The sequence below is a fragment of the Chroogloeocystis siderophila 5.2 s.c.1 genome (assembly GCF_001904655.1).
Lineage (GTDB): Bacteria > Cyanobacteriota > Cyanobacteriia > Cyanobacteriales > Chroococcidiopsidaceae > Chroogloeocystis > Chroogloeocystis siderophila.
This window is the reverse complement of record NZ_MRCC01000007.1, coordinates 1-57,671: the sequence shown is the minus strand read 5'-3', so window position 1 is coordinate 57,671 and position 57,671 is coordinate 1. Positions and strand designations below refer to the sequence as shown.

The following is a 57,671-nucleotide window of genomic DNA, read 5'->3' as shown; positions in this document are numbered from 1 at the left end:
GCATTTGGTGATGATTCTGCTTCGGTACTTGCTTGCGAGCTTATTGTAACGCGCTCAAAAGCAGCATTAGACGATTCGGAAAACGGATTAACAGAGGAATTCATAAAAACTCCTTGCGGCGGAGACACATCCAAATTGAGATTTTATTTGGCACCTGCACATTAGCTGTAAACTGATAGGAAGTACACGCTGGTAACTTCTTAGCAAAAACAGTCGCTTAAATGCATAGTGCAAAGTCCAGTGTGCGAAGCATAGCACAGGTATATACCCTCTAGTCATCGAACACAGTACAACCATCAGCCAACCGAACATTATTTGAAGGTTCTGTGCGTTGTTCCAAGCGTTCATGAGGTTCAAATCCTATTTCACAGCGCGTTCCTACAAAAAATTGGTTAAAATCTGTTTTAAGTACCTACTTGAGACATATTGGAGATATTTTAACTTGTAGGTCTAAAATGCTTTGGCAAAGTTAAAGCATTTTTCAGTAATGCCCTGATTTGTCAAAGATAATATTATTTTAGATTTAGAGTTCAAGGCAGTTTTGTGTCTCAACCACGTAGACGCTGGTTTATTAGTGTAGTTCTGGTGCTGGCAATCATTGCCTTTGTTGGTTTTTCCATGCTTCCTTTGTTCAGTACCGCATTTCGTGCTAGTCAACCAGCAGGCGAAGCACCCGTAACGAATCAGGCGCAACAACAACTTACAGAAGCTGCACGCGGCTACGAAGTTGTCCTTCAGCGAGAACCAGAAAATCAAACAGCGCTGCGGGGACTCGTCAAAGCGCGACTTGAATTGTTGGATCTTAAAGGTGCTGTTGCTCCGCTAGAGAAATTAGCAGGATTGAATCCGACAGAAGCTGAATACAATTTACTCTTAGCAGACATTAAGCAACGGCTAGGTGATCGCGAAGGTGAAACTACAGCTTATCGCTCGATTCTCGCAACCAATCCTGGTAATCTCCAAGCGCTCGAAGGACTTGCTAATATTCAATTACGCGAACAAAGACCATCGGAAGCGATCGCATTGCTTCAAAATACACTTGATAACGTGCAACAAGCTGATAACATCGACGTTAACGCTGTTCGGCTGCTGTTAGCTCAAGTTTATGCAACACAGCAAAATTACAACGAGGCGATCGCCATCTACGACGAACTCATTAGTAATAATAAACAAGACTTTCGTCCGGTATTAGCAAAAGCAATGGCGCTCAAGCAACAAGGTAAAAATGAGGAAGCTAAATCCTTATTTGATAACGCTGCGTCTTTAGCTCCCGCACAATACAAAGAGCGCATCAATCAACTCGCGCAAGCTCCGCAAGTTGCACCAACTCCTAACCCCGCTAACTAAGAGGTCCTTCCCAGCACGCGACTAACCCAAAGAGTAAAAACAAGCATCCACCAAAGATTGTCAATGCTTGCTCGGATATTCGTCCAGCAAGTATTCTGCCACCAATGACGGCGATCGCCGCACAAAGCGCATGACCTAAAATGGCACCTGTCGTTACCCCAAAAGGATTATTGCCTGCGGCCAAAGCGATAGTCGCGATTTGCGTGCGATCGCCCCATTCGGCGAGAAATGTCAAAACAAAAGCTTCGACACAAATTGCCCAATTCGTTTGCTGAGATAGATGTCCTTCGGCTTTGTCAACAATGTCTGCCGCCTCTTGGACAACTTCAGCATCACACGTATTCGCTGGCATTTTACTCGCATCGTACAGCAGTTTAAAACCAAAGCCAATAAACAAAACGATTTCAGCGTAATAAATGTAATTTGGTGGCAGCAAAGACGCAACTTGTCCGACAAGGACAGATAGCACCGTCATTGCGGCTAAAGCCGCCACTACAGCAGCAAAAATCAGCCTGCGCGAGTGACGCATCGCTAAAATTGCGGCGATAAAGAATGTTTTATCTCCTAGCTCAGAAACGGCAATGAGTAAAAAGCCCGCGATAAATGCAGATAGCACCTGAATCAAGCTCCTCAAACTAGACTAATGGCTAGAGAGCTTGATGACAGCCAAAAGACCCCACCAAGCTCACATTAACTGCTGTGAACTTAGTGAAGGTCTCACTTCCAAATTAGCGCGCTCGATGCTAGTTGCTAAATTGTCACCTGAACCAGGCTTATACGCCAGTGTGTTGATTCAAGTGTACTGACAAAACGGTGTGTCAGTAGCTACTCCCCTTCAAACTAGGTTTAGTCTACTATGTCTTTCGATAGATTTCAAGAAAATACTAAAATGAGGTTTATAGGAATCGATTTCGGGTGGCGATCGCAACCGAGTGGTTTATGTTGTCTAGAGTGGCAAAATCGAAAGTTACAACTTGTAGATTTAGACCGAAAAGAAGCGATTGCCGATATTTTTACCTGGATTGATACCCAAGTAGAACCCGACGCACCGGTGATCGTAGCCGTAGACGCCCCCACCATCATCCCCAACGCGACAGGAACGCGTTTACCCGACAAACTCACGCACAAATACTTTGGTAAATACCACGCAGGATGCTACCCAGCCAACCAAAGTTTAGCCTTTGCCCAACGTACGATCAACTTCGGCTTAGAACTCGAAGCCAGAGGCTTCATCCACGCCCCGCAAATCGAGCCACAAAAACTCGGAAGATACCAAATTGAAGTTTTCCCCCATCCGGCGATCGTTCACTTATTCAACCTCAACCGCATCCTCAAATACAAAAAAGGACGCCTCAGCGATCGCCGTCTAGAACTCATCAAGCTTCACCAACACATTCTCACCACCCTCCCTACATTATTTCCTTGTTTGTGTTCTTTATGCCTCTGTGGTTCGTTTCCCCAAGAAATTCCCAGCACCACAGCAGCCCTCAAAGCACTCGAAGACAAACTCGATAGCCTCATCTGTGCTTATGTAGCCGCTTATTGGTGGTACTGGGGAACCGAACGAAATCTAGTACTCGGCGATCGCACAACAGGTTACATTGTGGTGCCGATGAGAGTAACGCCTAACCTGCCCACATAATCACCCTAGGTTCATACGGACTCGAAAGCAAGGCGTGCTTGGGTAGAACACGCAACGACAAGCCCTGTAAACCGGAAGTTGTATAAGTAATCGTGCCAGTATAAATGCTATGGCCTTGTTGATCGCGACCTTGGAAATTCATTTCATGCGCAATTCCGTTCACAATTTCGCCACTCGCATCAACTGCACCTTGATAAAGTTCTACCTGCACATCTTCTGGCGAGAGATTAGCCAAGTCAATTTGGGCTTTTACCGAGATATTTTGATTGACTTGCACATCCGAACTCGCAGCAATATCAATATTGACAATTTTGATATTAAACCAGCAATCGAGAAGATTCACTTTCCACTGCGCTAACTCGCGTGCAGGAGAGTAGTGATTCGCACTCAAAGTATAGTAGCGATCGCTTGCGGGGAAATAGGCTTTTGTTGCATAATCGCGCACCATCCGCGCGGTATTAAAGACGGGACAGTTGTAACGAATTGCGGCTTTCATCTTGGCAAGCCATTGGCGCGGTAGCCCATCAGCATCGCGGTTATAGAACAAAGGGACAACTTCTTTTTCGAGTAACTCATAAACAGCATTGGCTTCGACCTCATCTTGATAATGAGGATCGTCGTAAGATTCACCGTGTCCTATTGCCCAGCCTGTGCGCACATAATCAGCTTCATCCCACCAACCATCAAGGACACTAAGGTTCAGTAATCCGTTCATCGCTGCTTTCATTCCACTTGTACCCGAAGCCTCTCTAGGACGGCGCGGTGTATTTAACCATACATCGCAACCCGCGACGAGTAAACGGGCGATGTGAATGTCATAGTTAGGCACAAAGACAACTTGCTTTTCTACACCATGTTCCTGAATAAAGTGATTAATATCACGGATCAGTTCTTTACCAGGAATATCTTTCGGATGCGCTTTACCCGCAATAACAAGTTGGACTTTACGGTCTTTATTTGCCATGAGAATGCGCTTGATCCTTTCGATGTCCCGCATCCACAGCGTTGCGCGCTTATAAGTTGCAAAGCGACGTGCGAAACCAATCGTCAGCGTTGAGGGGTCGAGAACTTCTTGGGAAGAGGCAATTTCTGCTGGCGAAGCACCGCGATCGCGTAAATGTTTGACTAAGTGTTCGCGCACCGCGACAATCATTTCTACCTTACAGCGTTCGTGGTTGCGCCATAGTTCTTCATCGGGGATCGCATCAACACGTTCCCAAAGTTGATGATCGGCTGGTGCAGATGACCAAGTAGGACCAAGATAGCGATCATATAATTCTTGCGTTGATTTCGCAACACAACTACGCGCGTGAACGCCATTCGTAATCGCGGTAATCGGAACTTCATCTTCCGGTAAATTGCGCCACAAGCCTTGAAACATCTTGCGTGATACGACACCATGCAGTTTTGACACACCATTCGCAAACGTTGCCATTTTCAGCGCGAAAACTGCCATACTAAAGGGCGCAGTGAGATCGCCCGTATTTTCTCGTCCCAACCCCAGAAATTGATCCTTGGATAATCCAAACTCATCGGCATAATGTCCCAAGTAATACAAAATTTTATCGGGTGGAAACAAGTCAATTCCTGCAGGTACAGGAGTGTGGGTAGTAAAGATATTACTCGAAATGACGACTTGTCTTGCTGTGGCATAATCTAGCCCTTCTTGCATTAAGCCACGAATCCGCTCTAACGTGAGAAAAGCCGAGTGACCTTCGTTCATATGGTACGCTGTCACTTTATGACCCAATGCCTTAAGCATCAACACCCCACCAATTCCCAGCATAATTTCTTGGTGGATGCGCATATCGATGTCACCACCGTATAACTGGTCGGTGATGTCGTGGTCGTAAGGGTTATTGGGTTCAATATTGGTATCGAGTAAGTAAAGCGGTACCCTCCCTACTTGCACGCGCCATACTCTCGCGTAAACGGTACGTCCAGGATAAGGAACCGCAATGCGTAACTCTGAACCATCAGGATGACGCTCTAAATGCAGCGGCATGTTATAGAAGTCATTAATCGGGTAACGTTCTTGTTGCCAGCCATCAGGGTTAAGATACTGCGCAAAATAGCCTTGCTGGTACAGTAGCCCAACTCCTACGAGTGGTAATCCTAAATCGCTAGCTGATTTGAGGTGATCGCCTGCTAAAACGCCCAAACCTCCAGAATAGATTGGTAAGCAATCAACTAAGCCAAATTCGGCGGAAAAATACGCATAACATTCTGATTCCTGGCTTCGATTTCTTTCGTACCAAGTTCCTTCTTGCAAATATTCTTCCAATTGACGCGCCGCCCGATCCATTTGTGCGAGAAAGCCTTCGTCTTCCACAACTTCTTGCAGCCGTGTTTGACTAATGGTTCCTAGCATCAAAACAGGATTGTGATGACTCGATTCCCAAAGGTCTAAATCTAAGCGGCGGAATAAGTCTTTAGCTTCGGTGTTCCAGTCCCAGTGAATATTGTAGGCAAGCTGCCGCAGTTTTTCTAAATGAGGCGGCAAAGCTGGCGAGACGTTGAATGTGTAAATTGGTTGCATAAAATAGCAGATATGTATTTGGTTATTAAAAAATTGTTTAACTACTTCTGCCGCAAGTTGGCAACGATAAATACTTTACCGAGGATAAAGCGATCGCAATCGTTTAACCCTAACCTCTGACCCCTGCTATAGTGAAACCTTAACATCAAACTCACGTCAGAATTTGCAGGTAGTCAAACAATATCAACCAAAAAAAGGGACGACATTTGGGTATGATGAAAAGGACTATCTGCGCATTGCAGTTTCCTTTAGCTTCTCATACTTGGAGATAGTTTTATGTTGACTCTTAAAATTGTTGTCTATATAGTTGTTACCTTCTTCGTTGGTATATTTGTCTTTGGCTTTTTGTCCAATGACCCAGCACGTAACCCTGGTCGGCGGGATCTCGAATAACCACAACAAGATGCCGTAGACTCAAAGGCACAAGTTCAGTTGAATTTATTTAATGCTGACGGGTTAAAAGTGCGCTTGAGGTTATGCACTGGGCTGTCTGTTTGCTTATTTTGACTCAAATATGACTCACGCAGCACCGCCCCCTGAACCGCATCATGTTGTCCATTTGTCGTCTACGGCAATTTCTTCAACTTCATCATCGGTGCGATCGCAATTAGCCGCAGCCAAAGACGCTACACTTTTGGGCGGTGCTGTTTCGATTGGCTATCGAGTTGAGCAAAATAATACTGCGCCAGAAGCTTCCTCTAGTTCAATTCCACCGTTACCAGTTAGTGACGTTGAAAATCGTGATCACATGATCGCGAAGTTAAAAAAATTTGCCAGTGAGACAATTGCTCAAGCACCAGAAAATAGTAATAATAACTTAAGAACACTAGATTTTAGTGCACCAGCGCCAGCAGCACCAGAACCAGTGCAAACGCCACTGCCGGCACCAAGTCAACCTGCACCAGCATCAACAGGTGGCGATCGCATCATCGAGTTGAATTCAAATTATCAAGAATACGACGCTCAGCGGCAGATTGTCACAGCAGAAGGTGATGTTTTGCTGCGGTATGATGGCACGGTGTTAGATGCGGATCGCCTTCAGGTGAATTTAGAAAATCTCATCGGCGTCGGCGAAGGAAATGTTGCACTGACACGCGGACAACAAGTGATACGCGGCGATCGCTTTACCTACAACTTGGTTCAAGATACAGGAAATGTACTGAATGCGAGTGGCGAAGTTTTTATTCCCACCGCCAGAGCAGATTTTACACCAAGTTTACCGACAGATGTCACCGCTGGGGGAATCGCGCCACGACCACTCAGCGATCGCATCACCGCCAATCAACCGCTACAACAAGTCACAAGCCCTGGTGGTGTAGGAATTACCGCAGGTTCAGATCGTGGATTTGGTGGCGTACCTTTACCACAACAAGGAGGCGAGATCCGCCGCTTGCGCGTTGAAGCAGACACAATTAACTTCGATCCTCAAGGTTGGCAAGCAACAAATGTTAGCATCACCAACGATCCGTTCTCGCCTCCAGAGTTAGAGTTACGCGCGGATACAGTAACATTGACACGCGAGACACCCTCACGCGATCGCATTAGAACAACCGGACAACGCTTAGTTTTTGACCAAGGTTTCTCTATCCCAATTCCGCGCAACGAACAAGTGATTGACCGCCGCCAACGGCAAGTGACGCCAGGATTAGTTAACTTGGGTTACGATAGCGAGGATCGCGGGGGACTATTTGTTGAACGCAGTTTCAATGTTATTGATAGCGAAGCAGTGCGCGTTAGTGTCACACCACAGGTTTTTGTGCAACAAGCGATAACCGAAAGCGGCGGTAATATTTTTAGCCCCGATCTCTTTGGCGTACGCGGTAGCTTAGATGCGACTTTAGGACCACAAACAACGCTGACAGGCTTAGCAGTACTTCCAGGATTCACGGATATTGCAGACAACTTACGCGCTAGTTTGCGGCTGCGAACCCCCGTGAATCTTCTGGAACGACCGCATGGCTTAACCGTAGAGTATAGTTATCGCGATCGCTTGTATAACGGTTCGTTGGGCTATCAGACAGTACGTAGTAGTATCGGTGGAATTGTGACTTCGCCAGTCATTCCCATCGGAGACACTGGATTTAATCTTAGCTATCAAGCGGGGGCGCAATATATTACTGCTGATAGCGATCGCATTGATTTACTCGAACCGGATCGGAACAACAATCGCATATCATTAGGTCGCTTGCAAGGTAGTGCAGCACTCAGTCGTGGATTCTTGCTTTGGCAAGGAACTCCTTTACCCGCAACCGCAACCCAAGGATTACGTTATACACCTACGCCGATCGTTCCTTACGTGCAAGTATACGGTGGCGTGCGCGGTGATGCGAGTTTTTATAGTAATGGCGACCAACAAACCTTGTTAACCGGAACAATTGGCATTCAAGGGCAGTTTGGTAATTTCTCGCGACCGTATTTAGACTATACCGGCTTTAATCTTGCGTATTCTCAAGGGCTCTTGGGCGGTTCATCGCCGTTTTTATTTGATCGCACCGCTGATACGCGAATTTTGTCCGCCGGAATCACGCAGCAAATTTATGGACCGTTTCGCCTTGGCGTGCAGACTTCGATTAATGTCGATACAGGTCAAGAACTGAGTACTGACTATTTTCTCGAATACAGTCGCCGTACTTATGGCGTTGTCCTTCGCTATAATCCAGCATTAGAGTTGGGTTCGCTGACTTTGAGAATCAGTGATTTTAACTGGGTAGGTGGTACAGATCCTTTCTCAGGTTCTGACGTGCGATCGCCGTTTTAGGTGAAGTGCGAACAAAATTGTGTTATTCTTGCTTCTGAACTGGGTGATGGAGCTCACCCTAACCGCCTATTGATCAGGCTGATGGCTCCTACTAGTCTGGCTTGCCAGAGGGTAGGGCTACTGCTGTTAACGCTTCTCTTACTCCTGGCAACATCATCGTTGTATTTTTTTGAAGGAGAAAGAAGTGTTAGCCAGCGCGTTGTGGATTTTATTCATGGGCTTTTTTGCGGGACAACTTGCCCGACGATTAGGAGCACCACCCCTAATTGGTATGATTTTGGTTGGCATTGCCATAGGTCCGCAATTCGCAGATTTTATTAGTCCTGAAGTTATAGGTGCAGCTGATGACTTGCGGTTAGTTGCAGTCACGATTATCTTGATGAAGGCAGGACTAGGGTTAGACCGAGAAAAGCTAGCACAACAAGGAACCGTAGCATTAAGATTAGGGTTTCTCCCCGCGTCAACAGAAGCAGTCGTTGTTGCTTTCTTGTCGATGTTTATATTTAACTTTGATTTTTTGACTGGCTTACTGTTAGGCTGTGTTGTCGGAGCCGAATCACCCGCAGTTATTGTACCAGGAATGTTGCGGCTGAAAAGCTTGGGTTGGGGAGTCGCTAAAGGAATACCCGATGCAATCTTGACCGGAAGTGCGCTGTCTGATGTTTTACTTTTGCTCGTATTTAGCTTATTACTTAACTTTTTAGGGCAGCAGGGAGAGGAAGCAATCACACTTTTTGGGATTATTACATTAACTCCTTTACAACTTTTACCGTTTCAGGTAGTTCTAGAAATTGTTTTAGGACTAGCAGCAGGTTTTCTTTTTGCTCGCTTATTGGTGCTAGTACTGGTTAAACAAAACTGGACGCGCAATATTGTTCAAGACATGATTATTGCAGCAGGTGCAGCATTATTTCTTGTGCTTTTTACGGAAGTCTTTCCCTACTATTCTGGTTATCTTGCTGTGATGGCAATGGGGTTCTTTTTAATTGAATTTGATGCACCCCTAGCACGTTTGATTCGCGGTGGATTTGACATATTGTGGACAATAGCAGAGATTGTCTTATTTGTATTACTAGGAGCAACTATTCAGCTTCAGGTGTTAGGAAATATCTTGCTACCTGGGTTGTTACTTTTAACACTTAGTTTAGTTATTGGTCGTGGAATTGGTTGGTATTTCTCTACCTTAGGCAGTAACTGGACTTGGAAAGAAAAGGTGTTCTTACTTCCAGGAAATATGGCAAAGGCGACAGTACAAGCCGCAATTGGTGCATTACCTTTAGCCGCAGGAATTGAAGGTGGCGAAATAATTTTGGCGATCGCCGCGCTTTCGATCTTGACAACGGCTCCCATTGGTGCATGGGCAACGCAAGTGTTCGCACCCAAACTTTTAGAAAAAGGCGAAGTCGATCCGACCAAAGTTGCGGTTACAGGTCGTCCGGTGTTTTTAGCTGCAATAGATACTTCTCCACTGGCAATTCAAGTCCTCCGCAAAGCGGCTGATTTATCACGACGCAGCAACGGTGAAGTAATTGTGTTGTACGTTGATAACTTAGGAGATAAACGTGCCTTAGATGAACTAAAAAGCAAAGCAAATCAACTTCTTGCAGATATTCGCTATGAGTTTCTCACGCAATCTGGTGCGGTTCCAGAAGCGATCGTTCAAGTCGCCGAAGCACGTCAAGTCACAGATATTGTTATCGGTAAACGGGGACACCGCACTTGGGAAGAAGTCATTCTTGGTTCTGTCTCACAAGCCGTTTTAGAAATGAGTCCGATTCCGGTTATTACAGTCGATAGCTAAATTAAAAGAGGTCAGGAGTCAGATGAGAGAATTTAGAGACACCAAAATGTTCAGTACTTGATCTCTGACCTTTGAGCCTTCTTTCTGATATCAAATCGCTGCAACCACTGCCAAAATTTGAATAACAATTTTTCTAGCCATAGCATAGCGCGGTCTAACCATTCGAGGACTTGCTCTAAAGGATGTTTAACATAACCCACAGCGATCGCCGAAACATCGATCCACTCAGAAGTAGGGTTAATTTGTGCGGGATTAGTTGGCGGTGATGGTTCAGAAGTTACAGAAGCGATCGCGCTTGTTCGTCTTAGTTTTACTAACGCAGTCACTGCATTTATTTTTGGCTTGAATCTTTGCCAACCGTTGATTAATTTTCTGCGGAGAGAATCACTTGTTTTATTCTCAGGAAGAACTTTATTTGATGTTTGTGTAAATGCTATTGTTTGTACTTGGGCTTCTGATTCTACTTCTTTGAATAAGTCACTCAGCGATAACCAAGGATCTTCAATGGTAGGTAATGAAACACTAGGTAATTGAGACACAGGGCGATGTGGTATTCTTTTTTGTTGCGTACTGGAGAATTGCAAAGATTTTGTTGCTGACGTGTCTTTTCCTAGTTTTGTGTTACTACCATTTCCAAAAAAGAAATCAATTGCTGCCCAAATTAAAGCTTGAATTCGTATTTGACTTGTAGAATTATCCGATTCAATATTGTTTTGATTTGTTTTATCTGCTAATATAGTTCTACTATTTAATTGATTTTGCCAATATTGAGTGAGTGCGAAAGAATGGGATTCGATTTCGGCAAGAACGCGATCAAGTAAATTCAGCGGTGTTGCTTGAGTAAGTAAACTACTTGGATTTGTCTCACCGTTAAGTTGTGTTGACATTTGAGAAGCATACGCTAAACGCTGACAGCGCCAGTAGGTTGCGACTTCTCCCTCAATCTTGGCTTGTAGTTGTTCCTGCTGTTGTGGCGTAAAAACATCAAGAATTTCATTTTCAGTTGTGACTAAGACTAAGTTACGATTTGCAAGCCCAGTCGCAATTCCACGAATCACTCGTCGATTATTCTTTAGTTGTGCAGCAATAGGTATCCACTCTACAGGTGAAACTTTTGTATCTTGGCGATTTGGGTGGAATAATTCTTTAGTCTGTTGGGCTAAGTGAATGATTTGCGGCGAGAACCAAGCAAAGATATTTGATTGGGGTTGCTCATCTGGCTGAATCGGCGTCATTTCTTCAGCAGGTGTTTCAAATAGCTGCAATACTTGCTGAATTGGCGTATCTGCGCTGGAATGCAAAGAAGACTCTGGCTGATGTGCTTGTAGTTGTGGTGACGCTGGCTTTGGAGAAAATTTAAGCTTCCGTGTTGACTGAAATAGAGCGTAGAAGGGATACAAGACGGCTGGTGCTATCCAACTGGTGGCAAATTGAATTTGGCGAAAAGCGCGATCGCATTGTTGTGTAAACCGCCGCGATTGCTGGTGAATAAAATTGAAGAGTTTGCTTTGATAGCGACCAGAAGCCGAAGACATAATATGGATTAGGTTTGGGTAATGGGTGATGGGTAATTGTTAATAAGTATTTTTCCAATTACCAGTGACCAGCCTTGTCGTTACGTTAATTGTTACTTACTCATTAAACAATCTGATTTTATCGAAAATATGACCTCTACAGCGACTCAAACTTATAGCAACTCAATTTCTCTTATTGAGAAACTTCGTGGTTGTACTCAAGTCAATGTTCAAGCACGTTGGCGAATTTTAGATGAATCGCAAGTAACACCACAAGCTGAAGTAAAACTTAATGCTAGAGAACACATTGCTTGGTCAGCGGGGCAAAAAGTACTGTGGTTAACCCAAAAATTTGTCATTCCCAATGATTTATCAGGGTATCCAATTGCAGGTTTAAGTTTGCGCTTAGCGCTTACCTGGTGGGCGGAAGCTGCACAAATTTATATTAATGGTCAACTTGTCCAGGAAGGCGACTTATTTGATTGTTCAACGCGCGTATTGCTCAGTTCAGCAGTCACACCAGGCGAAGAAATTACAGTAACTTTACGCTTAGTCAGTCCAAATCACGATGCTGGGGCTTTAGTGCGATCGCTTTGCGTTTATGAATCTACCGACACCGCCTATCCTGAACCAGGTTTTATTGCTGACGAGTTCGCGGTTTTACAACGTTACTTAGAAACCTTCTATCCTGAAAAATTATCAATCCTCGCGATAGCGCTTGCAGAAATTGATTGGTCAATTCTACCTGATCAGCACGCATTTACAGAATCACTGCTTACCGTTCGTTCTTCGGTGCAATACTTAGCACAAGAGATTAAGCAACGCCAAATTCAACTTCTCGGTCATGCACACCTTGATTTAGCTTGGTTATGGGCAATTAGTGATACTTGGAAAGCCGCACAACGGACATTTACTTCGGTTCTCAATCTCCAAAAAGATTTTCCAGAATTAATATTTTGTCATTCTACACCTGCGCTTTATGCTTGGATCGAAGAACATCGTCCTGATTTATTCGCTGCAATTCAACAACAAGTAAATGCTGGGCGCTGGGAAATAGTAGGCGGATTGTGGGTAGAACCTGAACTAAATTTAGTCAGTGGTGAATCGATTGTCCGTCAGCTATTGTACGGTCAACGCTATGTTTTAGACAAATTTGGTGCAATTTCTACAGTAGCGTGGCTACCTGATAGTTTTGGTTTTTGCGCTACGTTACCGCAGTTTTTTCAGCAAGCCGGAATTGAGTATTTTGTCACGCAAAAGTTACTCTGGAACGATACAACAAAGTTTCCTTATGGTGCTTTTTGGTGGCGATCGCCTGATGGAAGCACAATATTAAGTCTCATGTCTGCGCCGATTGGTGAAGGTATTGACCCGATCAAAATGGCGACTTATGCCTGCAAGTGGGAACAGCAAACAAGTTTCAAATCTTCACTCTGGCTTCCTGGAGTCGGTGATCACGGTGGTGGTCCGACTCGCGATATGTTAGAAGTCGCCCAAAGATGGCAGAATTCTGCTTTCTTTCCCCAACTGAGGTTTACCACAGCAGAAAAATATCTTCAGCAAATCCGCAATAGTTCTCAAATTGAAGAAGACACCTTTTGCCCCTCGCTCCACTCTCCTCGCTCCTCACCCCTCCCTATCTGGCAAGATGAACTCTATCTCGAATTTCATCGCGGTTGTTACACCACACACGCGGATCAAAAGCGCTGGAATCGCCGTTGTGAAGGATTACTATATCAAGCAGAATTGTTTGCCGCACTAGCTAATATCGCGACTGGCTTCGTTTATCCTCAAGCTCAATTAGAAGCTGCTTGGAAGAAAGTTTTATTTAACCAATTTCACGATATTCTCCCTGGTTCTTCAATTCCTGAAGTCTACGCCGAGGTTAACCTAACTTGGGAAGAAGTTGAACAAGTTACCGCAGAAATTACTCAGCAGTCGTTAAGTGCGATCGCATCTCAAATTAAATTACCGCCACCTCCGCATCCTGACGCTCAACCTTTAGTTGTGTTTAATTCGCTCAACTGGCAACGTTCTGAGGTTGTGAGCGTGACATTACCTGATGCACAAGACTGGCTTGTTTGCGACTTAGACGGAAATCAGCTACCTTGCCAAATTCTTGCTGCTCGATCACTATTATTTAGAGCTAAGGATATTCCTGCTACAGGTTATCGTGTTTTTTGGTTAGTAGCACTTAAGTTTATAGCTCCTTCTACCGATGTATTAAATAATACAACAAAAAATGAGCAAGAAAAAGGCAATAATATAAAAATTATATCAGGTGCTGAGTATTACTCTGATAATAGAAAAAAAACTGAAGATGGGACGCTAGAAAATGAATTTTTACGGGTCATTGTTGATTGTGAAAACGGAAATTTGAAGAGTGTTTTTGATAAGACGTGCGATCGCGAGATATTGCATTCCGACGGAGGTAATCAACTGCAAGGATTTACCGATAGTGGTCAATACTGGGATGCATGGAACATTGACCCCAACTATGCACAGCATCCTTTACCACCAGCGCAACTTGTATCAATTCAGTGGCTAGAGCAAGGCATCATTCAAAGTCGCATTCGCGTTGTGCGTCAACTCGGAGAATCAGAATTTTGTCAAGATTATGTGCTGCAAGCAGGTTCACCGTTGTTGAAAATAGAGACTACTGTCAACTGGCGATCGCGTCATGTTTTAGTAAAAGCGGCTTTTCCTTTCAACCTTGAAGCTGATTATGCAACCTATGAAATTCCTTGCGGTGCAATTCAGCGGACTACTAAGCCAGAAACACCAGCAGAACAAGCTAAATGGGAAGTACCAGCGCTACACTGGGCAGATTTAAGTACGGATGATTATGGGGTGAGTTTACTAAATGATTGCAAATACGGCTACGATAGCCAGCCTCATCAATTACGCTTAACGTTACTGCGTGGTGCAGAATGGCCAAACCCAAACGCAGATCGCGGAAATCATCAATTCACGTATGCGATTTATCCGCATCAAGGTAATTGGCAACAAGCCCAGACAGTACGACGCGGATATGAGTTAAATTCTCCGCTACAGGTGGTGTTAGTGTCACAAGGTGATCGCGTTTCAAAATACTTACTACCAGTAGGCTGTTTTCTTGATTTATCAGCAGATAACCTGATTTTGACGGCGTTTAAACAGTCAGAAGACAATTCTCAAAAATGGATTTTACGCTGCTACGAATGTAACGGAGAAGCGGCACAGTTATCTTTTAACAGTGATTTAGATCTCGCCTTGGAGGAAACTGTTGATTTGTTAGAACGAACCACTAACAATAAATTATTGGAGCCAACTTACCAAATTTCACCTTGGAAGATTTGCTCATTTACAGTAAAAAAGCTACCGTAGCGCAGCAAAATTCACTACAATAGCTCTTTCGTACTTTATGCCAAAGTCTTAGTCCTCATGGTCTTCAAAAGGATCGCTTAACTCCTTAGAAGGAGGACCAAACGAGGTATAGATTGACAACGCTGTAATCGCGATAACAATAGCAGCGAGAGAAATGCTAAGAACTGTTGCGGGTTCCATGGGCTAGATTAAAATTATGAGTGCTATTCCTATAGAATATTACAGAAGATTAAAAAATGCTGTTGCAACGAATCTTAAGGTGACTCATGGCACAACGGACTTGGTTGGGAGATATTCTCAAACCCTTGAATTCTGAATATGGTAAAGTGACCCGTGGATGGGGAACAACGCCACTGATGGCAGTATTTATGGTGTTATTTTTCGTATTTCTGCTGATTATTCTGCAAATCTACAACTCTTCTCTACTCTTTGAAAGACCAGATATTTCTCCAGATTGGACAAACATAGGTGGCTAATTCCTCTTGTAACAAAGCGGGAAACACCCATTTAATCCCGGTTCAACCGGGTTTTTTTTGAAGTTTTATACTGGATGGGTAGTGAGTGACTGGTAAAATCAGGCATATTGCCCAAAAGAGGAGTCCTGGTTTTTAAACAAAGGAGAACTGAAGCGTGAATATTTTTGGAATTGGTTTGCCAGAAATGGCTGTCATTATGATTGTGGCGCTGTTAATCTTTGGTCCTAAGAAACTACCAGAGATTGGTCGCAGTGTGGGTAAAGCAGTCCGTAGTTTTCAAGAAGCTTCTAAAGAATTTGAAAATGAATTCAAGCGCGAAGCTGAACAAATTGAGCAAGCTGTACAGACAACCGCACAACTAGAACCAAAGCAAATCGCTGCGGCTGAAACTTCAGAAAATAACACAACTTCGTCCTCACAAAGTTAAGCTTGGGATCTGAGACGAATACAAACAAGCTAGTTATGACAAAAGCGACTCCACAATCAGTGGTTATCCCGCAACTGATTGTCGGATTGGGAAATCCAGAACCAAAATACGAACAAACTCGACATAACATCGGCTTTGCGGCTGTGGATGCTTTGGCACGTTCCTGGAAAATACCGTTATCAGAAAATCGTAAATTTCAGGGAGAATTTGGCGAAGGCGTTAGCCCAAACCGTGAAAAAATTCGCTTACTTAAGCCGCTAACTTACATGAATAATTCAGGACAGGCAATTCGTGCGGTTGTTGATTGGTTTAAACTGCCTCCTGAATCAATCTTAGTGATTTACGATGATATGGATTTACCTGTTGGGAAAATCCGGTTGCGTCTATCAGGTTCAGCAGGGGGACATAATGGCATGAAAAGCGCGATTGCCCACCTCTGTACGCAAAACTTTCCCCGTCTACGAATTGGCATTGGTAAGCCGCACCAAGCTGCTAGCAATAACGGTAATACCATTTCGCATGTTTTAGGGCGATTCTCTACAACAGAAAATCAAGTAGTATCTAAACTTTTACCATTAATAGTTGACTGTGTTGAATTGTGTTTAAAGCAGGGAGTAGAAACAGCAATGAATCGCTATAACACAGTTGATCTTGCTGCGACGCAAGATTCTTAGCTTACTCAATAAAAGCGAAAACGGACTTTGCGATCACAAAATCCGCTTTTTTCACTTACACTAATGAATACTTTTGATGTTTTCCCAGTAGCTTACCGAATTCAATGAAGTCAAGCACGACTGGTAACAAAACATCTTATCTAAAACGTCTTTTCCGCCGCGCTGCTACTGCTTTACGCTTACGCTTTTCTTGCGGTGTTTCAAAATGCCGATGATATTTCACATCTGCGAGAATGCCAGCTTTTGAAACTTGGCGCTTAAATCGCCGCAAAGCTGAATCAATACCTTCATTTTCTCCTAGAACCACTTGGGTCATTATTGCTCCTTTCTGAATACAACTAATCTAATTGTAATGCGGCTTTAGGTTGATCTAAAACATAGCTTAGAGGTCAGTTATAGAGCAGAGAAAGCAAAGGAAGCTATAGCCCTGAGAAGCTTTTAGAGCAAGAACTAATAACACTCAGTGAAGTTATTGTATTGATACACTAGCCTCTAGTTCTGCTCTAGTCACTAACCACTAGCCCCCGCTTACTCTTACTTAATAACGTCCCCGCGAGAACTTACCGTTGCTGCTACCACGATTGTCACGATAACGATTGCCTTTGTCTTCACGCGGCTTCGCTTTGTTAACTTTCAAGCTACGTCCCATCCATTCAGCACCATCTAAAGCCTCAATCGCTGCGGTTTCTTCGGCTTCAGAAGACATTTCCACAAAACAAAAACCACGTGGACGACCGGTTTCGCGATCAGTGGGAACTTGAACTTGTTTGACGTTGCCGTACTCTCCAAAAACTGCAAGGATATCTTCTTGGGTAACTTGGTAGGATAAATTACCTACGTAGATCGACATTCAATATCTCCAAAAATCAATTTCGTTTGTAAAGCTCCAGTTTCGGAGATATGCCCGTCAACACAGAAAACGTTCTGTAGCAAAAACAAAGCTTTCAACCGAATCTGACTCACGGCTGCTAATTTAACACAAAATTTAGCGTGAGGGATACGGAATAAAGCGTAAGAGCAATTCAAATTTACAATATAGTCGAGGTCAGGGTTCAGAGGTCGGAGGTCAACGTCTACTGCCATATTTCACAGCGGTGGCAATTCTTCAAAAATGGTAAAGCGGATGTGGTTGATGGCAATATCACCAAGTGAAATTTCTTCGAGTGGCAAGCCTTTGCTTGTTATTGTTTCAAATGATATACCTTTACCAATTTCGATGTGATACCAAGCTAATCCCATAAAAAAGCGTGAAGGATAAGGACCGTTTTCTACCACATCATCAGGATTGGATTCCATAGGCAACCACTTATCTAACCCTGGTACGTAAAATTCTAACCAAACATGGTTAAAGTCTGGTTGTAGCGGAACGCCCCGTTGTTCGGCATAAGGAGGACACTTATAGCGACCGATTGTGCGACACGCAATACCATTAAGCCTTAACAGCGCGAGTAAAACCCCAACGTACTCGCCGCAGGAACCAATACCACGATCTAAAACAACATCGGGCGTATCAATGTGTGGTTTGATACCATAGGACAATTCATCGTAAACATAGTTACGAATTTTGTAAGCTTTACGCAAAAGATTCGTTTCGGTTCCAATTGCTTCTTTCGCCGCACGACGGACAATTAGCTGATCCATCGCTAATTCATCATCATCAACCAAGTACCGCGATTGAAATTCCGTTGATAAGTTAGGGAGATCTTCAACGTCTCTAGGAGTGAGACGATATTTGATACCGCGTACCTCGATTAATGCTCTCCAGCCAAAGATATGTCTTTCACTCGGTTGCAGACTATCAAATTTAAAGACAGCGACGCGCTGTCCTTCTACAACTTCTTCGGTAAAGGGTAAACCAATAGGTTCAACGTGTTTGACTTTTTGACGGTCAGTTTCTGCTGGTAAAGCAATGCGCCACTCAACTTGCTTTAAGGCATGAACATCTTCTAACGGAGCAATTTCCTCCGCATAGATCATCTCCAGCAAGTAGCCATTCGACAGCGCATAGTGTTCGTTGGAATTGTAGTAATAATATAAAGGATGGACAAACGTGCGATCGCGATACGTTAATTCATGCGATGGGTCGGCGTTGGGATTATCGCGGATGTAGGCTTCTTCGTCAGCATACGCAACATACAGCGTTTCTCCACCTTGATGAGCATAAAATGCTATGCCCGTAGGCGAAGCAAAAGGAGTCAACACGCTAAACTTGATATCTCCAGTGGCGCGTTCTAGGCAATAAACGCTTTGTTCTGTTGTATCGCAAACCCACAACTCTTCATCACGAACGGTGATATTTTCTACCCCGACTCCTGGCGCGTAAAACTGCGTAATTTGACGTTTTGTTTCGCGGTCAAAAATGAGAATATAACCAGTTTTTTGACACGTTACGTAAACTGTTGATGCCCACACAGCAATCCCATTCGCCGGATAGGGTAAGGTCACGAACTCTTGTAACTTAAAATCATTTAGCTGGCAAAAATACACTGTGTTTTCACGTGCCAACCAGAGTGTGTTCTCCCACCAAGATATTCCTGTGACATCGACAAATTCGAAAGTCGCGTGAGGATTGATGATTGTTGTGTTGTCGTTGGTAGGATCGATTTGTAGTAGATGTCCTTTAACCGGATCAATAGCAATAAGTTTATTGTCAACAAACACGATGCCATGCAGTGCGGCAGCGCCGATTGGTCGGATAGTTCGCCGTAGGTTGGTAGAAGAAGTGGGTGTTGCGGAAGTCATAGACACAATAAATAAGCCTTTGCCGAATGCCTGAATGCTTTAATTTACAAAAATTTGAGTAGACACCCCAAGAAACTCCAGCCTGTACTAATCTGGCTATACAGAACTCAGTTTAATGCTAAATGCGTAACAGAAATTCTGACTGTTTAGCAAGAACACTACACATTAAATAATCAGCTTTAATTTAGAAATGACACCTTGCTAATTTTGGAAACGGATAGTGGGGAGTAATTATTCTTAATTAATTACCGGCTTGACGTTACATTTATTTTTACCCTTTACTCAAAGCATGAATTTGCAAGTAGTTCACCCAGACTAAATCGTGATCGCATACCTTGCCGTCTTGCCAAAGAACTAAGTCTAGAGTGATGCTTTGAAGATAAGTTGCCATACACATAGCTCAAAGGTAGTAGCTAATCTATGATTAATGTCTATACTCCTTTGCCGAGAGCTATTTCATGTCTGCACATTCTCTGCCTAATTCAACACCTGTTTGGCACGCCTTGGATGTTGATAAGACTTTACAGCTATTAGCTAGCGATCGCTCAACGGGTTTAACCTCGGAAGAAGTACAACAAAGATTGCAAAAATACGGACTCAATGAACTGCAAGAAACGGGTGGTCGTAGTTCTTGGGTCATTTTTCTCGATCAATTCAAAAACATCATGTTAGTGATGCTGATTGCGGTGGCGATTATATCAGCATTTTTAGACTTGCAGGATAATGAATTTCCCAAAGATGCGATCGCGATTGGTTTAATTGTAGTCCTCAACGGTATCCTTGGCTATTTGCAGGAAAGTCGTGCTGAGAAAGCCTTAGCCGCGCTCAAGCGCCTTTCCGCGCCATTAGTACGCGTGATCCGTGACGGCAGAATTGTTGAAGTCGAAGCCAAAGAACTTGTCCCAGGAGATATTATGCTCTTGGAAGCAGGCGTGCAGCTAGCCGCCGATGCGCGCTTGATTGAAGAACAAAACTTACAAGTCCGCGAAGCCGCGCTGACCGGAGAAGCCCAAGCGATTGAAAAACAAGCAGATATTCAACTTCAGGAAAATACGGGAATCGGCGATCGCCTCAATATGGTATTTCAAGGCACTGAAGTTGTCCAAGGACGCGCCAAGGCAATTGTAACGGGTACAGGGATGCAAACTGAACTCGGACGCATTGCGGCAATGATTCAGTCGGTAGAAAGCGAACCAACACCGTTGCAACAGCGGATGTCACACCTAGGGAATGTGCTAGTTGGTGGATCACTCGTGTTAGTTGCTTTAGTGGTCGTGGGTGGCGTCCTGCAAAACAGTAATTTCGACCCAGCAAATCTTGACTTTGGTAACTTCAATGAATTGCTGGAAGTCTCGTTGAGTATGGCGGTTGCTGTCGTACCCGAAGGTTTACCCGCTGTCATTACTGTTACCTTAGCACTCGGAACACAGCGCATGGTACGTCGTCAAGCGTTGATTCGCAAACTACCAGCGGTCGAAACTTTGGGCAGTGTCACGACAATTTGCTCGGATAAAACGGGCACTTTGACACAAAATAAGATGGTGGTGCAAGCCGTTTATGCTAACGATAAATACTTTCAAGTCACTGGCGAAGGCTATATTCCTCATGGGCAGTTTCTGCTAGATAATCAAAACATCGAAGTTAGCGAATATCCGGTACTTCATGCTTTGCTCGTCGCTTGTGCTTTGTGTAACGACGCGGTTTTACAGCAAGAACAATCGCAGTGGATTATTCTAGGAGATCCAACCGAAGGCGCGCTACTATCGCTTGCGGGTAAAGCAGGCATAGAAAAAGACCAATGGGAAGCACGATTACCGCGTGTGGCAGAGTTTCCCTTTTCTTCGGAACGCAAGCGCATGAGCGTCATTTGCAGTACCAAGCACGAAGCACAAAATGCTTTGGCTTTTGATAATACTGGATCTTATTTAATGTTTACAAAAGGTTCACCTGAGTTAACATTAGTACGTTGTACTCAAATTCATTGCGGCGAACGCTCGATACCACTCACCGAAGCTCAACGCCAAGAAATTCTCGCGCAAAATAATGCAATGGCAGGTAAAGGGTTAAGAGTCCTAGGTTTTGCTTATAAGCCACTTGCCACGTTACCCGACGAAGGTTCTGAAGACACATCCGAGCGCGAATTAGTTTGGCTAGGATTAGTGGGAATGCTCGACGCCCCACGTCCTGAAGTCCGCGAAGCTGTGGCACGTTGTCGCGATGCTGGAATTCGCCCTGTAATGATTACCGGAGATCACCAATTAACCGCACAAGCGATCGCCACCGATTTAGGAATTGCGCAGTCAGGCGATCGCGTCCTTACAGGTCAAGAATTAGAACACATGAGCCAGCCCGAACTTGAAAAACAAGTTGATCTTGTCAGCATTTACGCGCGAGTTTCCCCAGAACACAAATTACGTATTGTCCAAGCGCTACAACGACGCGGTAGAGTTGTGGCGATGACAGGTGATGGTGTTAATGATGCACCTGCCTTAAAACAAGCTGATATCGGTATTGCGATGGGAATTACTGGTACTGATGTCAGTAAAGAAGCCAGTGACATGGTACTGCTTGATGACAACTTTGCAACTATTGTCGCCGCCACCGAAGAAGGTCGAGTTGTCTATACGAACATTCGCCGATTTATTAAATACATTCTTGGCAGTAACATCGGCGAAGTTTTAACAATTGCCGCTGCGCCATTGCTTGGTTTAGGTGGCGTCCCGTTGAGTCCACTACAGATTTTGTGGATGAATTTAGTTACTGATGGTTTACCTGCGCTTGCTTTAGCAGTAGAACCTGCCGAACCAGACGTGATGAAACGCCCTCCGTTTAGTCCGCGAGAAAGTATTTTTGCGCGCGGGCTAGGATTTTACATGGTGCGTATCGGCATTATTTTTGCGATTATTTCGATTACCTTGATGGTATGGGCTTACTACCATACGCATACACCTGAATATCCTCGCGATCCTAGAACTTGGCGAACAATGGTATTTACGACCTTGTGTTTAGCACAAATGGGTCATGCAATAGCCGTTCGTTCTAACACAAGATTAACAATCGAATTAAATCCTTTCTCAAACCGTTATTTACTCGCAGCGGTTGTCGTCACAGCAATCTTGCAACTGATGCTGGTGTATGTGCCACCACTAAGAGCCTTTTTTGATACTTTCTGGCTCAGTCCATTAGAACTCGCAATTTGCTTTGGTTTTAGTACCTTACTCTTTGTATGGGTCGAATTAGAAAAGTTATTCCTTCGTATAGTCAAAAGACACTAGGAGTGATTAGTAGCAGTTATCTGCTCCTGAAGCACCTGAAGCCCCCTTGCCCCCTGCTTCCTGAATGACTATGTACCTAAAAACTTTACATCTACAGCAGTTTCGTAACTATCAAGAGCAGTGGGTTGATTTTTTAGCACCAAAAACGATTTTGGTAGGTAATAACGCGCAAGGTAAGTCAAATTTGTTAGAGGCGGTGGAACTGCTAGCAACATTACGATCGCATCGTAGTCCGCGCGATCGCGATTTGATTCGCGATGGAGAATTGATCGGCAGAATTAGCGCGACATTAGAACGCCAAACTGGTATTACTGACTTGTCGTTAACGCTACGGCGCAATGGCAGGCGGACGGTTGCGCTCAACAGTGAAAATATGCGGCGACAAATGGACTTTTTGGGTACGCTGAATGCAGTCCAGTTTTCTAGTCTCGATCTCGATTTAGTTCGTGGTGGACCCGATCAGCGCCGTAATTGGTTAGATACTTTGTTAATTCAGCTAGAACCTGTCTACGCGCATATTTTGCAACAGTATAACCAAGTGTTACGCCAGCGAAATGCTTTGTTGAAAAAAATTCAAGGTGCAGAAGTCGGTAATCAAGGTTTAGAAGAATTAGCAGTTTGGAACGAGCAATTGGTCAGCGCTGGTATCCGAGTCATTAGAAGGCGATCGCGCGCGATCGCGCTTTTGGCTCCAGTCGCGGCTAATTGGCATGAAAGTATTAGTGGCAGTACCGAAGTGCTACAGGTGAAATATACCCCTAATGTCGTTTGGGATGAAAATCCTGAAGGATTACAACAAGCTTTTGTGGAAAAAATTGGTACTAGAGCGATCGCCGAACAGCACCAAGGTACAACTTTAGTAGGTCCGCATCGCGATGAAATTGAGTTGACGATTAATCAAACACCCGCGCGCGCCTATGGTTCCCAAGGACAGCAACGAACTTTGGTTCTCGCGCTCAAGCTTGCGGAACTCAAACTGATTGAAGAAGTCGTTGGCGAATCACCGCTATTATTACTCGATGATGTCTTAGCCGAACTCGACCTTCACCGCCAAAATCAATTACTCGATGCCATTCAAGACCGCTTTCAAACGTTGATTACAACTACGCACTTAGGCTCGTTTGATGCTCAATGGCTCAAAGCCTCTCAAATTCTCCACGTTGAATCAGGACAGATAACGCACGACTAAGGTGAGGAAGCAGAGGCTTCAGGAGCTTTTGGTGGAGGGAAGCAGAGGAGTTATACCGTTTCACGTTAAAATTACTATGACTTACGCAATCTTAGGAACCAAGACTTGGGGGCTTCCCCCCAAACCCCCTCCAAAAAGCGGCTGCTCATGAAGCCGCGATTGTTCGGGGTAGCTGTTGCGTAAAAGTCCTGATTACTACAAATGGGAAGCAGAGGAAGCAGGGGAGTAAGGAGAATTTAATGGTATTACTCGTAAAGAGTATTGAGTTTAAGACTTAATTCAATTCAAAATTCAAAACTTCATAGCGGTGAACTTCGTATCTGAAGCCGCAACTTTAGTTGTCAGGTGTCTCAATCAAATTCGGCGTTCAATTTGCTTAAATACATTGAGAACAAGTAAAGCGAGTACCGCGCTAATTAGAGCTAGCTGCCATAGTCCACATCCGGCGACAACTCCTAAAGCCGCCGAAACCCAAATCGCCGCAGCAGAAGTTAACCCGCGAATATCTCCAAGTTCGCCATCGCGATCGCGCGTTGCGCGGAGAATCTCGCCTGCACCAAGAAACCCAATACCTGCGGCAATACCTTGAATCACGCGGCTGAGTGCGTCAGGAGTGTCTGAATGAATACCCATTTGCAGTGGAATCAGTACAAAGAGGGCCGAACCAAAGCTGACAAGCATATGAGTTCGTAAGCCAGCCGGTTTTTTTCGTAGTTGGCGTTCTAAGCCAATGATTGCTCCGACAATTAGCGCAATACAGAGCCTAAAGACGACACTTCCTAGGTCACTAGGAGAAACATAGTAGGTATTTGTCAAAGTTTTTTTAACTCCAACTATCACAAATTTAACTTATACCTGATGGTAAATTAACTCTATACAACCAAAGAACTATGCCAATAGGTGAGGTTTCAACTCTAGAGGTACGCGATCGCAAAATTTATGTGTTAGTTTGTAAATCCTGATTTTTTGAGTATTTTGTTATGGCTTAAATATCGCACAAATGAAGTAATCTCCTCAAAAGGAATACTATAGATACTATAAAAAGTTCATAAAGCCGTTGGTAACTTATTTATAAGTAATTCCACTTAAATAGGCTTTTGCGCGAGTCAAACTCTTCATGGAACCGCACTTATCCTCAAAACTACATCAACTACGTCGCCCTTGGATTCCTTATTTTGTATTAGTAGTGACTTTACTACTAACTGGAATAGCAACTTACTATGTCTCACTCACCGCTAGAACCAAAGACCAATTGCGCTTTAACAATGCAGTTGAGCGTACTAAAGATGATATCCAAAATCGTTTAGATACGTATATTTCGCTGTTACGTAGTGGAAGCGGCTTATTTGCAGCGAGTGATTCTGTGACTCGCGCTGATTTTCAAGCTTATGTAGAACAATTGGAACTGCGCGATCGCTATCCAGGAATTCAAGGTATCGGGTTTAGTGTGAAAGTGACATCCGCGCAAAAAGATGCTCTCATCACCGAACTGCGTCAACAAGGAATACAACTAACGATTCGTCCAGAATACGAGCGTAGCGAGTACCATTCAATTATCTACCTCGAACCGTTAGACCGCAGAAACCAAGCCGCAATCGGGTTCGATATGTTTACAGAAAAAGTTCGCCGTGCAGCAATGGAACGGGCGCGGGACACAGGTAGTGCCGCTGCATCTGGAAAAGTCACACTCATACAAGAAATTGATAGTCACAAACAAGCGGGCTTTTTAATCTACTTTCCTGTTTACAGAAACAATTTGAGCACAAAAACAGTGCAGAAAAGACAAGCTGCCTTATTAGGATTTATTTATAGCCCTTTTCGGGCAGATGACTTACTCAATGATATTGTTAGCGAAAAACAATATTCCTATGTAGATTTTACAGTATACGATGGCACTGAAATTACTCCGGAAAACTTGCTGCATCGTTCGCATCAGGAGAACGAGAACTATCAACCCAGCTTAACAACAACAACACAAATCAATATTGCAGGACGTACCTGGAGTTTAGTTTTTACAACACGTCCTGAGTTTGCTAGTGCCTCCGAAGCAGGCTTAGCACCATACATCTTCTTCGGAGGAGTGGCGATCAGTTTGGTGTTGTTTGGACTCACGCGATCGCAAGCCCGCGCCAAAACGGTAGCCCAAAGCGCAGTCGCCCAAATGTACAAATCGCAAGCCGCACTGCGGACGAGTGAATCGCGTTTTCGCTGCTTGATTGAAGCCGATATCATCGGCATTATTACAGCTGATTTAGATGGTAAAATTCTTGAAGCCAATGATGCGTTTTTACGCATGGTGGGATATGAACAGAATGACCTCAAAGCAGGATTGCGTTGGGATCATTTGACACCAGCTGAACATCAGCATTTAGATCAACTAGCAAGTCAAGAAATTAGGACATCTGGCGCTTGTCGTCTTTTTGAAAAAGAATATATCCGCAAAGATGGTCAGCGCATTCCGGTTTTACTCGGTGGTGCAATTATTGAAGGCAGTCAAGATACTTGTATTGCTTTTGTGCTTGACCTTACGGATCGCAAAGAGTTAGAAGTTGCTTTACGCCGTCAAGCCAAAGAACTCGCCGAAGCCAATCGCCTTAAAGATGACTTTTTAGCTATAGTATCACACGAACTACGGACGCCTTTAAATGCCATGCTCGGTTGGGTGCAATTATTGCGGAGTCGTCAATTAGATGAAGCAAAAAAGGCAAAAGCCCTAGAAGTGATTGAACGCAATGCGAAAATTCAAACGCAACTTATTGAGGATCTCTTAGATACTTCGCGCTTGATGCGCGGTCAGTTACATTTACAGATGCGTTCTATTGATATATTAGGTGTTATTGAAGCTGCGATTAATACTGTACAACCAACGGCAGCAGCCAAAAAAATTCAGATCAAAACTACGACTTCTGAGGAAATTGGGTTGGTTTGGGGTGACAGTGATCGCTTGCAACAAATTGTTTGGAATCTGTTGTCAAATGCAGTGAAATTTACTCCTGAAGGCGGTGAAGTTGAAGTTAAACTGAACTGCATTGATCGCTATGTGGAAATTCAAGTCAGCGATACAGGAATTGGAATTAGCCCTGAGTTTCTACCGTATGTTTTTGATCGCTTTCGCCAAGCCGAAAGCGCAACGACGCGCTCAAGTAGCGGTTTAGGGCTGGGACTTGCGATTGTGCGTCAGCTGGTAGAATTGCACGGTGGCACTGTTGATGCTAAGAGCGTTGGATTTGGACACGGAGCGACTTTTATTGTGAAACTTCCACTGTGGAATAGGTTCCAGAATGTCGTCACCGAAGATCTCATATCGCGCCATCGAACGCGATCGCCAAAGCGAATCATACGTTAAACATGTGGAAGAAATACACTGGCTGGAGCAAATTCAACCTTCACAGCGCACTTTAGTAGGTGATCGCGCATTACAACTAAGCCAATGGCGACAGCGCGGTTTTCCGGTCAAATCAGGTTTTGTCGTATCATCGCTGGCATGGCGAACGTTTTTAGCGCAGTTTTTGAGTTCAACTGATGGTGTGCTGGATGCTTATGTTCAACTCAATATCGATGATTGGCAGCAACTACAACAAGTCGCACAAAAGTTACGTCAAGCGATCGCGCAAGAATCTTTAGTCGTTGATTTGAGTCACAAGATCGCAACAGCCGCGCAGAGTTGGACAACACTCATTTTGCATCCGGATCTTGTTTTACCAGAGGGAATACCGCAAAACTTACAAAATGCTTTGGAATCGCCAGTCAGTAATAATCATCCCGCAGCGATCGCCCAAGCCTTGCTGCGAACTTGGAGTCAGTTATTTAGTGCGAGAAATTTATTCTATTGGCGGCGGGTTGGTATTGATCTACAGCAACTTGATGTTGCTCTTCTTGTGCAGCCATTACACAATGCGATCGCCTCTGGTATACTGCACTGTCAACCCGACAGATTAGAAATTCAAGCAAGTTATGGATTAGGGCTTGCGATCGCCCGCGGCGAAGTTATCCCCGATTTTTACTTGGTAGATCCAACGGGAACAGTGCGATCGCAAACACTAGGGTACAAAACAATTGCGTATGGTGTTACTAATTTACCCGTACCAGCAGGATTCACCCACCATACATCTTTGAGCAACCAAAATGACTTGCAAGTTTATTTACTCAATGCTGCACAACAGCAACAATATGTCTTGCAACACAATTTACAGCAATTAATTCATCTAGGACAAAAATTCATTCAAGAAACGCATTCCGCGATCACGTGCGAGTGGGCGTTAGAAACCGCAGGCATTGAGCCACATTTAGTGATTACTCAATACCGCGATTCTCCAGTTGGCTTAGAAACCCGCCCTCAACCGCTTGCGCCGTCTCCAGCATTATTGCTGCAAGGGTTAGCTGCTGCGCCAGGACGTTCGATTGCACCTGCATATGTTGTTAGTGATCCTCAACAGACGCCGCACTTACCACCAGGAGTTATTGTTGTCACAACAGCGATCACACCTGATTGGCTACCGTTACTACAACACGCTGCGGGCTTTATCACCGAACACGGGGGGTTGACTTCGCACAGCGCAATCTTAGCAAGAGAATTGGGAATTCCCGCAGTCGTCAGCGTAGCGAAGGCGACACAAATTCTGCAAACAAATGATTTAATCGAGCTCGATGGAAATCAAGGTAAAATTCACCGTCTGAGAAGTCATCAAACGCGATCACATCCCATGACTTTGCTACCAGCAACCAACCGCAAAACAGGCGATCGTCTCGTATCAAATAAGCCCCACAGACAATTCGATAAATCTGTAACAAATCGTACTGTGCCAATTGCTACTCAAATTTTACTCAACCTAAGTCAGCTGCATCTATTGGATAAAGTGCAAAATCTACCAGTAGATGGCTTGGGCTTGTTGCGGTCTGAGCTTATGGTATTAAATATGCTAGAAGGTCAATCGATACTCGGATGGTTGCCACAGCGTCAGCCAGAATTACTCGAACTTTGGCAAGAACACATTACGCAGTTCGCCCGCGCCTTTGCACCAAAACCAGTAATTTATCGCTCGCTCGATTGGCGATCGCCTGAGTTTCAACTACTTTCAAATCCAGCGATCACCACAGGCTCCGGCGATCATAGCATTGTCAGCTATTTGCAAGACCCAACACTATTTGATTTAGAGATCACCGCTTTAGCAGGGGTACGGCAAGCGGGTTACGATAATATTCACTTACTTCTACCGTTTATGCGGACTGTAGAAGAATTTGTCTTCTGCCGGCAGCGAGTTGAACAAGTCGGATTAACTCAATCTCCGCAGTTTCAATTGTGGATTATGGCAGAAGTGCCATCGGTGTTATTTTTGCTTCCAGAATATGTTGCGGCTGGAGTCCAAGGCGTTTCAATTGGGACAAACGATTTAACGCAGTTACTGCTAGGAGTTAACCGCGATTTTGAGAATTTAGCAACTTTTGACGCCCGCCATCCGGTTGTCATGCGCGCGATCGCCCAAATTATTCAACAAGCGAAACAAGCACGCATTCCCTGTACGATCTGCGGTCAGGCACCTGTTTTGTATCCCGAATTAATCGATTCCTTGGTAGAGTGGGGGATTACGGCAATTTCAGTCGAAGCTGATGCGGTAGAAGTAACATATCAGGCGATCGCCCGCGCCGAACAACGCTTACTTTTGAAGAGTGCGCGTCATCAATTACACGCAAAAACTAGCAAATTTGCTACAGAACCAACAGCAGAAGATCTGGGATATTAGAGAAGGGAATTGCTAGCTTAATAAGTTGAATACAATTTAACCGCTCTCTCTTAAGGAAGGTGCAAAAAAATTCTTCTTGAAGTTCTTTTGATATAGTTGTACTCAAGAAAGCTTATGAATAATTGAGTAGAAACGCGAACCGATAGCTAAGCAATTTACAGTTTGCTGACGCTTGTATGTAAAGAGTATGTGAAGAAGGTCTGAAATTATCCTCCTTGACGCTGCTATTTGTTAAAGTTTCTGTGAAGTGTGACTTGCAATACACACTGTTTTTCCTCATTCCTGGTAATTAAAGTCATGTTTCTCTTATTATTGCAGCGTTAATCAATAACAAAAACGAGAGTCGTAAATGTAGCGATAAGTATAAAATCAAGCTAGTATGTTTACTAAACTTAACTAAATGTCTGAGATTCTGCCAAATAGAGTCACTAACTGTATGTAAACGTAAAGTTTAGTGATCTTACTCCCACACAAAAGTTAACAAAGCGAGGAACTTATTTTCCATACTTAAGTCCATGTCTCGGTAAACCCTCACACATAAGTGTTTTTTTATTGCACAACCTTCTCAAGACGAATTGAATAGATGTGTAAAAAAGTGTACCTTGTAGTGATGAATATTCCGAATTATTACTAGGGAAGCCGTAAATTAAATGAAGTTCTTGTGTAATGGTGACAACAAAAGATTTTCCTAGGTTCTAGGGTGGAGGTGCAGCTAATGACGTCTACGACTTCCTTATCAATCAACAAGTTAGATCTCCGCGCCCCCGTATTCACGAGACTACGCAGAGGCACAGGTGTTAGATGGCTGCGTGTTACATCATTGATGTCGCTTGATGCCACAATGTTATACACAGCATGGCACTTGGCAGAAAAGCTTGGCACCCCACTCGATTCTCCCTGGAACACAGCTTATAATCCGTTCTCAATTGTGCCAATCCTCGCAACTGAAATCGGGTTAATTGCAGCTAAAAAACTGTATGATACAAGGCAAGAGCGGCGCGACTACTTCAATCTTGTCAAAGCGTTAACGATCGCTCACTTACTCTTGTTACTCGCAGCATTTTTCTATCAGCCGAATGGCTTTGTTTCGCGATCTACTTTCGTTTTGTCGTGGGTGTTTAGCATATCGCTAACGTTTATTGCCCGTTTTGCATTTGATAGCACTGTAGAATACGTACGCAAGCAAGGTGCGGTTTGTTATCGTACCTTTATCATTTCGCGCCCAGAAGATCGAGAGAAAGCAAATCGACTGATTGCGCGCGAAAACTGCTACAAAGTTTTAGGCTGGGCTGATGTCAGTGCGTTAGTAGCAGATAAAGATCACCTTGACGCTACAATTGAGCAGATATGCAGTTTGGGCGTATCCGAAGTCTTTGTTTGCTCGTGGGCATCGATTAAAAGCCGGATGTTTCTTTACTGGAAACTACGGAATGCCGGAATTACGCTGCATATTTTGCCAATCGATGTTGATTTAGAAGGAATTCAAAGAAACTTAGAACTCAAGATGGTGGGTGGATTACCAGCACTCAAGCTGTCTCCCCCGTTGATTACTGGTAGTGACTTTTTGATGAAGCGTTGCTTTGATTTTATCTGTGCGACAAGCTTTGTGTTACTAGCGTCACCACTGTATCTTTTAATCGCGTTACTGATTAAAATAGACTCTCCAGGCCCTATCTTCTACAAGCAAACTCGAATTGGTTTGCACGGTAAACCATTTAAGGTGTGGAAGTTCCGAACAATGGTAGTCAATGCAGATAAGCTGCAAAAAGAACTCGAAGCCAGAAACGAAAATAAAGACGGAATTCTCTTCAAGATTAAAGACGATCCGCGAATTACAGGCGTTGGTAAGTTTCTCCGCCGTTACAGCTTGGACGAGTTACCGCAACTATTTAATGTGATGTTTGGCGAGATGAGTTTGGTAGGTCCGCGTCCGTTACCAGTTAGAGATGTCGAGAAGTTTTCCGAACATCATTTCATTCGTCAAGAAGTTTTACCAGGAATTTCAGGATTGTGGCAAGTTTCTGGTAGGTCAGATATTACAGATTTTGAGCAAGTGATCCGCCTCGATGTCACTTATATGGAAAACTGGTCACTATGGTTAGATATGCAAATCTTGTTGCAAACTGTCATGGTGATTGTGGGGAAAAAAGGCGCGTACTAACTTGATGTGTCTCTATGCATAACTATAGCTAGTCGCAACACGGCTAGCTTTTTTTTAGGAAAGCGAGGGTAAAGATTCTAATGCTGCACCTGGGACTTTTTCTAACACAGGTAGCGTTACCGTAAAAGTTGTTCCTTGCCCTTCACCTGCACTATCAACTGCAACTGTACCATGATGTAGCTCCACTAAGTGGCGGACAATACCCAATCCTAAACCTAATCCGCCGTGGCTACGCGTTGTAGTGCTGTCGCCTTGGCGAAAAGTGTCGAATACATACGGAAGAAATTCGGGACTAATACCAATACCAGTATCTTGCACGTGAATTTGCGTATACGCTGCATCAATCGTTTCTAGACGTACTGCTACGATACCGCCTTCAGGAGTAAACTTTATTGCATTTGTAAGTAAATTCCAAATGACTTGTTGTAAACGTTCAGGATCGGCACAGACAAGATTGGCGTTTGCGTCAAAATACGTTTCGAGTTGAATCGCTTTCGCCTCAGCCGCTGGGCGTACTGCGTTGATTGCAGCTTCGATGATGGGTATCAAGTTGACTGGACAAAGGTGTAACCGCAGTTTACCTTGAATAATCCGTGAAATATCGAGGATGTCCTCGATGAGTTGAGCTTGCGATTTAGCGTTGCGTTCGATTGTTTCGAGGGCTTTAGCAATCGTTTTTTCGTCAAACTTGCGCGTACGTAAAAGCCTCGCCCAGCCGAGAATCGAGTTTAGAGGGGTACGCAGTTCGTGGGATAGAACTGCGAGAAACTCATCCTTCATCCGGTTCGCAGCTTCAGCTTCGGCGCGTGCGGCTTGCTCGTAAATGAGTTTACTGCGTTCTGCTTCTGCTTGCTTGCGATCGCTAATGTCTTCTAAAGTCCCGACATAACCTATGACTTCGCCTTTGTCACATAGCATCGGCGATGATCGCAAATGTACCCAACGCAGCGTATCTTGTGCTTGGATGCGAAACTCGTTTGAGTATTCTTGTCCGCTACGAAAACACGCCGACCATTCATTAAAAATGCGATCGCGTTCTTCAAGATGAATAATTTGCCACCAATTTTCGGTAATTTGCTCGATAGTACACCCACAAATTACTTGACACCGCGAGTTCATGTACGTGCATTGTCCTGAAGTATCAATTAAAAAAATTCCTACAGGCGAATTTGCACTTAAGCGCCGAAAGCGTTCTTCACTTTTTTTGAGTTCAGCTGCTTGTCTTTCAATTTGCGCAGTTTTTTGATACAGTTCAACAAAAACTGAAACTTTGGAGGTTAAGATTTCTGGTTGAATTGGTTTAAATAAATAATCGACTGCCCCTAGCGAATAACCTCGGATTTGTAGCGTATCGCTCGTGCTAAAAGCTGTCAGAAAAATAATTGGTGTCGAGTGCGATCGCGCCCGTTGACGAATGAGTGCAGCGGTTTCAAACCCGTCCATATCAGGCATTTGCACATCGAGCAAAATAACGGCAAAATCTTGATTTAATAAGCAACGCAGTGCTTCCATCCCCGAATGCGCTTTCACGAGGTTTTGCCCCAAGCCCTCTAAAATCGCCTCCAGCGCCAAGAGATTCTCTGGATGGTCATCTACCATAAGAATATTGACTTTCGGTTCTGACGGCATTGCTTCACCTTAAGATAGACAATTTGGAAAGAGGTATCGCGGTACACCCTGAAGTTACGAAATTCTCACTTGACAATGATCTTTTTTTTAGCAAATGATGACCTGAATCGCTACTAATTGATTTTCTGATAAAGTCGCTCGCGTCCTGCTAATTGTTTATAGTATCTTTCTTGCTGGCTCAAAGACAGCGATTCTTGGTTTCCCAACCCTAAAATGCCTAACAAGCACAAACTTTCATAAAAAAGCTTGTGGACTTGCTGCTGTAGCGATTGATTAAAGTAAATAAGGACATTGCGGCACAAAATTGCATTAAATTCATTGAACGAGCGATCGCAGACAAGATTGTGTTGCGAAAAAACGATATTTTCTTTGAGAAATGCGCGAAAAATCGCACGATCATAAGCTGCGGTATAATACTCGGAAAATGATTGTTTACCTCCTGCTTGTAAATAGTATTGAGTATATTCTTGCATTAGTCGCAAAGGAAAAATTCCGGCTTTGGCAGTTCTTAATACCGTCTCATTAATATCTGTTGCGTAGATGCGACAACGATGATATATTTCTTCTTCATACAATAAAATTGCTAACGAATATACTTCCTCACCTGTTGAACACCCCGCGCACCAAATGCGGATAAACGGATAAGTTTTGAGCAAAGGTATGACTTTGTTTCGGAAGGTGAGATAAAACCTGGGATCTCGAAACATTGCAGTAACATTGACTGTCATGTAGCCAAGAAATCGCTCAACAAAAGTGCGATCGTGCAAAACTTTTTCTTGTAGTGCTGAGACATTAGCTAACTTCTCTAAATATAAAATATTCTGAATGCGGCGCTTGATAGCAACAGGGGCGTAACGGCGAAAATCAAAACCGTAATAGCGAAATATGCCTTCTAGCAATAGCTGAATTTCAATATCTTCGAGTTCGTTCATATAGCTAATTGCTAAATTAAGGTGTAAGTTGCATCCCCCACACGTAGGAGACTTTGAATGGGTTGTTTCCCCCACCGCTAGCTTCAATCAGTAACGCCATAATAGTTAACGTTTTATTGATACAACCAAACACGCATGAGTGATAGCAGTTGCTCGATATCAACTGGCTTAGTAATATAATCTGACGCACCCGCAGCGATGCATTTTTCGCGATCGCCTACCATCGCTTTCGCTGTCAGTGCAATGATTGGTAGAGATTGAAACTGTTGTTGAGCGCGAATTGCTTGCATTGTCTCATAACCGTTCATTTCTGGCATCATTACATCCATCAGGACAATATCAATGTTGGGAGTTTGTTCTAATAGAGTAATTGCTTCTTTGCCATTTTCTGCGAAGAAAACTTGCATTTGATAGCGCTCTAACACGCTTGTGAGTGCAAAAATATTGCGTACATCGTCATCAACAATCAAAACGTGCTTTCCTGTCAATAAATTATCGCGCTGTGTTGGTGGTTCGTGAGGCTTAGGTGCAGGTAAAGCAGCTTGTACGCGGTGCAAAAATAACGCAGTTTCATCTAATAACCGTTCGAGGGAGACACCGAGTTGCAAATCGCTTCCTTGCGGGTGATCCTTAATGACAATCGCTTGTGCAATACGTTTGAGTTCGGTTTCTTCTTGGCGTGTGATTTCGATACCCGTATAGATGATTATTGGTAATTCGCTGCTATACTGCTGTTTAATCGCTTGGATGAGTTCAAATCCACTCATATCGGGTAGCCCTAAATCGAGGATGAGGCAATCAAAATGATGCTGTTGCAGTGCGATTAAGGCTTCTGCACCCGTACCCACAGCCATCACCTCAACATCTTTGTTTTGCATCAACTCGGCAATATTTTGACGCTGCGTGGCGTTATCTTCGATGACAAGGAGATTTTTGACTTGATGTGCGGCGATTTCTTTGATATCAGCGAGAACTTTGGCTAAAGCTTCACTATTAACAGGCTTTTGTACGTAAGCGATCGCCCCAGGAGATAAACTGTAAGTAAAATGTTCGCGTCCCGCAATTGTATGTACTGGAATGCTTTGTGTTTTGGGATGATGCTGTAGACGCTCTAGTAAGGCACTACTATCGAGATCGGGTAAGTTGATATCAACCATAATGCCATTTGGTTGAAACTGCTGGGCTAGCAGAAGTCCATCATTGGCATTTTGGGTTAAGAGAACTTTAAACCCGTGTTCTTGTGCCATATCGAGTAAGACGCGAGCAAAGTTAAGATCGTCTTCAACAATTAACAGCGTGCGATCGCCTTGTTGAATTTCGTTGCGATCGTCTTGAAGGGAGGGGCGAGGAGTGAGGGGCGAGGGATGAGAGATTTTTCTATCTTGTTTGTCTTCTTGTTTTTCCCTCACCTTTGATCTCTGAATTTTGTTTCCTGTATCATTAAGTGGTAAATAGAGCGTAAACGTACTACCTTCGCCTAAACGACTGACAAGCTGAATATCTCCGCCTAAAAGTCGAGCAATTTCGCGGCTAATTGATAAACCTAAGCCAGTACCGCCGTATTTCCGATTTGTTGTACCATCTGCTTGTTGAAACGCTGCAAAAATTAATTCGTGCTTATCTTGTGCAATACCAATTCCGGTATCTTCTACTGCGAAAGCTAACACAGCATCCGCACGATTCAACGATTCTTGCTTAGGGTTCCATCCTTCAGTCGCGACATCAATCTTTAAGCTAACCTTTCCTTGTTCGGTAAATTTAAAAGCATTCGCCAACAGATTTTTTAAAACTTGTTGTAAGCGTTTACCATCGGTATAGATAACATCAGGTAAGCGATCGCGAGCAAACTCGACAGTAAACTCTAGCCCTTTGTCTTGCGCCACTTGCTGGAATGTCCGCTCAATATTGACACGCAAATCGGTTAACGTCAGCGGATTGATATCAACGGACATCGTTCCCGATTCAATTTTGGCAAGATCGAGAATGTCGTTAATGAGTCCGAGTAAGTCTTTTCCTGAAGCATAAATTGTGCGGCTGTATTCTACTTGTTTTTCGGTTAAGTTGCCCGCACTATTATCCGCAAGTAATTTCGCTAAAATTAATAAACTGTTGAGCGGTGTCCTGAGTTCATGGGACATGGTCGCGAGAAACTGCGATTTATATTGCGAAATTCGCTCTAATTCAGCAGCTTTTTCCTCTAAAGACTGTCTGGCGCGATCAACTTCTTCATTTTTTTGTTCTACTTCTTGATTTCGCGCCGCTAGCAATTCAGCTTTTTCTTCAAGTTCTTCGTTGAGTTGCTGCAATTCTTCGTTTGTCTGCTGTAACTCTTCTTGCTGCTGTTCGAGGCGGTAATTGCTGTTTCGCAGTTCTTCTTGCTGCGCTTGAAGTTCGATTGTTAAAGCCTGTGCTTGCTGTAGTAGTTTTTGCGTGCGCGCGTCAGAGGCGATCGTATTGAGGACAATTGCTAGGTTATCACTTGCTTGCTCTAGAAATGTTACTTGCAGTTCGCTTAAGCGGTGTAACGATGCAAGTTCAATAACGGCGCTGACTTGAGAATTAAATACTATTGGTAAAAAAATAATCGCTTGCGGTGTTGCTTCGCCTAAACCTGAACGAATTCGCAGGTAATGACTTGGTACTTCAGTTAGTATAATTTTTTGCTGCGTTAAGGCACATTGTCCGATTAAACCTTCACCTAATTGAAATTTTTGTGGTATTTGTTCTCGATGTGCGTAGCTGCTTAAAAGTCTCAGGAATGGTTTTTCATCGCTAGTATCCATTACATAAAAAACACCTTGTTGGGCATTTACCAATGGAACTATTTCTAATAAAACAGATTCAGCAACTTTCTCGATATCTCTTTGACCTTGAAGCATGAGTGCAAATTTTGCTAAGTTTGACTTGAGCCATGCCTGCTCGTTGTTTTTTAATGTTGTTGTGCGTAAACTCGCAATCATCTGATTAAAAGTACGAGTCAAGACACCGACTTCATCTTGACGATTTTGTTCGGGGACGCTAACAAACAGATCTCCTGCAGCTAGTTTTGTCGCCACCGCCGAAACTTCGGCTAGAGGTTGTGAGATATTTTTACTGAGAAAATAAGCAATTAAAATTAATGTGCCAAAAGCTAGGGGAATTCCCCAGAGGATAGTGTAAATTGTTTGTTGCGTTGCGGCTTGAGCAAGTTGCGATCGCTGTTGTAATAATTCGCGTTCTTCTACTTCTATATCAGCTAAGATTGCACGAATGCGATCCATCAAATCTTTACCCTCATGCGTCAGGATAATTTGCCGTGCGGCTTCAAAACCTTGCGTGTTTTGTAGGGTTAGTGTTTGTTGGATCAGTGCTATTCTGCGATTAACTAACGGTTCTAAAGTAGTAATTCTGTTTTGTTGGCTGGGATTATCTGATGTAAGTTGTCGCAGATCGTTAAGGTTTTGTTCTACAACCGCAATTGCTGCATTATAAGGCTCAAGATAACGTGTATTTCCTGTCAGGATATAGCCTCTTTGTCCAGTTTCGGCATCTTTAATTCTTGAACTGAGATTTTGTAACTTTGTAATAACTCGGTAACTATGATTTTCTCTATGTGACGTGTCGATCAGCTGTACTGTATTGCGATAAGAAACTATGCCAATTGTGCTTAGCATTGTTAATGCCAAAGCAAAACTCGCACCAATTTTTGTCCCTATTTTAAAATTATTCAACATTCCTCACAATTCATTCGCACAAAATTAATAACTGTTACGAGTCCCTCGTGAGTTTTTAAGTTAGTAAAAACAAAAGGTTTATCGCCTCGCATTCGCTTAGCATCGCGTTCCATGACATTAAGATCTGCACCGACAAAAGGTGCTAAATCGATTTTATTAATTACTAATAAATCTGACTTAGTAATTCCTGGCCCACCTTTGCGCGGAATTTTATCGCCAGCAGCAACATCAATAACATAAATTGTTAAATCTACTAATTCGGGGCTAAACGTCGCCGCTAAATTATCGCCCCCACTTTCGAGAAAAACGAGATCAAGATCGTCAAATCGCTGTTCGAGGTGTTCAATCGCGGCTAAATTCATCGAAGCATCTTCGCGAATTGCGGTATGGGGACATCCGCCAGTTTCCACACCTAAAATGCGATCGCTTGTTAATGCTTGCGAACGTACTAAATATTGTGCATCCTCCTGCGTATAGATATCATTTGTCACTACTGCAAGATGATACTGTTGACGCATCGCTTTACACAACGCATCAACTAACGCCGTTTTTCCCGATCCGACAGGTCCCGCGACACCTACTCGAAACGCACTCATAATTAGCGATTAGCAGTTATAAGAATTTCGCTCACTATTCTAAACTTTATACTAACTACGAAATAATCTTGTATACTGGATTTCGTGCGCCATGCTCGCCAGCGATAATCCCCAACTGCAACTACACAAGTCATCGTCACTCAAAGCAAGAATCGCTGTTGCAGCATTCATGAGATTGGGAAATAAATTTAAGATGAGTTGTTGTCCTGCTGTTTGTCCTAGCGGAATCAACTTCACCCCAGCAGTCACAAGATTCGTTGTCCAAGTGTGTAAATATCCTAAAACAACCGATAACAAAGGTTCTATTTCCCAAGAAGCCGCCGCCATCCCAAACGCGATCGCATAATTACAAGGTTCTAGCGTTTCAACTAAAGGCCATACCTGCGGTTGTAATTGTAAGAGCAGTTTAACGAGCGATCGCCCCATTTGCCAACTTGATAAACGTAATTCCTCAGTTTCCCGCGCCGCTGATAGCCAAGAATTCCAATAACTTAAAGCTTCGCTATCTTTCTTTTGTACTGCATGATAAGCGCGTACCATCACAGCAGTTTCTAGGCGAATGGCACCATAACGCAGTTCTTGTTCTAACCAATGTTGTAAGCTTTGTGCATTGCTAATCGTACCTATATCTACAAGTGCTTCGATTCCCTCCGAATAACTATACGCACCTACAGGTAATGCTGGACTTGCAAGTTGCAAAAGATACAATATATGGTCATTTGTCATCAATCGTTTATGGCTAATTGCTAAGTGGGTAAAGGAATGAATTGTGAAGTAACTGTAGCATTCTCTGCCTGCCCCCGAAATCCCAAATTTGGGGGCTGGGGGACAAATTCACTTCAGTAGCGCTGCTCATTGCTAATGATGATGTCCATACGCGCCAATTTCTGGCTGAAACGGTAGCACCGCTTCGTGTACTTGCATTCCGAGTTGTTCTAGCATCGTGCGTAAAACTGGGTCGGGCGACAGCCGCAAATAGTCTTGGGTAACTTCTACGGGTACATGACGATTCCCTAAATGATATGCAGCCTTCAGTAATAATACTGGAGTTGCCGTCACCACAAGCACAGGTTCTGGTTTAGCTATTACCCGCACCACAACACTTGCATCTTCAGCTTGCAGTAAGTCACCATTACGCAGTACCGTACCTCTAGGTAAGCGTAAAAAAACAATTTCATCTTGAGTTTCAAGACGATAGCGACTTCGAGTGCGTTCTTCCGCAGTTAGTGCCAGAGTAAAATCTACGGGAATATCAGTATTCGGTGGCTGACGTTGCGTAAGTGCAATCATAAGTTCTTGGTTGACTGTAATCCTACCGCATCGACAATTGAATTGAGTTTGTGTTCTTCTAATTTAAGCAGCAACCCTTGTAAAATCCGGCGTACCATCCATGGTCCTTCATAAATCCAACCCGTGTAAACTTGTATGAGACTTGCACCTGCAATAATTTTCTCCCAGGCATCTTGCGCAGTAAAGATCCCGCCAACGCCTATGATCGGAAGTTGACCTTGTGTTTGTTGGTAAATAAACCGAATAATTTCAGTAGCGCGATCGCGTACTGGTAAACCACTGATTCCACCAGCTTCTTCGAGAATCGGTTTTCCCGTTTGTGTCAAGATTTTTGTAGTGATGCGATCGCGACTGATTGTCGTATTTGTCGCAATCATTCCCGCAAGTTTGTACCTTTGGGCTATTTCAACGATCGCCGCGATTTCTTCCCATTCAAGATCGGGGGCGATTTTGACGCAAATCGGCTTAGCAGCTTGATTTTCTTGTTGTAATGCATCCAGAATTGAACTGAGTTCTGTGGTATTTTGCAGCGATCGTAACCCTGGGGTATTTGGGGAAGATACATTGACAACAAAATAATCTCCCAAATCTTTAAGTAATCGAAAACTTTCTCGATAGTCAGAAGCTGCGGCTTCTAGTGGAGTAATCTTTGATTTTCCTAAATTCACTCCAATTGGTATCAAATGAGAGGCGTTTTGCAATCGTTTCGCCATCATTGCTGCGCCAGAATTGTTAAATCCCATGCGGTTTAAAGCTGCGTGATCTTGTGGTAAACGAAATAATCGCGGGCGGGGGTTTCCTGGTTGCGCGTGAAACGTGACTGTACCAACTTCCGCAAAGCCAAACCCAAAATTTGACCAAACACTCGCCGCCACACCATCTTTATCAAATCCTGCGGCTAAACCGACGGGATTGGGAAAATCAATTCCCCACAGTTTTTGTGCTAAGCGTTCATCACTCAAACATAATGATTTTTTTAATAAATTTTGCGTTGATGTTGTAACTGGATGATGTGGCGAATTTTCTAGCCAGCTAAGCGCGCTAATTGTTCTTTGATACAACCATTCTGGGTCAGTTTTTAATCCAGTAAATAAGACAGGGCGAATGACGAGTTTGTAGAGATCCCACTCGTGTTTTGAATTCAAGTTTAATCTTGCCACGCTCTTGCTGCTGTCCAGTGTCGATCCGAAGATTGATAAACTTTTACATCGCTCAAATTGGCTTGCTCTATTAAATCACGAACCTCATCTAAAGTAAGCGCAGCATGAAGCGAGTCGCGAAATAATTTCTTTTGTCGTTCGTCGTATTCTGCACCAATGCTTGCAACCAAGGCATCCATTGTTTCGACATCCACAGGGCGAATCAAGTCTCGAATAAATATAGCGCCTTGTGGTTGTAGTACGCGTGCTATTTCATGGAAAAAGCGTAGAGGATCGGGCAAGTGGTGGACTAAGCTATTAGAAATCACCATCTGAAATTTTCCATCAGAATAAGGCATTTTTTTAGCATCAGCAGTTTCGAGAAAAATCTGTTGTTCTAAGCCAGCGTTTTTGACGTGCTGCAAGCCAAGCTGCAACATATTTTGAGCTAAATCAATTCCCCAAATCCGCCATTGCGGACACTTTGCAGCGATTAATATCGGAATTCTGGCTGTCCCTGTACCAACATCCAACACTTTCGCCGGAAAATGAGGTCCTAACTCAATCACACTTTTAGCAAAGGCAGTATTAACTTCTGTAAAGTCCATTGCATCGTATTCTACCGCCTCTTCCCAGCTATCCATCACTTCTGGTTCTAAAACTCGTGGCAGCGTCACTTGATTTTGACTTTGGGAGTGTTTAATTGACATATAACTACTTACTTAAAATACTAAAAATTAACTCACCCCTCACCCCTCACCTCTTCTTTATGTTGCTGTAAATAAGCCAAAGCTTCTTCGGTTTCAACTTGGGGAAATTCGGCGTAGAAGCGACTGACACTCATGAATGATTGCGGTGTTTCCAACACAATGACGCGATCGCCCCACTGTTCCAGCCAAGGAATCAATCCGTGTGGTGCGACTGGCGCACATAATAATATTGCAGCAGGATTTTGAGCTTTTAAAGCTTGCGCGGCGACAGCGATCGTCATTCCTGTCGCAATACCATCATCTACAATAATTGCGATCGCACCTTCAGCGCTCACTTCTGGACAGGCAGGTGTAAGTTGGGCAAGTTGTGCTTGTGCTTTTGCCATCGCTTCTGCTAAAGCGGCTTTTCCTTGACGCGAGTGAGGAATGTAAAATGGCGTTTCCTCAGCCCACAGCACGTTACCATCCGCAGTAACAGCACCAATCGCCAACTCGGGATTCTTAGGATGGCTAATTTTTTTAGCAACTAAGATACTTAAAGGGCAATGTAATAATTGTGCGACTGGCAAACCTACAGGTATACCTCCGCGTGGTAGTGCATAGACAATTGGTTGTGCATCGATGGTTGATAATGGTGGCTGAGTTAAAACAAATGAAATAGTTTGCGCCAACTGTTCGCCGGCATCAATGCGATCGCGAAAAAGAGGAAAATCTGACATGAGTGCGCCTAACACCATAGCGCGACAGTCTTAATTTCTATGATGACTGATTTTAGTTCAGTGTGACTATCCTGAGACCGAACGCACTGTTATAGAATTGAGGGGCAACCGGGATGCTGCGCTTGGCGCAATTGCATTTTATTTAAACTGACGCTATTTCAATCATGACTAGCAGCGAAGAGCAACTTAGTCTTTTTCAAAATCCTACTACTGATTCAGAAGCATCGGCAGCAGCGCAGCCTGAATTAATTCCCACAGACGCTAAAATTCCGATTCCCCCAGGTACGTATTCCGCGATGACGGAAATCGCACAGCATTGCAATGTGTGTCATCGCTGCGGACTTGGCGAAACACGCACGCACGCTGTAGTTGGACGCGGAAATTTGCAAGCACCGATTATGATCATTGGCGAAGCACCAGGGCAAAATGAAGATGAAACCGGATTGCCCTTCGTCGGTAAAGCGGGGCAACTTCTTGATAAAATATTAGCTTCGGTAAAGCTTGATACAGATAATCACATTTATATCTGTAATGTCATTAAATGCCGTCCACCGAACAACCGCGTTCCTACCACTGACGAAATTAGCGCGTGTAAACCTTACCTGCTAGAGCAAATTCGTTTGGTTGACCCGAAAATAATTCTATTTACTGGCGCAACCGCCCTCAAAGGCTTGACAGGCGAAAAGCGCGGAATTACCAAGATTCGGGGAAACTGGATTGAGTGGGAAGGACGTTTATGTATGCCGATTCTCCATCCAGCATATTTATTGCGTAACCCTTCGCGCGAACGTGGTAGCCCTAAATGGCTGATGTGGCAAGATATTCAAGCAGTACGCGCTAAGTTAGATGAAATGCAACATAGTAGAGATCAGGGGTCAGAGGGCGCTAGCGCAGACCTACGGTTCAGGGATTAGGGTTAGAAGCCCTCCGACTCTCTTCAAGGCTACTTCAAACATACAGTCTGCTCAATAAGTTCGCGCCGGTGGACTTTATTTGTTTAGTCACAAATTCATTCGCTAAGCTTGCAACACAAATGACTAGCTTTTAACTCTGATCTCTGACCCCTGATCTTTAACCTCTAAGTTTGACAATCGCGTAACCATGTGCGTATTGCTTGGGCAATAGTACCATTACTACTATCTCTAGGTGGTGTCAGTGGTTGTCGCGAGGGATACAAACCAGTGCGGGAAAACATGATAGCAAGTCGCCAACGACCTTCCGCACGCGTGAAAAATAGCCAGTGAAACTGTTGCAGTTCAACAGGTCTACTATCAATATACTGTCGTTCGAGTGTTGTGATAAAGACTTGTTGCGGCTGTTGTGCGTTAGTTGATTCTACGTCAGGAGTATATTCGCCAGGACCAAGCGTTAAGGGTGCAAACTCAGGGCGTCCAGCAATAATTACGTAAGTATAAATATCAACGCTCGCATCGCGCCGACGAGTACGTTGACTAATCCGATTCGCATAGCTTGGTAAAGCTGGTAATAGTTGTGCGGTTAATGTTTCCACATCTTCGGTTTGGCACTGCGGCGATCGCTTAGCAAATCCTACTGATTGTTGAAAGTACGTGTTATCTACTGGCTTTATTCCCACGAGTTCTAGGTTGAAGCTATAAGCAAGCAAGTATAAAGCGTAAATCGAAAGATGCAGCCTTCTCACTGCTATCATGACGCTGCTAACTCGTCACAAATGCGTGCCCACGCACTTTTTGGGTCTTCAGCCGCCGTAATTGGACGCCCAATCACAAGATAATCGGCTCCAGCTTTAAGTGCTTTCACGGGAGTGAGCGATCGTTTTTGATCTCCCCCTTCTGCCCAAAGGGGTCGTACTCCAGGACACACTAACACAAAGTCGTCACCGCAAATTTGACGTAAATGCCCGACTTCTTGCGGCGAACAAACAGCACCATCTACACCTGCGGCTTGGGCTAACAGCGCCATTTGTAGCGCATATTCAGGTAACTCTAGCGGAATTTTTAAATCAAATGCCAGTTGTCGCGCTGAAATACTCGTCAGGAGTGTAATCGCTAGTACTTTGGCAGGTATCACATCGGCTGAGGTAGCACCTTGCTGTATCGCCTGATGTGCGGCGGCGATCGCTTCTTTTCCTGCTGTGGCGTGAATGGTGAGCAAATCCACTCCATAACGCCCCACCGCCCGACACGCGCCTGCCATTGTGTTAGGAATATCGTGAAACTTCAGATCCAAAAAAATCCGCTTTTGCTGGTTTTTCAGTCTTTCTAAGATACCTGGACCACTATTGACAAAAAGCTCTAAACCAACTTTCCAGAAAGTAACTTCTGGTAATGTTTCGAGTAAAGCGATCGCTTCAGCTTCGCTGGCGACATCTAAAGGCACAATAATGCGTTCTGGGGACATTGATAGAGTTCAGGGTTCAGAGGTCGGGGGTCAGGGGAGTAGCGGATAGTTGGGTAGGTGGGTTGTAGGGTAGTAGGAAAATCGTATCTTAATCTCGCCTACACTCCTACTCTTTCACTAGCCACTCAATTTAATCACGGTACTAAGCGGACAAACTTATTTTTTCCCACTTGTAAAACTTTTTCGTACAGTTGTTCGGGTTTTTCAAACGCTAAGTCAAGTTGCGTAACGCGATCACTATTCAATCGCACCGCACCGCCTTGAATTTGTCTGCGAGCATCGGAACTGCTTTTACACAATTTACTTGCACTCAGAATATAAAACAACTTCGCTGGAAACTCTACCTGTGATAAAGAAAATTCTGGAACAGCAGATGTATCCGTTGTTGCACCTTGAACCAGCGACATTGCGGTTTGCTGTGCTTTTGCGGCAGCTTCTTGACCGTGAAATTGAGCGACGATATTTAATGCTAAGAGCTTTTGGCGATCGCGCGGGTTTTCTGGTAAAACGTCTAAAGGTAAATCCGTCAACAACTCAAAGTATTGTTCCAGCAGATGATCGGGAATTTTTTCTAACTTGGAATACATTGTCAGTGGATCATCGGATAAACCAATGTAGTTTCCCAAAGACTTAGACATTTTCTGAGTTCCATCAGTTCCGATGAGAATTGGCATTAGTACGCCGAACTGCGGGGGAAACCCGAAGTGACGTTGCAAATCTCGACCTACCGCAATATTAAACTTTTGGTCTGTCCCCCCTAATTCCACATCAGCTTCGACCGCCACCGAATCATACCCTTGCATAATCGGGTACAAAAACTCGTGTAAGTAAATGGGATTTTCTTGGGCATAACGTTCTGCAAATCCCTCTTTAGCTAACATCTGACCCACAGTCATCGTGGAAAGTAACTCTAAAATTTTCGCCAAATCCAACTTAGAAAGCCACTCGGAGTTGTAGCGAACTTCTAACCTACCTGGCGTGTCAAAATCTAAAATAGGACGCAACTGATTCAAGTATGTTTTAGCATTTTGTGCCACAATTTCATCACTCAGTTGCCGACGGACTTCTGATTTACCTGTTGGATCGCCAATTTTTGCAGTAAAATCGCCAATAATGAGTACTGCTGTATGCCCCGCATCTTGAAAAGCTCGGAGCTTTCTATAAGGAATACTATGACCAAGGTGAATATCGGGACTCGTAGGATCGATACCCAGTTTGACGCGCAAAGGTCGATGCGTATCTGTCAAGCGTTTTTCGAGGTTTTCCAGCGGATCGTCCGAATGCACTTGTTCAGGAAAAATCTCGCTGACACCACGGCGTAGCCACGTAAAATTTTTTACAGCATTATCAGTCGTCGGTTGAATTTTGGTTTCTCCTTGGCTTTGCGTCATACTAGGAACTTGATAGCTAAACTGGTCTTCATATAATTGATTCGGGATCGCGTGTATTCTCATCCGCTCAGGTGTCAGATTACTATAAATTACAAAAAATAGTTGTTTTTAGCGCATCACTCAATTTCAACCCTTGTCTACAAGTGAGGAAGTTAAACCGCCGTGTCTTCTAGTATTGTTCATAAAAAACAACAACGAGCCTCTTCACCCAGTTATCAGTTTGTCAAAGAAGTCGGTCAGGTAACTGGCGGTACACTATTGGCAATTACAATGCTGACGAGTGCTGTTGTAGCTGGGGGATTAATTGGGTTAGCAACTAGTTTCCGCAACCTACCCGATGTCAGAGCTTTACGTAACTATTTTCCCTCAGAAACGTCTTATATTTACGACATCAAAGGTAGATTGCTTGCCAGCATTCACGGCGAAGCAAACCGCGAAGTTGTTCCCTTAGACCGCATTTCGCCAGACCTCAAACGCGCTGTTATGGCGATCGAAGATAGCCACTTTTATTATCATCATGGTATCAATGTTGGCAGTGTTGGTCGGGCGTTACTGGTAAACTGGCAACGCGGTGCTGTCGCGGAAGGTGGTTCTACCGTCTCGATGCAGTTGGCAAGAAATATTTTCTTGACGCAAGAGCGGAAATTTAGTCGCAAAGTTGCCGAAGCTGTCTTAGCCGTTCGCCTTGAACAAGTTCTGAGTAAAGAAGAAATTTTAGAGTTGTACCTCAACCAAGTTTATTGGGGACACAACAACTACGGCGTCCAAACCGCAGCCCGAACGTACTTTAATAAATCAGCCGCGAATCTTAACTTGGCTGAAGCCGCGATGATGGCAGGTTTGATTCAAGCCCCAGAGCAATATAGTCCGTTTAATAGCATGGAACAAGCAAAACAACGCCAGGAAATTGTGCTTAATCGAATGTTGCAGTTGGGTTGGATTACACCAGAAGAAGAAGCCGCAGCGCGTAACACGGAAATTAAACTCGGTCGCATCCGCTCGTTTCAAGGTAGTGCGATGCCTTATGTCACAAATGCAGCCGCGCAAGAATTAGCGAAACGCTTTGGTCGCGATGCGGTACTCAAAGGTGGAATGCGCGTACAAACGACTGTCGATGCTGATATGCAGCGGATGGCAGAAGAAACTGTCACAACTTGGCATAAACGAATTCGCGCCCAGGGCGTCAACGGCGATCAAATGGCATTAGTTGCGGTCGATCCGCGAACTCAGTTTATCAAAGCTCTCGTTGGTGGTGTCGATCCCAGAAAAAGCGAGTTTAACCGCGCGACTCAAGCACAGCGTCAACCTGGGTCAGCCTTTAAACCATTTGTCTATTACGCAGCGTTTGCTTCTGGGAAATATACTCCTAACTCGATCGTAGAGGATACTCCAGTCAGCTATAACGACGGTAGTACGCAACTTTACACGCCGAAAAACTACGACAACACCTTCCAAGGACCAATGTCAATTCGCAGAGCCTTAGAAGTTTCGCGAAACATTCCAGCGATTAAAATTGGACGTGCAGTTGGACTAAATAAAGTGATTGAAATTTGTCGGGTTCTGGGAATAAATAGTCCAATGGAGCCTGTCATTTCATTACCCTTAGGCGCAATTGGCGTTACACCGCTCGAAATGGCTAGCGCTTATGCAACATTTGCTAATTATGGTTGGCACTCGCCGCCGACCGTGATCGTCCGTGTAAGTGACAGTAGTGGTAATGTATTACTCGACAATACACCCAAACCGCAACTTGTACTCGATCCCTGGGCAGCAGCATCGCTGACTAGTGTGATGCAAGGAGTTATTACCAACGGTACTGGTAGAGCAGCACAACTTGACCGTCAAGCTGCTGGTAAAACAGGAACAACCTCTTCAGAGCGTGACATTTGGTTTGTCGGTTATGTACCACAGCTAGCAACTGCGGTTTGGGTAGGAAACGACAATTATCGCCCCTTAGGTAAAGGCTCGACTGGTGGTGGTTTTGTTGCACCTGTATGGCGTGACTTTATGCAGAAAGCTTTAAAAGATCAACGAGTAGAGTATTTCCGCTCGCCTTCGCAGTTTCAACGCCCTAGTGCTAACTAATAGCGCGAAGAGGAGTTAAGGATCAGGTGAAAAACAGAAAAAGTTAAAGTTAAACTCAGTAGGCTTTGCGTAAAGGTTAATTTTCTGATTTCTGACCTCCGACCCCTGATCCCTATTTTATGGCTGTTTGTCGACTTCTGCTTTCATCCGTTCCAGGGTTAGATTCATCTGGTCAAACATCTGCTGTGGTGTCATCCCAAACTGTCCTAACTGCGTTTGTAGTTGCTGCGCCGTCATTTGAGCCATAAAGTCTTCTGACAGTTCAAATCGCTTCATAAAAATGCGATAGCGTTCCATCAGAGCTTCCATTTGCTCAATAAACATCTTTTTGCCTTCGCGGTCAAACTTGCCGTAGTTCTGACCAAGTTTGATTAAGGCTTGGTAATCTTCAAAAAGCTGCTTGGCTTCTTGTTGAACAATCTCAGAGTCAAAAAATCCCATGGCACTTATGTTCAACTGAGTGCTATCACTCAGGAGACTTTACTGTTGCATTTGGTATTATTCTAGTCTAGACTCAAATGCTACACTTCATCGTATTGTTGTCGAGATTTCAACACTTGACATCAAGCTCATTATTGTGTCTGGTGATCGCAGCTATCTCTACTTTTTGTGTGTTAAAACAATCAATATTTATCATAAAGAAGAGATCTGAAAAAAATTGCTGAGTTACACTTGCTTGCAGCAAAAACAAAGCCAACACTAGCGCCGAAACATCAAGCGATCCAGCATTCGCTTCGTTAAGAATGAGCGTGGCTACCGTGGAGTTGAACTGAATATGTTAGGTAAACTGAAAAGTAGAAAAATTGCCGCACTTTTGGCTTTTAGTGGAACAGTCATACCGATCGCCGGTTTACATAAGTTCTATCTAGGACAACCGCTGTGGGGCGTATTGTATTTACTTCTATCATGGACGCCAATTCCGCGCGTCGCAAGTGCAATTGAAGGCGTTTGGTATCTAGCTCAAGATGAGGAGGAATTTGACCGGAATTTTAATAACTCTGAAGGAAATATCGAAGTTTTTGCGGCGACACCAAATCAATCAGCAACTCCTCATCGTGTAAGTGTGATCGCCGATGCGTTACGTCAACTCGACGATCTACGTCAAGATGGATTGATTTCTGAGTACGAATTTGAACAAAAACGCCGCCAATTGTTAAATAAAATTGTTTGAATAGAGATAGGCTTCACAAATAAAACCCTGACTCCACCATGCTTCAGAACTGGTTGCAGTCTCAGACAATCCGCACCAAGCTCCTCAATGACCCATACTACCGCATGGAGTCGCTAGCTGAGATTGCGATCGCCGCTGCGTTAGGTATCCGCATCGATGTCAATCAAGCGAGTGTTGATGATTGGTTAAGACTACCAGGAATCTCTATTCATCAAGCGCGATCGCTCGTAGAATTACGTCGCAGTGGCGTTCAATTTTACTGTATCGAAGATATTGCAGCCGCATTGAATATGCCGTTGCAACGACTGAAGCCTTTGGAAGTTGTGCTGAAGTTTTGCTACTACGACGAAGAACGCTATCTACAATCGCTAGTCAACCCCAATACAGCTACAGTTGAAATGCTCGCACAAATTCCAGTTATTGATCGGACACTAGCAGCAGCTATAGTACAAAATCGCACATCCTCAGGACCATACCGCAATCTTGTAGACCTGCAACGGCGTTTGTCATTAGCTGGAGTCACAATTAGCAAGTTAATGCATTATCTGTGTTTTTGATAATAATCCTAGTTGACAGAGTTAGGACGTTATAGAAGCTCATCATTATTTCTCAAACTAGAGCTTAACCTAACCTCTGCTATAACTTACACAAATCCACTACGCTTCAAAGGCCAAAATCGAAAACAAGCGTGTCCGATGATATTTTCGCGTGGTAAAAAGCCCCAAACGTGAGAATCATTACTATCGTTACGGTTGTCTCCCATCACAAAAAACTCGTTTTCCGCCACCTGCTGGGGTCCCCATTGATACTTAGGAGGCTCAGCAATATAATCTTCAGTTAATGGCTGATTATTGAGATAGACCTTGCCATTCGCGACAGCTACGATATCGCCAGGTTTACCAATCACGCGCTTAATAAACGCTTGGTCTTTGGCATAACCCATCGTTTGTAGTTTTGGCGGCGGTTCAAAAACGATAATATCGCCGGTCATTGGCGGATGCAGCCAGTAAGAGACTTTTTCGACAACTAAGCGATCGCCCATGTGTAACGTCGGTAGCATTGAATCGGAAGGAATGTAGCGCGGTTCCGCCACAAACGTTCTGATCAAGAATGCTAAAACTAAGGCAATCAGAATTAAAATCAAGTTTTCCTTCTGGTTGTGCCATACTCGCAACCAAAAAGATTCTGGAGAGTTACTTTCTTTTGAGGTCATAAAAGTCTGCTAAAGCCTCTATTCCAAATCAACACTTTGATTATTGTGACGATAAATGAGGTTGGAAGCTAGGGGCGAGGTTAATTGTCCAGGATTCGGCGCGATTTGTAATAATTTGTGAATAAGCTTAATCGCGATGAATAATGAATCAATTGACTTCATCTTTTACCGCCCCGATTCCTCAGCAAGCTGAAGATAGCTTTGCAATTACCTTCGCGCCTTTATCACTTGCAGAAGTTTATGCGCTTGCAGATGACGCCGCGAATGGGGCGATCGTTGTCATGAGTGGGATGGTGCGCAATCAAACCGACGGTAAGCCAGTCGTATCTTTAGAGTATCAAGCCTACGAACCGATGGCGATGCAAGTATTCCGCCAAATTGCTGCTGAAATTCGTAAAACTTGGTCTGATGTCAATCGAGTCGTGATTCATCACCGCGTTGGACGCTTACACGTTGGTGAAATTAGCGTACTTGTGGCGATTGGTTGTCCGCATCGGTCGGAAGCATTTGAAGCTTGTCGCTATGCGATTGATACCCTCAAGCACAACGCCCCAATCTGGAAAAAAGAACACTCTCCAGATGGTTCAAGTAGCTGGGTTAGTATCGGTGCGTGTGAAACACAATCAGATTGTTAGCGCAAGGCTCTTAACACTCGTTCATAATATTGAGGTTTGTAACTATTTTTGTATACCAAGACACTAATCCTTTAGACTGATTTGCGATTGGATTATTAATATACAACTATATGCAAATACTCCACTCTGTTTGGCACGATGTCATCCTATCGCTTTCTTTCTTGGCTAGTGTTGTTGGTTTAGTCTTGCTAGCTAAAAAAAATCAAGCACAAGTCGAAGAGTTAGAAGAAACTGAACTCATTTTGTTTAGAATGAGCTTTGCTTACTGGCTGGTATATTGTATTGCTTGTGTTGCACAAAAGCTGATTCTTCCAGATTGGGAAATTTCAACGCTTAGTGTCAAATTAACCGCAGCGTTGTCTTATTTTCTAACGTTTGCTTGCATTATTTGTTTGCCATTGCATCGAGTCGCAGTCAGACAAGTCGAAGAATAGCTATTTCACAACAAAACTTGTTTAATACCAATAATAAACTTATTTAGTTAAAGCGATCGCGATCACATCCTCAAGCTTATCCTGGCTCAATGTAGTCAGGATAAATACTTCTTGTACAGTTTTACCTTGGCGAACAATGATTTTAAATCCTCCCCGAATGGGGACAGAGACTCGCAGTTGCATTCGGGGAATGTGACCTTTGACCCGCCCAATAACTCCTGGAGTAATGGTTTGTATACCTTCAACTTTGGTGAGGCGGTCTAAAACAGGAATTAAACCAGGAATATGCGTGGAGTGGTTTAATACCAATCTGCCACTAGCGGGATTATTCATTAAATTATGCTGCCTCTAGTGGTGCCATTGTTAAATCTGCACGTCGCAATTGCTGGTGATAAAGTTCTGCTTGTTCTAATGGACCTACCCAAACGATCGCTTGACCTTCGTAATGGATTTGGTTTGTGAGTTCCCAGGCGCGATCGCTTGTCATTCCAGGAATGTATTTCGCAAGACACTCCGCTACGTGCTGAAACGTATTAAAATCATCATTCAACACGATGATTTTGTAGTTAGGATACAACTTTGGCGTAACTTGACTCGATTTCTCAGGAGCTACTGTTGGTGAGGCTGCCATCGCGTAAACACCTGTTGCAAATCTCATAGTCATAAGCTAGCTGAATGTATTTTCAAAGAAGTACATTTTAAGTACCTAGTTTAACTAAAATTTAGAGGAGAATGCGTTGTAGTTGTAGTATAAGTATTTAAATAGTAGAAATCTAAAGCTTTCCTCCCAACTATATAGATTTCCATAATAAAGTAAATAATAACATAATTCACTCAAAGAGCTAGTCGCGGTTGAGAAACTAAAACCTGCTATTGCCCAACATCTACAGCTAGCCGAAGGCAGATTGGTAGAGATTTACGTGCCTAATGATAATAAAATCAATGGTCGTTGGGGACGGACTGCTGCCGTTACAGCATACACTATCGAGGTATGGCTGCGCGATGTAGATCCGATGATCATGCAGAAGTAGACCTTGAAATATCAGCAACTTATCCCCTTACCCTTAGAAAAAGAGCCACAATTAAAGAAAGTATGTGTTCGCGCAGCGTGGGCTTTGCCCAATCGCGTTTCTTGTCTGCGGCAGCGCAATTTAGATCCTTTTGAAGAAGTAGAAATCCTCAATCTGCTAGAACGACCTGTAGTGCTGACGCCGACTAAGTTGGAATACCTTGCACATATTGAAAAGCGTTATGGAATCGCGCAAGACCAATAACATGACTTCAACTCTTTACGAGCAGGATTATTATCTGTGGTTGGAAAAAACCAGCAGTTTGTTGCGAGATGGCAGGCTGTCTGAGTTGGATATTCCCCATTTGATTGAAGAAATTGAGGACATGGGAAGGAGTGAGAAAAAGGCAGTTAAAAGCAATCTGATTATTATTCTCATGCACCTGCTCAAATATAAATATCAGCCTGAGAAGCGAAGCAATAGCTGGTTGTTGACTATATTTGAACACCGCCGTCGCCTGAGGGATGATTTTGCGGATAGCCCCAGCCTCAAGCGTTACTTCGATGAAGTATTTGAGCAATGCTACAAGGACGCGCGGATCTCAGCAGCTATTGAAACTGGTTTACCAACTGAGACTTTCCCAAAACAATCTCCGTTTACTCCTGAAGAAGCTTTAAACGCTGACTACTTACCAGAGTAAAGCAGCCATTAAATGCAATCGCGTACGACTAAAGCTTTCTATTCTTAGAAACTGAAGCATTATCTGCAATTTTTGCTTGAACCGTATCAAACTCTATCTAGATATTCTCAATTGGACGCGGTTGTGCTTCTTTTGCCCGCTTAATCCGCGAGTAATAATTTCATTAGCTTTCTTCAGTTCCTCTACGGTTGGCAAATCGGCTTGGGTTTCTGGTTCCAACTTCAACAAATTGCTCTTAAGTATAGAAAAATGTACAAAGCTTAACGGGCTTAACAAAGATGATTCCTTTTATTTTACCTATTACCTGCTTACAAGGCACTTTCAACCCAGTGTTACTGCATGCCTCTGCTCAGGTTGGTCAAATTGAACTGATAATCACAGGCAAAGTTTTGTCCCTGTTTTGAACCTGACCCCCGACCTCTGACCCCTGACCCCTAAATTACTGCCAATCTTCCCAAGCTTCATTAAAAATCGAAGTATCAGGGAAAGCTGTAGGATTGTTATTTTGTGCTAGGCGGCGCTGTAAAGCTTCAAGCTGCGGTTCAGGGAAAGGTAATCTGGCGACGAGTTGATAGGGGGCGATCGCTCTTTCCAATGCAAAAGCAGCGGTAGTTCCAGCGGCAGCACCAGCAGACCATTCAAAAGAATGTACGCGATAGGCAGCCGCCGCAATATGACTTACAGCAATACTTTTTCCCGACACGAGTAAGTTATCAATTTGCTGGGGAATCATTGCCCGCAGGGGAATTTGAAAAGGATATGCTTGACCTGCACCGAGACGTTCACCAGGGCGCTCGATATTACCAGGAAGTTCCGCAGGGCTTTGGAGCATACAAGGATGGAAATCAATTGCATAGTGACCGATACCAACAGCATCAGGATAAATCGTAGAGCGCGTTCGCCGCATCACATCTCTAGGAGGAATCGTTCCTGCAATCACCGATGCAGCTTCCAAACCCGCTAATGCAGCTTTGAGACTACGATAGCTTTGTGGTGATAAAACCAAGCGATAGTAACTATCACTATAGTTACGACGAGAAATATCAATTTCTGATATAGTAAAACCTTGAGGATAGGCTAGGGTAGGTCTTCCTAAAATCCGGCGTCCTTCTCGCATATAAGGATACTTAGATAATCCGTGCGCTGTTCCCATTGGCGAATCAAGTCCTGCGAGGTAGCGATTATTTGGGTGCGGTTCCTTCACACCAGGACCAAGTTGCGAATCGGTCGTTCCCGCAACAAGCCAGTGAAAAAAGCCTTTGGCGTGTTCTTCACCTTTACGCAAAGTTTCTACCCGTAAGCCACCCAGCCAACCACCAGGTTGCAACTGTCCTGTAGATTGTAGTTGGTTGCGCGTATAAACTAAGTTGTCAGCAGCAGTACCAGGGCGGTAGTCATTACCCCAAGTCCAGTTTTGCATCGAGATATCGCCTGGAGTGGGGGCAGTAAACGAAATCCCACCAAAGCGCATATCTTCGCCTTGGCGTGGACTCCAAATACGACGGTAGGTAAAGACTAAGGGAAAGCTTGCTAGTCGTGGTAACTCATAACTGTAATAACTGGCATACTGTTGATAAAATGGTGGTTCTACGTGTCTTTGCGGCTGTTGGGTTGCCTCCATTGCAAAGGTGTAAGTAAAACCTTGCGTGCAATAAGGATCGTTTGTCGCGCTAGAAGAAGAAGGTTCGAGATGAGAACGCGGATCGATACCTAAGCGATAAGGAACATCTGCTAGCGCAATCAGTTCGCCCGTTTCCGTTGCATCAATTACGTACCAATTAGGAACAGAAGCAGACTCACCCCTCACCCCTCGCCCCTCACTCCTTTTTGTAGCAGGGACAAATCGCACAATATTTTTGGTAAACAAGCGCGAGTTTTGATAGCTATAGGCATCAGCAATTGTTTGCGATAGCGGATAGGTATTGAGTACTGGCGCACCATTGGCAGGTTGATGCTGAATGGCGATCGCACTTTGAATGCGTTTTTCTGCGCCCATTTGGGCTGTTTGTAAATCTTTAATGACGGTTGAAGGAAACCATTTAAACTGTCCTCGACCTTTCCTTGCAGCATCACGCAACATCTCTGAGAGGATAACGTGACCATCACGCGGTAAAAAGCAAGAATCACTTACCCAACAGTCACCAGGATCTAACTTGCCGTACTTTCGTTCAATGCGCCGACGTAACTCTAAATAACCGCGCGAGTAAAATAACTGCCTGCGTTGAGTGGCACGTTCGTCAAGTGCGGAGGTTCCTTGTGCGGAAATTTGTCCTCCTACCCAATCAGTAATTTCGGTTACACAAACAGTTCTTCCGGCTAGCAAGGCTTCATATGCTGTCGCCACGCCCGCCAGTCCCCCTCCAGCAACTAATAGTTCGCACTCCACTGTTTGATCCGGAGTTCGAGGTGGTGTCGCAAAGGCAATTGGAGGAAAAGAGGTAATGAAAGTTGAAAGTAAAGTCAGACTAACAAGCGATCGCTTCATATTTTAGGTAGCTTGGCTCCATAAGTCTAAGTAGCTTCTAGACGTTACCACCCTGAAAATGGCCATCGCAAGCAATTGAAGAAAGAAGTTAGAGATCAGAGGTCAGAGAAGGAAAAAGAAACTGATTTGTGTGAAGGGGCGCTTTAGTGCTGATATATAAGCCATTAATCTGCATCCTGCTTTCCAAAGTATGCTTCCCTGATCTCCGACCCCCGATCCCTGACCTCTCTAGACAGTTGGTGCAACTCCTGACGATTCGCGTACCACAAGTCTTGTTCCCAAAACTTTGGAAGTTTTCGTTACTGATTTACTCAATAATAATTCCGCTGCTAGTACTCCTTTTTCAACCAGTGGTTGCTGGACTGTTGTGAGTCTTGGGCGAATTTGCCAAGCTAAGGGAATATCATCAAAGCCTACGATTGACAAATCTTCTGGCACTTTTAAACTCATTTGCTGTGCAGTGCGCAAAGCACCAAAAGCTAAGATATCACTCATCGCTAAAATGGCAGTTGGTCGAGGCTGGCGTTGCAACAAAGTCATAGCTACTTCCCGCGCATGATTCTCGTCGTTGCGACACTCGTAAATCGGCACTTGGCTAAAGTCAATTCTTGCCTCTTCCAGCGCATCGCGGTAGCCTCGCAGCCGTAGCTTGGTTATTTGGTGCGTACAGTGTTCGAGTCGTTGAGCGTCTACTAAGCCAACATACAAGTCAGATCGTAACTCCATCGCCATGATGGCAAATTGCTTGTGGTGGAAACTTAACAAGTGTGTTGCAGCTTTTCGTGCAGCTTGGCGATCGTCAATCCCAACTGAAGGGACATTTTTTAACGAAGGCTGATCGACGGCGACAACTGGTAGCTGACGGTCTAAAACGCGTACGAGTGCTTCGCTGTCATCGGGGAGATTGTAAATAATAAACCCGTCTACTGTTGCTTGCTCAATTGTCTTTTGTGCTGCATCGCTTTCAAGTGTGGGTACGATGAGCAAACTTGCTTTGACGCGTTCGCAAACTCTTGAGACTCCTCTTAAAAACGCGATCGCTGCTAAGTCATTGAATGCATACGGTAGCGATTCACCAAAGACTAAGCCAATTGCACCTGTTTGCCCTGTCCGCAGCATCCGCGCCATTGGGTTGGGACCTGGATAGCCCATTTCCTTGGCTGCTTCTAGAATCTTATCGCGCAGTTCTGGCGAAAGTTGATCCGGTCGATTGAAAGCATTTGATACCGTTGTCCGCGAAACTCCGACAGCTTGAGCAATATCCTGAAGTTTGATGGATTTTCTTGCTTTGTCGTGTTCCATGCATTTTTTGAGATACTATTCGTCGTTTTGCCTGTAATTGAAACACACTTTTACTTGATCGATCAAGAAAAGTTGTTACAATGGTTAACGTAAACAATCTGAATCGATTCAGAAAGCAAAGTAAATTAGTGAGAGTGTATGAATTACCAACAGTGGCTCAATTACAGAGAACAAGAACTGCTAGTTCCTCGGTCAAAGCCTGCATCGAAATCCACGCAAAGTCAATTCAATTTGTTGCTCAATCGCCTGGGGCGTTATTTCTCCAAGTTGTTCGCGTTTAGCAATGAGCCTCAAGTTCGAGAAATCATTGATGATGGCAAAATGCAGTGGCGAGTTTACGATCCCGAAAGCGATCGCACATTGCAACTCAACTCACCACAAGAAGTTTCCATTTGGTTAGAAGAACGCTACCACAATCGTCAGCGACACAATAGGTCTCTTGCAAAAGTCGGTCAAACTCACCTAGCTTTTGGGAGACGAAGCTCG

Annotated in this window: 50 protein-coding genes and 1 riboswitch (1 of these 51 running past the window's edge); of the genes, 23 read left to right on the top strand and 27 right to left on the bottom strand. The window is 44.0% G+C overall.

Translation table 11 applies throughout. From position 1 onward, the window contains the following. Nucleotides 1-104 carry the start of a hypothetical protein gene (locus NIES1031_RS09715; RefSeq protein WP_073549214.1) on the bottom strand. It extends 847 nt beyond the left edge of the window, so the window shows 104 of its 951 coding nt (coding positions 1-104); it begins with the start codon at nt 102-104; its stop codon lies off the left edge, out of view. A gap of 439 nt (nt 105-543) precedes the next feature. Between NIES1031_RS09715 and NIES1031_RS09710 the strand changes: the two genes are divergently transcribed. Further along, nucleotides 544-1,347, top strand: coding sequence for a tetratricopeptide repeat protein (locus tag NIES1031_RS09710; RefSeq protein WP_073549213.1), 804 nt, complete (start codon nt 544-546; stop codon nt 1,345-1,347). Here the strand turns inward: NIES1031_RS09710 and NIES1031_RS09705 are convergent. Beyond that, entirely contained in the window at nt 1,340-1,963 is a 624-nt protein-coding gene (locus tag NIES1031_RS09705; protein WP_073549212.1) for a TMEM165/GDT1 family protein, read from the bottom strand. The genes NIES1031_RS09710 and NIES1031_RS09705 overlap by 8 nt on opposite strands. Nucleotides 1,964-2,203: 240 nt before the next feature. Here NIES1031_RS09705 and NIES1031_RS09700 point away from each other — a divergent pair, with 240 nt between their 5' ends. Continuing rightward, complete coding sequence (locus tag NIES1031_RS09700; RefSeq protein ID WP_236738784.1) at nt 2,204-2,989, top strand: DUF429 domain-containing protein; 786 nt, start codon at nt 2,204-2,206, stop codon at nt 2,987-2,989. Here the strand turns inward: NIES1031_RS09700 and glgP are convergent. Next, entirely contained in the window at nt 2,973-5,528 is a 2,556-nt protein-coding gene (gene glgP, locus NIES1031_RS09695) for an alpha-glucan family phosphorylase (protein WP_073549211.1), read from the bottom strand. The genes NIES1031_RS09700 and glgP overlap by 17 nt on opposite strands. A gap of 276 nt (nt 5,529-5,804) precedes the next feature. On the opposite strand from glgP, the gene NIES1031_RS09690 reads away from it, so the two are divergent. The 3 genes from NIES1031_RS09690 (at nt 5,805) to NIES1031_RS09680 (ending at nt 10,087) form a co-directional block, all read left to right on the top strand. Further along, entirely contained in the window at nt 5,805-5,921 is a 117-nt protein-coding gene (locus NIES1031_RS09690; RefSeq protein WP_015188773.1) for a photosystem II reaction center protein I, read from the top strand. A gap of 121 nt (nt 5,922-6,042) precedes the next feature. Further along, nucleotides 6,043-8,286 carry a DUF3769 domain-containing protein gene (locus NIES1031_RS09685; protein ID WP_073549210.1) on the top strand — a complete coding sequence of 748 codons (2,244 nt, stop codon included), beginning with the start codon at nt 6,043-6,045 and terminating at the stop codon, nt 8,284-8,286. A 33-nt stretch (nt 8,287-8,319) separates the two neighbouring features. Continuing rightward, nucleotides 8,320-8,384, top strand: a riboswitch (Fluoride riboswitch). 86 nt (nt 8,385-8,470) lie between these two features. After that, complete coding sequence (locus NIES1031_RS09680; protein WP_073549209.1) at nt 8,471-10,087, top strand: cation:proton antiporter; 1,617 nt, start codon at nt 8,471-8,473, stop codon at nt 10,085-10,087. Between the two features lie 50 nt (nt 10,088-10,137). Here the strand turns inward: NIES1031_RS09680 and NIES1031_RS09675 are convergent, their stop codons facing one another. Further along, nucleotides 10,138-11,622: a hypothetical protein gene (locus NIES1031_RS09675; RefSeq protein ID WP_073549208.1), complete on the bottom strand. Its 1,485-nt coding sequence runs from the start codon at nt 11,620-11,622 to the stop codon at nt 10,138-10,140. Between the two features lie 129 nt (nt 11,623-11,751). On the opposite strand from NIES1031_RS09675, the gene NIES1031_RS09670 reads away from it, so the two are divergent. Beyond that, complete coding sequence (locus NIES1031_RS09670; RefSeq protein ID WP_073549207.1) at nt 11,752-14,967, top strand: alpha-mannosidase; 3,216 nt, start codon at nt 11,752-11,754, stop codon at nt 14,965-14,967. A gap of 48 nt (nt 14,968-15,015) precedes the next feature. Here the strand turns inward: NIES1031_RS09670 and psbN are convergent, their stop codons facing one another. Continuing rightward, nucleotides 15,016-15,147 (bottom strand): photosystem II reaction center protein PsbN, encoded by a 132-nt coding sequence (gene psbN / locus NIES1031_RS09665; RefSeq protein ID WP_015188789.1) that lies wholly within the window; start codon nt 15,145-15,147, stop codon nt 15,016-15,018. 86 nt (nt 15,148-15,233) lie between these two features. Between psbN and psbH the strand changes: the two genes are divergently transcribed. The 3 genes from psbH (at nt 15,234) to pth (ending at nt 16,544) form a co-directional block, all read left to right on the top strand. Continuing rightward, the gene (gene psbH, locus NIES1031_RS09660; protein WP_015188790.1) at nt 15,234-15,443 is read left to right on the top strand and encodes a photosystem II reaction center phosphoprotein PsbH; all 210 of its coding nucleotides are present in this window, start codon (nt 15,234-15,236) and stop codon (nt 15,441-15,443) included. Nucleotides 15,444-15,597: 154 nt separating this feature from the next. Next, nucleotides 15,598-15,870: a TatA/E family twin arginine-targeting protein translocase gene (locus tag NIES1031_RS09655; protein WP_073549206.1), complete on the top strand. Its 273-nt coding sequence runs from the start codon at nt 15,598-15,600 to the stop codon at nt 15,868-15,870. A gap of 35 nt (nt 15,871-15,905) precedes the next feature. After that, nucleotides 15,906-16,544 carry an aminoacyl-tRNA hydrolase gene (pth, locus tag NIES1031_RS09650; protein ID WP_073549205.1) on the top strand — a complete coding sequence of 213 codons (639 nt, stop codon included), beginning with the start codon at nt 15,906-15,908 and terminating at the stop codon, nt 16,542-16,544. Between the two features lie 136 nt (nt 16,545-16,680). On the opposite strand, the gene rpsU is transcribed toward pth, so the two are convergent. The 3 genes from rpsU to NIES1031_RS09635 all read right to left on the bottom strand — a co-directional run bounded on the left by rpsU (nt 16,681) and on the right by NIES1031_RS09635 (nt 19,286). Beyond that, nucleotides 16,681-16,860, bottom strand: a complete 180-nt coding sequence (gene rpsU / locus NIES1031_RS09645) for a 30S ribosomal protein S21 (protein WP_015188793.1) — start codon at nt 16,858-16,860, stop codon at nt 16,681-16,683. Between the two features lie 222 nt (nt 16,861-17,082). Beyond that, the gene (locus NIES1031_RS09640) at nt 17,083-17,394 is read right to left on the bottom strand and encodes an RNA recognition motif domain-containing protein (RefSeq protein WP_015188794.1); all 312 of its coding nucleotides are present in this window, start codon (nt 17,392-17,394) and stop codon (nt 17,083-17,085) included. A 236-nt stretch (nt 17,395-17,630) separates the two neighbouring features. Further along, nucleotides 17,631-19,286, bottom strand: a complete 1,656-nt coding sequence (locus NIES1031_RS09635) for a transglutaminase-like domain-containing protein (protein WP_073549204.1) — start codon at nt 19,284-19,286, stop codon at nt 17,631-17,633. A gap of 458 nt (nt 19,287-19,744) precedes the next feature. Between NIES1031_RS09635 and NIES1031_RS09630 the strand changes: the two genes are divergently transcribed. Both NIES1031_RS09630 and recF read left to right on the top strand, forming a co-directional pair. After that, nucleotides 19,745-22,561, top strand: a complete 2,817-nt coding sequence (locus NIES1031_RS09630; RefSeq protein ID WP_073549203.1) for a cation-translocating P-type ATPase — start codon at nt 19,745-19,747, stop codon at nt 22,559-22,561. Between the two features lie 70 nt (nt 22,562-22,631). After that, on the top strand, nt 22,632-23,750 hold the full coding sequence (gene recF, locus NIES1031_RS09625; protein WP_073549202.1) for a DNA replication/repair protein RecF: 1,119 nt from the start codon (nt 22,632-22,634) through the stop codon (nt 23,748-23,750). A 354-nt stretch (nt 23,751-24,104) separates the two neighbouring features. On the opposite strand, the gene NIES1031_RS09620 is transcribed toward recF, so the two are convergent. Next, on the bottom strand, nt 24,105-24,566 hold the full coding sequence (locus NIES1031_RS09620; RefSeq protein WP_178378096.1) for an MgtC/SapB family protein: 462 nt from the start codon (nt 24,564-24,566) through the stop codon (nt 24,105-24,107). Nucleotides 24,567-24,867: 301 nt separating this feature from the next. Between NIES1031_RS09620 and NIES1031_RS09615 the strand changes: the two genes are divergently transcribed. The 3 genes from NIES1031_RS09615 (at nt 24,868) to NIES1031_RS09605 (ending at nt 31,652) form a co-directional block, all read left to right on the top strand. After that, nucleotides 24,868-27,096, top strand: coding sequence for a CHASE domain-containing sensor histidine kinase (locus tag NIES1031_RS09615; protein ID WP_073549201.1), 2,229 nt, complete (start codon nt 24,868-24,870; stop codon nt 27,094-27,096). Beyond that, on the top strand, nt 27,032-29,491 hold the full coding sequence (locus NIES1031_RS09610) for a putative PEP-binding protein (RefSeq protein ID WP_084544299.1): 2,460 nt from the start codon (nt 27,032-27,034) through the stop codon (nt 29,489-29,491). Before NIES1031_RS09615 ends, NIES1031_RS09610 begins: the two co-directional genes overlap by 65 nt. A 715-nt stretch (nt 29,492-30,206) precedes the next feature. Continuing rightward, complete coding sequence (locus NIES1031_RS09605; RefSeq protein ID WP_073549199.1) at nt 30,207-31,652, top strand: sugar transferase; 1,446 nt, start codon at nt 30,207-30,209, stop codon at nt 31,650-31,652. A 54-nt stretch (nt 31,653-31,706) separates the two neighbouring features. On the opposite strand, the gene NIES1031_RS09600 is transcribed toward NIES1031_RS09605, so the two are convergent. The 9 genes from NIES1031_RS09600 to NIES1031_RS09560 all read right to left on the bottom strand — a co-directional run bounded on the left by NIES1031_RS09600 (nt 31,707) and on the right by NIES1031_RS09560 (nt 42,380). After that, entirely contained in the window at nt 31,707-33,281 is a 1,575-nt protein-coding gene (locus tag NIES1031_RS09600) for an ATP-binding protein (RefSeq protein ID WP_073549198.1), read from the bottom strand. Between the two features lie 113 nt (nt 33,282-33,394). Beyond that, the gene (locus NIES1031_RS09595; protein ID WP_073549197.1) at nt 33,395-34,213 is read right to left on the bottom strand and encodes a CheR family methyltransferase; all 819 of its coding nucleotides are present in this window, start codon (nt 34,211-34,213) and stop codon (nt 33,395-33,397) included. A gap of 113 nt (nt 34,214-34,326) precedes the next feature. Next, nucleotides 34,327-37,926: a response regulator gene (locus tag NIES1031_RS09590; protein WP_073549196.1), complete on the bottom strand. Its 3,600-nt coding sequence runs from the start codon at nt 37,924-37,926 to the stop codon at nt 34,327-34,329. Continuing rightward, nucleotides 37,920-38,522, bottom strand: coding sequence for an urease accessory protein UreG (ureG, locus tag NIES1031_RS09585; RefSeq protein ID WP_073549195.1), 603 nt, complete (start codon nt 38,520-38,522; stop codon nt 37,920-37,922). The genes NIES1031_RS09590 and ureG overlap by 7 nt, the downstream gene beginning before the upstream one ends. A 51-nt stretch (nt 38,523-38,573) precedes the next feature. Then, entirely contained in the window at nt 38,574-39,251 is a 678-nt protein-coding gene (locus NIES1031_RS09580) for an urease accessory protein UreF (protein ID WP_407919490.1), read from the bottom strand. A 129-nt stretch (nt 39,252-39,380) separates the two neighbouring features. Further along, nucleotides 39,381-39,812: an urease accessory protein UreE gene (gene ureE, locus NIES1031_RS09575; protein ID WP_073549193.1), complete on the bottom strand. Its 432-nt coding sequence runs from the start codon at nt 39,810-39,812 to the stop codon at nt 39,381-39,383. Then, nucleotides 39,809-40,972 carry a quinone-dependent dihydroorotate dehydrogenase gene (locus NIES1031_RS09570; RefSeq protein WP_218596727.1) on the bottom strand — a complete coding sequence of 388 codons (1,164 nt, stop codon included), beginning with the start codon at nt 40,970-40,972 and terminating at the stop codon, nt 39,809-39,811. The genes ureE and NIES1031_RS09570 overlap by 4 nt, the downstream gene beginning before the upstream one ends. Further along, nucleotides 40,960-41,622: a class I SAM-dependent methyltransferase gene (locus tag NIES1031_RS09565; protein ID WP_073549391.1), complete on the bottom strand. Its 663-nt coding sequence runs from the start codon at nt 41,620-41,622 to the stop codon at nt 40,960-40,962. The genes NIES1031_RS09570 and NIES1031_RS09565 overlap by 13 nt, the downstream gene beginning before the upstream one ends. A 71-nt stretch (nt 41,623-41,693) precedes the next feature. Then, nucleotides 41,694-42,380 (bottom strand): phosphoribosyltransferase, encoded by a 687-nt coding sequence (locus NIES1031_RS09560; RefSeq protein ID WP_073549390.1) that lies wholly within the window; start codon nt 42,378-42,380, stop codon nt 41,694-41,696. Between the two features lie 164 nt (nt 42,381-42,544). Between NIES1031_RS09560 and NIES1031_RS09555 the strand changes: the two genes are divergently transcribed. After that, nucleotides 42,545-43,294, top strand: coding sequence for a uracil-DNA glycosylase (locus NIES1031_RS09555; protein WP_073549192.1), 750 nt, complete (start codon nt 42,545-42,547; stop codon nt 43,292-43,294). Between the two features lie 164 nt (nt 43,295-43,458). Here the strand turns inward: NIES1031_RS09555 and NIES1031_RS09550 are convergent, their stop codons facing one another. From NIES1031_RS09550 to tyrS, 3 genes are all read right to left on the bottom strand, one after another. After that, nucleotides 43,459-43,974 carry a hypothetical protein gene (locus NIES1031_RS09550; protein WP_236738783.1) on the bottom strand — a complete coding sequence of 172 codons (516 nt, stop codon included), beginning with the start codon at nt 43,972-43,974 and terminating at the stop codon, nt 43,459-43,461. Between the two features lie 71 nt (nt 43,975-44,045). Continuing rightward, the gene (pyrF, locus tag NIES1031_RS09545) at nt 44,046-44,759 is read right to left on the bottom strand and encodes an orotidine-5'-phosphate decarboxylase (protein WP_073549190.1); all 714 of its coding nucleotides are present in this window, start codon (nt 44,757-44,759) and stop codon (nt 44,046-44,048) included. A gap of 134 nt (nt 44,760-44,893) precedes the next feature. After that, on the bottom strand, nt 44,894-46,150 hold the full coding sequence (tyrS, locus tag NIES1031_RS09540) for a tyrosine--tRNA ligase (protein WP_073549389.1): 1,257 nt from the start codon (nt 46,148-46,150) through the stop codon (nt 44,894-44,896). A 162-nt stretch (nt 46,151-46,312) separates the two neighbouring features. On the opposite strand from tyrS, the gene NIES1031_RS09535 reads away from it, so the two are divergent. Continuing rightward, nucleotides 46,313-48,235: a transglycosylase domain-containing protein gene (locus tag NIES1031_RS09535; protein WP_073549189.1), complete on the top strand. Its 1,923-nt coding sequence runs from the start codon at nt 46,313-46,315 to the stop codon at nt 48,233-48,235. A 117-nt stretch (nt 48,236-48,352) separates the two neighbouring features. Here NIES1031_RS09535 and NIES1031_RS09530 read toward each other — a convergent pair whose 3' ends face one another. Then, a complete protein-coding gene (locus NIES1031_RS09530; protein ID WP_015188816.1) occupies nt 48,353-48,676 on the bottom strand; it encodes a DUF1825 family protein in 324 nt (107 codons plus the stop codon). Between the two features lie 334 nt (nt 48,677-49,010). Here NIES1031_RS09530 and NIES1031_RS09525 point away from each other — a divergent pair, with 334 nt between their 5' ends. Both NIES1031_RS09525 and NIES1031_RS09520 read left to right on the top strand, forming a co-directional pair. Then, complete coding sequence (locus NIES1031_RS09525) at nt 49,011-49,406, top strand: NINE protein (protein WP_073549188.1); 396 nt, start codon at nt 49,011-49,013, stop codon at nt 49,404-49,406. Between the two features lie 38 nt (nt 49,407-49,444). Continuing rightward, nucleotides 49,445-49,963 (top strand): ComEA family DNA-binding protein, encoded by a 519-nt coding sequence (locus tag NIES1031_RS09520; RefSeq protein ID WP_073549187.1) that lies wholly within the window; start codon nt 49,445-49,447, stop codon nt 49,961-49,963. Between the two features lie 86 nt (nt 49,964-50,049). Here the strand turns inward: NIES1031_RS09520 and lepB are convergent, their stop codons facing one another. Further along, the gene (gene lepB / locus NIES1031_RS09515; RefSeq protein ID WP_015188819.1) at nt 50,050-50,619 is read right to left on the bottom strand and encodes a signal peptidase I; all 570 of its coding nucleotides are present in this window, start codon (nt 50,617-50,619) and stop codon (nt 50,050-50,052) included. Nucleotides 50,620-50,762: 143 nt separating this feature from the next. Between lepB and NIES1031_RS09510 the strand changes: the two genes are divergently transcribed. Both NIES1031_RS09510 and NIES1031_RS09505 read left to right on the top strand, forming a co-directional pair. Further along, on the top strand, nt 50,763-51,254 hold the full coding sequence (locus tag NIES1031_RS09510) for a molybdenum cofactor biosynthesis protein MoaE (RefSeq protein ID WP_073549186.1): 492 nt from the start codon (nt 50,763-50,765) through the stop codon (nt 51,252-51,254). Nucleotides 51,255-51,364: 110 nt separating this feature from the next. Next, the gene (locus tag NIES1031_RS09505) at nt 51,365-51,688 is read left to right on the top strand and encodes a hypothetical protein (RefSeq protein ID WP_073549185.1); all 324 of its coding nucleotides are present in this window, start codon (nt 51,365-51,367) and stop codon (nt 51,686-51,688) included. Nucleotides 51,689-51,727: 39 nt separating this feature from the next. Here NIES1031_RS09505 and NIES1031_RS09500 read toward each other — a convergent pair whose 3' ends face one another. Both NIES1031_RS09500 and clpS read right to left on the bottom strand, forming a co-directional pair. Continuing rightward, nucleotides 51,728-52,021 carry a DUF2103 domain-containing protein gene (locus NIES1031_RS09500; RefSeq protein ID WP_073549184.1) on the bottom strand — a complete coding sequence of 98 codons (294 nt, stop codon included), beginning with the start codon at nt 52,019-52,021 and terminating at the stop codon, nt 51,728-51,730. Nucleotides 52,022-52,025: 4 nt separating this feature from the next. Further along, nucleotides 52,026-52,319, bottom strand: coding sequence for an ATP-dependent Clp protease adapter ClpS (clpS, locus tag NIES1031_RS09495; RefSeq protein ID WP_196797589.1), 294 nt, complete (start codon nt 52,317-52,319; stop codon nt 52,026-52,028). Nucleotides 52,320-52,722: 403 nt separating this feature from the next. On the opposite strand from clpS, the gene NIES1031_RS09490 reads away from it, so the two are divergent. Continuing rightward, the gene (locus NIES1031_RS09490) at nt 52,723-52,962 is read left to right on the top strand and encodes a hypothetical protein (RefSeq protein WP_073549183.1); all 240 of its coding nucleotides are present in this window, start codon (nt 52,723-52,725) and stop codon (nt 52,960-52,962) included. 1 nt (nt 52,963) lies between these two features. Beyond that, the gene (locus NIES1031_RS09485) at nt 52,964-53,398 is read left to right on the top strand and encodes a DUF29 domain-containing protein (protein ID WP_084544296.1); all 435 of its coding nucleotides are present in this window, start codon (nt 52,964-52,966) and stop codon (nt 53,396-53,398) included. 439 nt (nt 53,399-53,837) lie between these two features. Here NIES1031_RS09485 and NIES1031_RS09480 read toward each other — a convergent pair whose 3' ends face one another. Continuing rightward, nucleotides 53,838-55,883: an FAD-dependent oxidoreductase gene (locus NIES1031_RS09480; RefSeq protein ID WP_073549181.1), complete on the bottom strand. Its 2,046-nt coding sequence runs from the start codon at nt 55,881-55,883 to the stop codon at nt 53,838-53,840. A gap of 228 nt (nt 55,884-56,111) precedes the next feature. Continuing rightward, complete coding sequence (locus tag NIES1031_RS09475; RefSeq protein WP_073549180.1) at nt 56,112-57,185, bottom strand: LacI family DNA-binding transcriptional regulator; 1,074 nt, start codon at nt 57,183-57,185, stop codon at nt 56,112-56,114. Nucleotides 57,186-57,323: 138 nt separating this feature from the next. Between NIES1031_RS09475 and NIES1031_RS09470 the strand changes: the two genes are divergently transcribed. Next, nucleotides 57,324-57,671: hypothetical protein (locus tag NIES1031_RS09470; RefSeq protein ID WP_073549179.1), on the top strand; the 348-nt coding region annotated here is incomplete at its 3' end.

Coding starts and splice junctions, on each gene's coding strand:
- psbN (WP_015188789.1), bottom strand. CDS start 15,147: ATGGAACCCGCAACAGTTCTTAGCATTTCTCTCGCTGCTATTGTTATC.
- NIES1031_RS09600 (WP_073549198.1), bottom strand. CDS start 33,281: ATGCCGTCAGAACCGAAAGTCAATATTCTTATGGTAGATGACCATCCA.
- ureG (WP_073549195.1), bottom strand. CDS start 38,522: ATGAGTGCGTTTCGAGTAGGTGTCGCGGGACCTGTCGGATCGGGAAAA.
- NIES1031_RS09640 (WP_015188794.1), bottom strand. CDS start 17,394: ATGTCGATCTACGTAGGTAATTTATCCTACCAAGTTACCCAAGAAGAT.
- lepB (WP_015188819.1), bottom strand. CDS start 50,619: ATGACCTCAAAAGAAAGTAACTCTCCAGAATCTTTTTGGTTGCGAGTA.
- NIES1031_RS09555 (WP_073549192.1), top strand. CDS start 42,545: ATGACTAGCAGCGAAGAGCAACTTAGTCTTTTTCAAAATCCTACTACT.
- rpsU (WP_015188793.1), bottom strand. CDS start 16,860: ATGACCCAAGTGGTTCTAGGAGAAAATGAAGGTATTGATTCAGCTTTG.
- NIES1031_RS09595 (WP_073549197.1), bottom strand. CDS start 34,213: ATGAACGAACTCGAAGATATTGAAATTCAGCTATTGCTAGAAGGCATA.
- NIES1031_RS09670 (WP_073549207.1), top strand. CDS start 11,752: ATGACCTCTACAGCGACTCAAACTTATAGCAACTCAATTTCTCTTATT.
- NIES1031_RS09590 (WP_073549196.1), bottom strand. CDS start 37,926: ATGTTGAATAATTTTAAAATAGGGACAAAAATTGGTGCGAGTTTTGCT.
- NIES1031_RS09475 (WP_073549180.1), bottom strand. CDS start 57,185: ATGGAACACGACAAAGCAAGAAAATCCATCAAACTTCAGGATATTGCT.
- pth (WP_073549205.1), top strand. CDS start 15,906: ATGACAAAAGCGACTCCACAATCAGTGGTTATCCCGCAACTGATTGTC.
- pyrF (WP_073549190.1), bottom strand. CDS start 44,759: ATGTCCCCAGAACGCATTATTGTGCCTTTAGATGTCGCCAGCGAAGCT.
- NIES1031_RS09485 (WP_084544296.1), top strand. CDS start 52,964: ATGACTTCAACTCTTTACGAGCAGGATTATTATCTGTGGTTGGAAAAA.
- NIES1031_RS09700 (WP_236738784.1), top strand. CDS start 2,204: ATGTCTTTCGATAGATTTCAAGAAAATACTAAAATGAGGTTTATAGGA.
- NIES1031_RS09560 (WP_073549390.1), bottom strand. CDS start 42,380: ATGTCAGATTTTCCTCTTTTTCGCGATCGCATTGATGCCGGCGAACAG.
- NIES1031_RS09630 (WP_073549203.1), top strand. CDS start 19,745: ATGTCTGCACATTCTCTGCCTAATTCAACACCTGTTTGGCACGCCTTG.
- NIES1031_RS09635 (WP_073549204.1), bottom strand. CDS start 19,286: ATGACTTCCGCAACACCCACTTCTTCTACCAACCTACGGCGAACTATC.
- NIES1031_RS09500 (WP_073549184.1), bottom strand. CDS start 52,021: ATGAATAATCCCGCTAGTGGCAGATTGGTATTAAACCACTCCACGCAT.
- NIES1031_RS09615 (WP_073549201.1), top strand. CDS start 24,868: ATGGAACCGCACTTATCCTCAAAACTACATCAACTACGTCGCCCTTGG.
- NIES1031_RS09505 (WP_073549185.1), top strand. CDS start 51,365: ATGCAAATACTCCACTCTGTTTGGCACGATGTCATCCTATCGCTTTCT.
- NIES1031_RS09530 (WP_015188816.1), bottom strand. CDS start 48,676: ATGGGATTTTTTGACTCTGAGATTGTTCAACAAGAAGCCAAGCAGCTT.
- NIES1031_RS09480 (WP_073549181.1), bottom strand. CDS start 55,883: ATGAAGCGATCGCTTGTTAGTCTGACTTTACTTTCAACTTTCATTACC.
- NIES1031_RS09675 (WP_073549208.1), bottom strand. CDS start 11,622: ATGTCTTCGGCTTCTGGTCGCTATCAAAGCAAACTCTTCAATTTTATT.
- clpS (WP_196797589.1), bottom strand. CDS start 52,319: ATGGCAGCCTCACCAACAGTAGCTCCTGAGAAATCGAGTCAAGTTACG.
- NIES1031_RS09520 (WP_073549187.1), top strand. CDS start 49,445: ATGCTTCAGAACTGGTTGCAGTCTCAGACAATCCGCACCAAGCTCCTC.
- NIES1031_RS09685 (WP_073549210.1), top strand. CDS start 6,043: ATGACTCACGCAGCACCGCCCCCTGAACCGCATCATGTTGTCCATTTG.
- glgP (WP_073549211.1), bottom strand. CDS start 5,528: ATGCAACCAATTTACACATTCAACGTCTCGCCAGCTTTGCCGCCTCAT.
- NIES1031_RS09605 (WP_073549199.1), top strand. CDS start 30,207: ATGACGTCTACGACTTCCTTATCAATCAACAAGTTAGATCTCCGCGCC.
- recF (WP_073549202.1), top strand. CDS start 22,632: ATGTACCTAAAAACTTTACATCTACAGCAGTTTCGTAACTATCAAGAG.
- ureE (WP_073549193.1), bottom strand. CDS start 39,812: ATGATTGCACTTACGCAACGTCAGCCACCGAATACTGATATTCCCGTA.
- NIES1031_RS09510 (WP_073549186.1), top strand. CDS start 50,763: ATGAATCAATTGACTTCATCTTTTACCGCCCCGATTCCTCAGCAAGCT.
- psbH (WP_015188790.1), top strand. CDS start 15,234: ATGGCACAACGGACTTGGTTGGGAGATATTCTCAAACCCTTGAATTCT.
- tyrS (WP_073549389.1), bottom strand. CDS start 46,150: ATGACGCAAAGCCAAGGAGAAACCAAAATTCAACCGACGACTGATAAT.
- NIES1031_RS09690 (WP_015188773.1), top strand. CDS start 5,805: ATGTTGACTCTTAAAATTGTTGTCTATATAGTTGTTACCTTCTTCGTT.
- NIES1031_RS09525 (WP_073549188.1), top strand. CDS start 49,011: ATGTTAGGTAAACTGAAAAGTAGAAAAATTGCCGCACTTTTGGCTTTT.
- NIES1031_RS09610 (WP_084544299.1), top strand. CDS start 27,032: ATGTCGTCACCGAAGATCTCATATCGCGCCATCGAACGCGATCGCCAA.